Raw genomic sequence first — 57,671 nt, 5'->3', positions numbered from 1 at the left:
ATTTTGGCACCTAAAATCGCAGTAACAACAACAAGTGCAATTGTTGCAAATCCGCCAATCACGTCGCTTACTTGAATCAGCAAAGCGATTTCGATAATAGGGATGATAATAAACAACACAAATAAAAATCTAAACATAGCGCTCTCTAAATAATGACACTCAAAAGAGTTGATGAAATATAAATGAGGGTGACGAGGTCTCTTTTCAAGGTTAGGGCATAGGTATCGTCATTTTACTGATATTTTAGCGTCTACACATTGTACCCTCTATCAGATACTATGAAGCTAGACACTGTTCAATAAGTATAGGTTCATAATGACTACGCATTTTAAAATGATTTTTACGACCTGCAAAGACGAAGCAGAAGCACGCACACTTGCAAGGGCGTTGGTAGAAAAAAAACTAGCTGCTTGTGTAAATATTTTACCTAACATGGGCTCTATTTATATGTGGGAAGGCGAAGTTGCAGAAGCAACTGAGGCTAAGCTACTTATAAAAACGAAATCAGATAAAATGAACGATGTGTTTCTAACAATAAAAGAGTTACATAGCTACGAAGTGCCAGAGATTCAGGTTTTAGAAGTTTCTACGGGAAATTTGGCGTATTTTAATTGGATGGATGAGGTACTGAATTAATGCGTTTTTTCTTTTTATTGTTGGTTACATTATTAACCGTACCTGTAAAGGCTGCGACTAATAATGTGCTTGGTGATCTACTTGGGCCTCCTCAACACATTTTTTTACCTGTAGACCAAGCGTTTGTATTTGACTTTGATCAGCAAGGCAGCACCTTGTTTGTAGGTTGGGATATAGCGCCAGACTATTATTTATATAAAAAGAAAATAGAAATCATTGCCAAGGGCGCAAACATCCAAGTAGGTGACTCTGGTAGTGGCGAAATTATTGAAGATGAATTTTTTGGTAAAACAGAAGTCTTTTTTAATACCGCGAGCGTTGTTAGTAAGTTAAGTAATATCACTGAGGGAGCGGTTGTTAAAGTTCGCTATCAGGGCTGTGCAAAAGCAGGGCTTTGTTATCCACCAGAAGTGATTAGCATTCCACTTAGTGTAATTAGTGGCGCAAAAATTAAAAATGCAGATAAAAATAGCGCTACAGATGAAGTGGCAACAGCGCAAAGTACATTTGCAGCACTCAACGAGCCAACGACTGAACCTACAACAAATTCGGATGACACCGAAAAAGAACTGACTTTTACTGAGCAATTAGCCAGTCAGAGCTTAATAACTAATTTACTCATATTTTTTGCTGTTGGTGTAGGCCTTGCTTTTACGCCATGCGTATTCCCAATGTTTCCAATTTTGTCGAGCTTAATTGCGGGTCAGCAAAACCTTTCAACTAAAAAAGCGTTTGCGTTGTCGTTTGTATATATACAAGGCATGGCAGTTACCTATGCAGCACTAGGCTTAGTTGTTGCGGCGCTTGGTGGGCAAGTGCAGGGGTATTTACAGCATCCATTTGTGTTAATCAGCTTTAGTTTATTGTTTGTATTATTGGCTATGTCGATGTTTGGTTGGTACGAAATTAAACTGCCAAGCAGTATGATGAGCAAGCTAACCCAAGTAAGTAACAACCAAAAAGGCGGCAACTACGTTGGCGTATTTTTAATGGGTGTACTTTCAGGATTAATTGCCTCACCTTGTACAACGGCGCCACTGTCGGCGGCGCTCTTATTTGTGGCGCAAAGTGGTGATTACCTAGTAGGAGGTTTAACACTGTACGTGCTCAGTTTAGGTATGGGATTACCATTGTTATTACTCGGTACCTCTGGCGGTAAACTGCTGCCTAAAGCAGGTGGTTGGATGGAGCAAGTTAAAACCTTGTTTGGTTTTGTGATGCTCGTTGTGCCGCTTATATTACTTGAGCGACTAATCAGCGCCGACATTATATTATTAATGGCAGGTGTGCTTGCATTAGCAACAGCACTGTACTTACATCATTGGCAAAGTAGCCAAACACAAAGCAAGTTAAAAACTGCATTATGGTTTGCTGCAACTCTATTAGTTATTACAGGTTTTACGTTAACTAAAAACTACTTTTGGCCAGTTCAAGTACAAACAGTACAGGTAAGCTCACAAAATAATGAGTTTAAACAGGTTGCTGATTTAGCAGAACTAAAAGAGGCAGTTGCACAAGCAAACGACGAAGGCCGAATGGTTATGGTCGATTTATATGCCGACTGGTGTGTGGCGTGTAAAGAGTTTGAACATTACACCTTCCCTGATGCCAAAGTGCAAAGTGAGTTTAGCCACTATCAACTTATTCAAATTGATTTAACTGAGAGTGATAATAAAACAATTGAGCTAATGGAAGAGTACACGGTGTTTGGTTTACCTAGTATTTTGTTTTTTAATACTCAAGGACAAGAGCTTAGTACGCAGCGCGTAACGGGCTTTTTAAATGCTGAGGACTTTGCTAAACACCTAGCAGTTGTGCGCGCCAGCGCACAATAATAGTGCAATAGTGCCACTTGAATTGACTAAGTGGCACCTTCTTAATTCTTCTTATATTTGTACCCACGACACTGATAAGACCAGTATTTTGCTGCTATTTACGTCGAAATCACTATAATAGTTGGTTAACGTGAGAAATTGTTGCTACATTGCTTTTTCTGCTTACTTAAAAGTGAAAAACTAGTTAGTAACCGCTTAACTCATTACTTATAGGATATATCGCGTATTATGGCTGCAAAATTTAACCTTTTAGTTATAAATGGTCCAAATTTAAACATGCTTGGCAAACGTGAACCGGATAAATACGGTTTTCAGACGCTGAGTGAGATTATGGAGGAGCTAACCAGTGCTGCTAATAGTCTAGATGTTGAGTTAACGCATTTTCAAAGTAATAGTGAGCAAGCCCTCATCGAACGAATTCACGATGCTTGGCAAGCAGTTGATTACATAATTATCAACCCAGCTGCATTTACGCATACTAGCGTCGCATTACGTGATGCACTGTTGAGTGTTGATATTCCGTTTTTTGAGGTGCACTTAAGTAATGTGCACGCACGTGAAGCCTTTCGTCATCATTCGTATTTTTCTGATGTGGCACAAGGCGTAATATGTGGATTAGGCGCAATGGGTTATCACGCAGCATTAAATGGCGCTGTGAGCCGGTTGCAAAACGCAATTTAATTTAAATTAACACACAAACAACTAACAGGCGGGTCGTGTAATGGATATTCGCAAGATAAAAAAGCTTATCGAATTAGTAGAAGAATCAGGTATTGCTGAGCTAGAAATCACTGAAGGTGAAGAATCAGTACGTATTAACCGTAACAACATGAGTGCAGGCCCAGGTTACCCGCAATTTGCTCCACAGCAATATGCACCAGCACCAGCGCCAGCAGCACCCGTAGCAGCGGCTCCTGTAGCCGTTGAAGCAGCAGCACCAGCTGAGCCTACCGGTCATCAAGTTTTATCACCAATGGTTGGTTCTTTTTACTCAGCAGCTTCTCCAGAGGCGCCTGCATACGTAGAAGTGGGTCAGCAAGTTAAAGTTGGCGACACACTTTGTATTATCGAAGCGATGAAAATGATGAACCAAATTGAATCAGATAAAGCCGGTACAGTAAGAGCTATTTTAGCTGAAAATGGCGAGCCAATAGAATTTGATCAACCTCTATTCATCATTGAATAATAGCGTAACCTAAAAGGCCAACTCTAATGTTAGATAAAGTAGTCATTGCAAACCGAGGTGAAATTGCACTTCGTATATTGCGCGCCTGCAAAGAGCTTGGGATCAAAACGGTTGCTGTGCATTCAACGGCAGATCGCGATCTTAAGCATGTATTGCTTGCAGATGAAACCATCTGTATTGGTAGACCATCAGCAACTGAAAGTTATTTAGATATTCCGCGCATTATTGCTGCGGCTGAAATAACTGACGCTGTAGCGATTCATCCTGGTTACGGTTTCCTTGCAGAAAATGCTGATTTTGCCGACCAAGTTGAGCAAAGTGGTTTTGTATTTATCGGTCCTCGTGGCGACACTATTCGCCTTATGGGTGATAAAGTGTCTGCTATCGCAGCAATGCGTAAAGCAGGCGTTCCATGTGTTCCTGGCTCTGACGGTCCAGTATCAGATGATAAAGAACGCAACATGCAAATCGCTAAGCGTATCGGTTACCCGGTAATCATCAAAGCTGCTGGTGGCGGTGGTGGTCGTGGTATGCGCGTTGTTCGCAGCGAAGCTGAACTTATTGATTCAATTGCATTAACACAGCAAGAAGCTAAGCAGTTCTTTGGTAATAGTATGGTTTACATGGAAAAATTCCTTGAAAACCCACGCCACATCGAAGTTCAAGTATTAGCAGACGGCCAAGGTAATGCAGTACATTTAGGTGAACGTGATTGTTCTATGCAACGTCGTCACCAAAAAGTAGTTGAAGAAGCACCAGCGCCAGGTATTACTGCTGAAACGCGTAAATTCATTGGCGAGCGTTGTACACGTGCATGTATCGAAATTGGATACCGCGGTGCAGGTACGTTTGAGTTTTTATACGAAAACGGCGAGTTTTACTTCATCGAAATGAATACACGTATTCAGGTTGAACACCCTGTAACTGAAATGGTTACTGGTATCGATTTAGTGAAAGAGCAGTTAAAAATTGCAGCGGGTCAACCGTTATCATTCACTCAAGACGACGTTGTTATTCGTGGTCATGCTATTGAGTGTCGTATTAATGCTGAAGATCCTGAAACGTTTATCCCGTCACCGGGTAAAATTACACGTTTCCATCCAGCAGGTGGTTTAGGTATTCGTTGGGACAGCCATATTTACGCTGACTACACGGTTCCACCACATTACGATTCAATGATTGGTAAGTTAATTACTTACGGTGAAAACCGTGATGTAGCTATTGCCCGTGCGCGCAATGCACTTAACGAGCTAGTAATTGACGGAATTAAAACTAATACTCCTTTGCATAAGAGAATTCTTGCAGATGAAAACTTCCAAAATGGTGGTACTAACATCCATTACCTTGAGAAGAAATTAGGATTGTAATTCTAGCCTGTAAAAGGCGTTTTATCTCAGTTAATAACCAGAGTTATTAATCTGATTTAAATAACTAAAAATCCGATATCAGGAGACTGATCTCGGATTTTTTAATGCCTGTAATTTATACCGATTCGCTTAATTAAATGAGCTATTTTGAGGGCGGAAAAACGTGTTGGTAGCTAGGCAAAAAATTCGCTATTTAGTTGTTCTCGGCAATTGCTCCTGCATTGCTCTACCTTCTGCATCCATGCAGTCGTAAATGAGAATTTTTTAACGCAGGTAGCGACACGTTTAGCCCCGCAAAATGATTAAGTATTATTGCGGATTGGTATTAAGCCTTATAGGCAATAAAAAAGTCCATAAAATATACTGCAAAGAGTAAATTCGATGGACTCAATATTTATACAATATGTTGAACTAACATTAAACTAATTTAGATTCAATTAACTGCAGTGCTTCTTCTAAAATTGTTTCTACTGCTTTTTTAGCGCGTTCAGGATCGCGTGACTTTATGGTTTCTAAAATATCAGCGTGCTTAGCAACGTCTGCGCCCGGTACACCTTTAATGTGGTTTGTATAGCGAATACTTACTCTAAGGGCTGTACTAATAAACTCAGTTAACTGCACAAAAAAGCGATTGTTACTGGCAACTAATATGCTGGTATGAAAAGCAATGTCGGCTTCTAGTGGATCGTCCAAGCCTTCGTCTGCTTCAGCCATACGGGCTAAGGCGTTATCAATTTCAGCGAGTTGTTCAGCAGTTGCATTTAGTGCTGCAAGAGCGGCCGCTTGTGGCTCAAGGGCAACGCGTACTTGAGTAAACTCTTTTAATAATGACAGTGATGGCTTGCTGCTTAAAATCCAACGTAGTACGTCGGTATCAAACATGTTCCAGCTACTTTCAGGTAATACACGAATACCTTGCTTAGGACGAGAAGAAATTAATCCTTTAGCAGAGAGCATTTTTACCGCTTCGCGGGTAGCGCTGCGACTTACATCATACTTTATACATAAATCGGCTTCAGAAGGCAGGCCTTCGCTTACAGGGTAAACACCACGCACAATAGCAAAACCCAAATCGTGGGTTAATTGTTGTGTTAAATTTTGACGGGGTTGGCTTTTCATTGCGCAGGATTCCGAGTTGATATATTGCTTTATTATATATCATATATCATATTAATGTACTCAAGGATATGATATAAACTTTTAATTAGCTAAATATTTTAACACAGCAATAACAACTTAGTTTGGCTCTTTATACTGTAAATGTAAGTTTATAAAGGGTTTAATTAAAATTGAAAATGCGCTGTATGGAGAGTTGAATTTGAACACCCTAGCTCAATATCATAGTCTTTCTGGTAAAGTTATTTTTATTACAGGCGGTGCATCAGGCATTGGTAGAGCAATGGTTAAATCCTTTGTAAACCAAAATGCAAAAGTAGCATTTATAGATATTGATGATAAGGCAGCGCAATCGCTTATTCGTGATTTACCCAATGCAAAACTATGGTATAGGCAAGTTGATGTAACTGACTCTCATGCACTTCAGCAATCACTTGTGGATGCATGCGCCGCTTTCGGTGCCATTAATGTATTAGTTAATAATGTAGCGAACGACCGCCGCCAAGCGAGCGAAGACGTTACAGTGCAAGACTGGGATCAGTGCTTACAAATAAACTTAAACCCTGCATTTTTTGCCTCTCAAGTTGCTATGTCTTTTATGAAAGGCGATGGAGCCGGCAGTATCATTAATTTTAGCTCTATTAACGCGATTATGGGCCAGCCACAAATGGCAGGCTATGTAACCGCAAAAGCAGGGCTAATTGGTATGACTAAGGCATTGGCTCGCGATTACGGCGAGTTTGGTATTCGCGTTAACGCTATTTTGCCAGGGTGGGTGGCCACCGACCGTCAACTAGCAAGTTGGTTTACCGAAGAAGAGCAAGTTAAGTGGATGGAAGCCATGGCGCTTAAAAAATTAGTTACCCCTGAAGATGTTGCTAATTTGGCACTCTTTTTAGCCGCCGATGAAAGCAGTATGATCACTGGGCAGAGTATTAAAATTGACGGTGGGAGGCTTTAAAGCTTGGCTAATTCATCTCTTTTTATTGCTGTTGACTGGGGCACGAGCCATTTACGTGCTTATTTGTGCGAAGTACAAGCGCAATCAACACTTAAATTATTAGCACAACGTGATGGCCCTGGCGTTGTTAAGGCGAATCAAAATTTTGAGCAAACCCTAATCGACACCATTGCAGTGTGGAAGCAAGAATATGGCAGTTTACCTATATATATTGCAGGGCAAATTACCTCAAGCATCGGCTGGCACGAAACGCCATATTTAGAATGCCCAATTAATCCTGAAGGGCTACTTAATGCTGCGGTTAGCTTTGATTGCGATGGACATATTATTAAAGCGTTACCTGGCACAAAGTGTACGCTGCAAAATAGCTTATTTGATGTAATGCGCGGCGAAGAGCTGCAAATTTTAGGGTTTTTAAAGCAAAATCCAGAGTATCAACAAGGTAAAATATTATTATGTTTACCTGGTACACATACTAAATGGGTGCTTATAAACAACGGCGAAATCATTTGCTTTAAAACAGCCATGACCGGCGAGTTATATGATTTGTTATGTCATCAAAGTGTTTTAATTCCTAACGACTGTGCAGAAGGTGAGTTTGACTTTAAAGCATTTGAGCAAGGCTGTGAGCTAACTTTAGGTAGTGATAGCGGTAACTTGGCACATGGTATTTTTAGTGTGCGTACACGCCAGCTTTCAAAGGAGTTAACGCCAGTACAAGCCAAAGCCTATTTGTCGGGTGTATTAATTGGCAGCGATGTACGAGCAGCTCGCCACGCTAGCGAATGGCAATTATTAAGTGATACACAAGTTGTGGTGATTGGCACAAAGCAGCTGAATAAGTGTTTTACTACGGCGCTTAATCAAATAGGTGTGAAGTGTGTTGAGTTTGATATTAAAACAGCGACGCTTAGCGGTTTTAATTATTTATTTAATTTAGAGTCAAAAAAATAAACCCCTCTATAAAAATTAAATTATAAAGGGGTTAACAGGAAGCTATTATAACTTAATAGTTAAGCGCTTTTAGCTGCTTGGTTATGCTCAATGTAATCATTGAGCGCAGCAACTTGTGCCTCATTAAAACGTAGTCCTAATTTGCTGCGGCGCCATAAAATATTGTATGCGTTTTCTGCCCACTCTTCATTTAGCAAGTAATCTACTTCTGCTGCAAATAAACCATGGCCAAAATCTTGGCCTAAATCACTCAACCCAGTTGCACTACCTAATATATTTTTAGCACGAGTACCATAAGTGCGTACAAAGCGTTTAAGTGTTATTTCAGGTAGCCATTCATATTTTGCTTTTAGCTCTGATTTAAGTGCTTCTACAGAGCTAAAATCACCACCAGGGAGCGAGCTATGCTTGGTCCACGCTTTGCTCATTTGTGGGTAAAAGTCTTCAAGCTTATTAACCGCAGCTTCGGCAAGTTTGCGATAAGTTGTAATTTTTCCACCAAACACACTCAATAGAGGTGCTTGCTTAGCATCACTCGAAAGCTCTAATTTATAATCGCGAGTAACGGCTTGTGCATTAACTGATTCGTCATCAAGTAATGGGCGTACGCCTGAAAAGGTATGTACTATGTCTTCGCGTTTAATCGGTTGTTTAAAGTAGGTATTAGTAATATCAATTAAGTAATCAATTTCTTCATCACTAATTTTAACGTCTTGTGCTTCACCTTTGTGTTCTACATCGGTTGTGCCAATAAGTGAGAAGTCATCTTCAAACGGAATAACAAACACAATACGCTGATCTTTGTTTTGTAAAATATAAGCGTGTGGTTCATCGTGAATGCGCGGGACTACTATGTGGCTGCCTTTTACAAGGCGAATATTTTGTGGCGATTTTTCTTTAAGTGCTTCATCAAATAATTTAGCAACCCAAGGACCCGCCGCATTTACAATGCCTTTAGCTGAAATAGCATAGCGAGATTGAGTACCTTGTTGCTCAAGCGTTACTTGCCATTTACCTTGCTCACGATGCGCTTTTACACACTTAGTTTTTGTAGCAATTACAGCGCCTTTTTGTTGCGCAGCTAATGCATTTAAAATGACTAAACGAGAGTCATCAACCCATCCGTCTGCATACTCAAAACCCTTAGTAATAGAGGGTTCTAGTACGCTATGTTCGCCAAATTTAATGCTTTTTGAACTAGGCAAAGTAACGCGCTTAGCTAAGTTGTCGTACATAAACAAGCCAATACGAATCATCCAAGCTGGGCGTAAATGCTTTTGATGTGGCAATCTAAATGTCAGCGGCCACATAATGTGAGGGGCATTTTTTAAAAGCACTTCACGCTCAGCTAGTGCCTCTTTTACTAATCTAAATTCGTAATGCTCGAGGTATCGCAAACCGCCGTGTATAAGCTTAGAGCTGTTTGAAGAGGTTGCACAAGCTAAGTCAGACTGTTCGCACAAAAGTACTTTAAGTCCTCTACCTGCAGCATCTGCTGCTATGCCTGTGCCATTTACACCGCCACCGATGACTAGTAAGTCATATTCGTTATCTGCTAATTCCACCGAGCACCCTTTTTATTTGTAATATAAATAATACATATAGCATCATAAAGCTGCTGTTTTCATTTGACAATAGAAAACCCAGTTTTTTATTCGTTAAATTTTTGCGCTGATCTATTTGTAATTTAGGGCAGTAAAACACGTATTTTTTTAACCGACTATTTAGCGAGGTTAAAAAGGTAAAGTGACTAAAGCAATTGCCTAGCCACGTCTTAATTACTGCGGGCAATTTTTATTCGTTAAGCATACTTGAGCTACGCAGTGCTGCCATTTTGCGTATAGATCGTTACGCTCGTCGGCACTCATGGTTGGCTCAAAACGACGGTCGCATGTCCACATTTTTGATAACTGCTCAGTCGACTCGTACACACCTGTTTGTAAGCCAGCTAAATATGCTACGCCTAAAGAGGTCGTTTCGGTCACAGTTGGGCGCTCTACCGTTGCACCTAAAATGTTTGATAAAAAGGTCATTACCCAATTGTTTTTTACCATACCGCCATCTACACGAAGCACACTTGGGCGAAGACCATCACGCTCCATCGCTTTTTGTAAATCTTTGGTTTGGTAACCAACTGATTGCAGCGCTGCGGCAACTATGGTGCTAATCCCAGAATCGCGTGTTAGGCCTAAAATAGCGCCACGTGCATTAGGGTCCCAATAAGGCGCGCCTAAACCTGTAAACGAAGGCACTAAAAATACACCATGATCGAGCGGTACATCTTTAACCATCGACTCACTTTCGCCTGCATGACTAAGTAGCTTTAAGCCTTCAACAATCCACTGCATAGTTGCGCCAGCCATAAAAATACTGCCCTCAATGGCGTAAGTTGGCTTGCCGTTTAATCTATAAGCAACAGTGGTCAATAAGCGGTTTTCTGAGGTCAGTGCTTTTTCGCCGGTGTTAAGCATTAAAAAGCAGCCCGTACCATACGTACTTTTTGCCATGCCTTGCTCAAAACATGCATGGCCAACAAGTGCTGCTTGTTGATCGCCTGCTATACCACATACGCGAATTGGTGCGCCAAAAATGTCAGCGCTCGTAGAGCCAAACTCATCAGCTGAGTCCATCACTTCTGGCAGCATCGACTCTGGAATATCGAATAATTCTAGAAGTTCTTGATCCCATTGCTGGGTGTGAATATTAAATAACATAGTGCGCGATGCATTGGTTGCATCGGTACGATGTTCTTTTCCGTCAGTTAGCTGCCAAAGTAGGTAGGTATCAACTGTACCAAACGCAAGTTCGCCAGCAAGCGCTTGTTCGCGTGCGCCCTCGACATTATCTAAAATCCAACGAATTTTAGTGGCCGAAAAATAAGGATCGAGCAATAAGCCTGTTTTTTCGCTTATCGTTTGGCAAAGCTCATCAGTTGTTAGGCTTTCGCAATAGTCACTCGTGCGGCGGTCTTGCCAAACAATCGCGTTATAAATAGTTTTGCCTGTTTTTTTGTTCCACACTAAAGTGGTTTCGCGCTGGTTGGTGATACCAATAGCAATAATTTCTTCAGGCTTTACATCATTTTCAACGAGTACTTCGCGGCTGGTGCTAAGTACTGTTTGCCAAATATCGTTAGGATCGTGTTCAACCCAGCCATTTTGTGGAAAATGCTGCGGGAATTCTTGTTGTGCTGTACCAAAAACGTCTGCATCTTTTGTAAACAAGATGGCCCGAGAGCTTGTGGTTCCTTGATCAATTGAGAGTATGTATTTGGACATAGTTATTAATATTATTTATCTTATATATAGCTAGATTGCCTTTAACTGAGGCTAATGGCAATGATTTTTTCTTAAAATTCCTGATTAAAAAGTAAGCGTGTTTTTTTAACAGGTAACTCTTTAATAAAACACGTTTTACTTTGAGGTGATTTTAAGTGCGAACACGGCTATAAAAAAAGATAGCCGTGTTGAGTAAGTTATTTAGCGTGTGGTTTAGCTTGCTGCCAATCCATACCGGTAGAAAAGCGATTATCAAACCCGCGCCACTGTGGTAGTGGTTTACCGTCAACAACAGCTTGGTCGCCGTTTTGTGGTAAATCTAAGTATTCACATTGAGTGGTTATGCCTTTTACATGACAGTCCATCATCGCAAGTACAAAATGCTTGTTGGTTTCGTTAATTGTGCGCATAGACCACGAAGGCTCGTAGTAATGACCAATATCTAGCTCACTGCTGCTTTGTGCAATAGCAGGGGCTGGGTGTGGTGCGATATTATGGCGTGCATTTTTGTAAGTAAGCATGTACTTATCTTTGCTGCCTGTTTGGTTATAAAGGTTTTTAATACCTTCATAGCCAGAAATGTCATCTAAGTTACCGGCGACATAAAGCGAAGGTACTTTAATATTTTGCATTGCTTTGGCGTCAAACAAATTATGCTGTCCGCCCCATGGTGCAAAGGCAACCATTGCTTTTATACGTGGGTCTACTTTTGGGTTTTGGTATTGTCCACCAGCGCAGCTGTTTAGTAATTGCTGTACTTGTTTAATTTGAGCTGGGTCTTTCATACCTGTAAACATAGCCGTAGTTTGCTCATTAAAAGCGTAACAACCACCTATCGTATTTACAGCGCCATAGCCACCCATTGAGTAACCAATTACGCCTGCGCTTTTATTATCTACCTGCTTGCTTGCAAAGTTGTTTTGCTCATTAAAGTAATTAATAACAAACTGCTGATCGCGTGAGCGATTTATAAGCGTGCTAAAAAAGCCAGAGAACGGCGCATTTTTAAAATCAACATCGGCATTGGTTGAGTCAGTATGATCAATCGCTACCACAATGTAACCGTGCGACGCTAAATGCTCGCCAAGGTAGTACATAATTGTACGGTAACCGGTATAACCGTGCGAAAGCACTATCACAGGGTAGTGCTCTTTATTATTAATGGCGATATCACGCATTGCATCGGCTTGCAGAGTAAACTCTTTACCTGAGCGAGTTTCATCTGTGTAGCTGGTAAGTGGTGCTTTTGCTGTCTTTGCAGCCGGATACCACACTTCTACTTTTAAAGGACGATCTTTTTGGCCTTGTGTAGCGGGGTCAAATTGCGCAGGGTTAACTAAATCAAGTGTTTGCACACCTACATTGTAGCTACCTTTAGCTGCAAGCTCTGGCAATACTTCGCTAGTGATTGGCGGATATAGCTGTTCTGGTTTATTAGATTCAGCAACAGCTGCACTGGCAGATAAACTGCACGTAGCAAGTAATATGGCTTTTGAAAGCGCCTTGAGTGTGTGTGTCATTGTGTGTCCTTGTTGTGTATTTTTATTTTTTAATTTGTCAGTTCAGCCGACTCGACGGCATTGCTATATTGCAGCTGCCATTGTGCTCGTAAGGTATCCATTATGTTCATAACCCGTAAGCTAGTACCCAGTGGTAATACACAGCTTTGGGTTTGTTTTTGTAATATACACTGCGTGACATGTGCAATTTCAAACTTAAAGTTTTCATCATCGCTAAAGTTGTATTCAAAGTATTTAGGGTCTTGGCCACTTATATGTAGCTCTAGCGTTTTTGCACCTACAAATTGAGGTATTCGAATATATCCAAGCTCACCATTAATACATGCTTCTGTTGGGCCATTTTGCTGCAGTGCGCTAGCAAGAGATGCAAATTGCCCGTTACCGTAATCAACTATAGCAGTGCTTCGCTCATCAACGCCGGTTGTGCTTTTATATACAAAGGATTTGATGTGTTCAGGGGCTTTATTAAATACCACATCAGCAATCGAAATAGGGTAAATACCTAAATCGAGCAGGGCGCCACCCGCTGTTGCAGGGTTCATTAATCGATGAGTGTCGGCAAAGCTGCCAGGTAAACTAAAGTTGGCATTAACACTGTGCACATGACCAATAACACCTTCACTTAGGAGTTGTTGTAACTTTACTATGGCTGGTAAAAACCGTATCCAAACACCTTCCATTAAAAAGCAGTTTTGTTGCTTGGCAAGCTCAGTGAGGTTTTGCAATTGCTTAGCATTAACGGTAATCGGTTTTTCGCTTAGCACTTGCTTATTGTGTTTTAAGCATTGGGCGATAGTTTTAAAGTGTTGATCGTGCGTATTGGCAATATAAATAGCATCTATATTTGGGCATTGCATAAGAGCTTGATAGCTTTCATAGCCTTGAATATTGTACGGTGTGGCAAATTCTTTAGCGCGCTGCATACTCGTTGATGCAGCGCCAATAAGCTGTGCATCACTGCAATGCGCAATGCTTGTAGCAAAGGTGTGAGCTATATTGCCACACCCAATAATTCCCCAATTAACCTTTGCCATGCTTATTCCTTAAGTTTATTTAAAAAGACGTAATTTGTAATCCTGAACCCGCTGAACATACGTAAATATCAGCATTTAGGCTAAAGCGTTCAAAGTAATGCTTTTCTACCGCTGCTTTAATTAGTGGTACTTCAGCATCACGACACAAACATACAATTGCGCCACCAAAACCACCCCCTGTCATACGAACTGCGCCACGCTCGCCCATCGCTTCTTTACAAATTTCTACTAAGCCATCGGTTGCAGGTACGGTTACTTCAAAGTCGTGTTTAAGCGATTGATGCGATGCAGCCATTAGCGTACGAAGTGCATCCATATCATTATTTTGTAGTGCAGTAGTTGCTGCAATTACACGGTCGTTTTCGCTAATTACGTGGTGTGCACGTTTATATTCGTTTTCGCTTAATGTCGCTTTTACTGCTTGCAGGCCAGCCATGGTGGCTTGGCGAAGTGTTTCTACACCCATTTTTACAGCAGCTTGTTCGCAGTCAATACGGCGCTGGTTGTATTCGCTATCAACCAACTTACGCGGGTAGTTTGAATTAACAATAACAATATTTAAATCATCAGGAACTTTAACTGATTTAGTTGCGAGGTTTTCACAGTCGATTAATAGTGCATGACCGTTCTCGCCTTTAGCTGAAATAAGCTGATCCATAATGCCGCATTGGCAATGCATAAAGTCGTTTTCGGCTTCTTGGCCAAATAGCGCAATTTGCTCTGGCGGTAAACCAAGCTGTGCAATATGGTTAAACATACCGCCTACAGCAACTTCTAGTGCGGCCGATGACGACAAGCCACTACCTTGCGGTAAGTTACTGTCAATAAGTAGGTCGGCGCCACGCAGTGTGTAGCCCGCTCTTTTAAGAACATAAGCCACAGCACGAATGTAGTTACCCCATTGCGACTGGCCTTCAGTGATTTCTTCATCAACGCTAAAGCTGTCTTTTTCGCCTGGGTAATTTAAAGAATGCACAGTAATAATATTGTCGTCGCGCTCTTTAAACATTACTTGGGTTCGAAACTCTAACGAACACGGTAAAACAAAACCGTCGTTGTAGTCGGTAAATTCGCCAATAAGGTTTACACGCCCCGGTGCTGCAGCAATACCTTGAGCAGGCGCGCCATACAGTGACAAAAATTGTTGTTGGAATTCGTTAAGCTTCATCTGTGTGTCCCGCTGTATCTTTATAGTGTGTTGTACTGGCTGCTTTTAAAATAGAAGCAGCGGTTTCTGCGCTTAAATCGCGTTGGCTTTCGCCTAGCATTTCGTAGCCTACCATGTGTTTTTTAACAGTAGCAGAGCGAAGTAGCGGCGGATAAAAATGGGCATGCAAACGCCAATGTTGCTCATCTGAGCCACGATTAGCGGGTGCATTGTGCCATCCCATTGAGTATGGGAAGCTGCAATTAAATACGTTGTCGTACTTAGTGGTTAATACTTTAAGTGCCTGAGCCAAAGAGTCGGTTTGGACATCGTTTAGCTGGCTAAAGTTTTGAATGTTATCTTTAGTTACTAGCATTGTTTCAAACGGCCATACTGCCCAAAATGGCACAACAACAAGCCAATGTTCGTTTTCAAATACAACACGAGTTTTATCTGCTTGCTCTTTTTGCGCGTAATCGGCAAGCATGGCTGTGCCATGCTTTTTATAATAGGCAAGCTGCTGGTTATCTTCGGCTTCTATTTCGGTTGATAAATGCGAGTGAGCCCATACTTGGCCGTGAGGATGAGGTTGCGAACAACCCATGATCTCGCCTTTATTTTCAAAAACTTGTACGCATTCGTACTGCTGTGCAAGCTCTGTGTAATTTTTTTTCCAGGTTTTTACTATTTCATACAGCGCGTTTTGGCTAAGCTCTGGTAGTGTTTTATTATGCTCTGGAGAAAAACAAATTACGCGGCATTCGCCACTGGCTTCGTCGGTAATAAATAAGTCGTTGTCTGACTCTGTGCTTTGTGGCTGCTTACTGGTATTAGGTGTTAATGCGCCAAAGTCATTTCTAAATACGTGTGTGTATTTGTAATCAGGGTTACTGTCGCCATTTGCACGGGTATTACTTGGGCAAAGTGGGCAGCTGTCATCGTGTTTTGGTAATACGTTTTCGTTAACGGCTTCTGTTGCGCCTAACCATGGGCGGTTATTACGATGTGGTGACACTAATACCCAACGACCCGTTAGCGGATTTTTACGTCTGTGAGTACTTTCTAATAAAGCCATATTAACTCTCCAACCCACTTGGGTAATTAGTTTGCCAGCGCCATGTGTCGTTTGTCATGTCGCTAAGTGTTAGTTCTGCGTGCCAGTTAAGTGTGTTTTGCGCTTTTGTGGCATCGGCGTAGTTACAGGCAATATCACCTGCACGGCGCGGTGCAATCTTATACGGAATATCTTTATTGGCTGATGCGCTAAATGCTTTGATCATATCAAGCACAGAATAACCTTGCCCTGTGCCTAAGTTGTAAGCATGAAAGGCGGTATCTGTTTTATGCTGCATAAATGCCGCAACATGACCTTTCGCTAAATCTAAAACATGAATATAGTCGCGCACGCCTGTGCCATCTTCGATGTCGTAGTCGTCACCAAAAATATTAACCACGTCACGTTTGCCTACTGCAGTTTGAGCAATAAATGGCATTAAGTTATTAGGAATACCATTAGGGCTTTCACCTAATAAACCACTTGGGTGTGCACCTACTGGGTTAAAGTAACGAAGCGCAATCCCCATAAATTGACTGTTGGCATTACATACGTCTTGCATGGCTTGTTCAACCATGACTTTAGTCCAACCATAAGGGTTAGTTGCGCGTATAGGATGCTTTTCGTCAATAGGGAGGTAGTCTGGCTCACCGTACACAGTAGCCGATGAGCTAAATATAATATGGTTAACGCCTTCATCTTGCATGTTTTGTAGCATGCTTAATGTGCCCGACACATTATTTTGATAATAACGAAGTGGCTGCTCAGTTGATTCGCCAACGGCTTTTAAAGCAGCAAAGTGAAAAACAGCCTCGGCTTTAGTGTGTTTTAGAGCGAGCTTAAATTGTTGCTCGTCTTGAATGTCACCCAATATAAACTCAAACCGAGTGCCAGTAATCTTTTCGAGTTGGTCAAGTACCCGCGAACTAGCATTAGACAAGTTATCATAAATAACAGGTGTAATACCTGCTTCATGCAATGCAATACATGTGTGGCTACCTATGTAACCCATGCCGCCAGTAACTAAAACTTTCATGTTTATTCTCGAAAAGTGTATTTATATGATAAATACTACTATTAAGGTGATTTAAAAACAATAGTTATGATTGCTGGATAATTCAAATAAAAGCATAAAAAACATTCAGATTAAACACTCGCCAGCCTTTAAATAGCATGCTTTTATTTTAACTAACATAGGCTTAGCTTTATCAATTGATTAGATAAACTGATTCGATTATTGACCTAATTTCAGCGGTAGGGGGGCTGCTAATATAGCGAGAACAAAGTTAGGAGAGAGCAACATAAATAAAACAGTTTTACTTACCGGTGCTACCGATAGCACTTGCTAGAAACGCAAAGATGTTATTAACCCAAGTACTGTATTTATGAAATCTGTGGGTGGCTTTGTAAAGTTTTAGAAAAAATCCTTATGGTTGATCTAAAGAGCTCACTTGTCAGTGAGCTCTTTTTTTAGCTGGATTACTGCTCTTGCTGCAAGCGCTCGTATAGCCAATCTTTTAATTCTGTACGTTCATGTTTTAGTTGATGCATTTGCTCATCGCTTATGGGCGCATCTTTGAGTTCTAACACTCTAATCTCTTTATCTAGCTTGTCGTACTTATCTGCTTTTTTTGCAAATTCAGTATCGCTTTCATTTAACTCGGCAATGGTCTTTAAGTACTCTGGAAAGTCATTAGTTAATGAGTGGTCTTCGCCTAACATATTCGCTCCTTAATAGGATATAAATGAGCTCACAAGTAAGTGAGTTGTATAAGTGAATTACTGCCTTTCATATAATACACTGGGGCTTACATAGATATAATTCAACCATTGAGCCGCTAATTTGATGTAGCGCAAACAATCTGTTTATTTTGCTCAGTAAGGTATTTCACCAAAGTATTTAATAGAGCGATCAATAAACGCATGTACTTTAGAGGTCAATAATTTATTGTTGGGGTATACAGCCTAAATAGGAGTATTAACTACTCGTAAAAAGCTTAGGGTTCGATATTATTGCTCAAGCTGCAAGGAATCTCTGGCTTGAGAGAATAAATTTAAATATCACCATGATTTAATACGTTAATAAATCTCTTAACCAGAGTTCGGGTTAAGTGAACCAGTACCCACTAAAGACTTTAAAGAACTTTTAGCAAAAACAGTTAATTTTTAACGCTTTTTGCTAATTTATGTTGGCTAGTTAATAGTGGTAGAATGCAACGCTTAGTACCGCTTGCGTGAAGTAAGTGGTCAATAATTTATAAGGTTTGTTGTGTAATGCTGTTAATGATCGATAACTACGATTCGTTTACTTACAACTTAGTGCAATATTTTCAGCGTTTAGATCAAGACGTTTTAGTAAAACGTAATGACGAGCTAAACATTGCACAAATAAAACAGTTAAACCCGCAGCACATCGTGTTATCGCCGGGACCATGCACGCCTAACGAAGCGGGTATTTCATTAAATGTTGTTGAGCAACTAAAAGGACAATATCCTATTCTAGGGATTTGCTTGGGGCATCAAACTATCGCGCAAGCTTTGGGGGGAGATGTAATTCGTGCTAAAAAAGTTATGCACGGTAAAACATCACCCATAGTTCACACTAATAAAGGGGTGTTTAAAGGCTTAGCTAACCCGTTAACAGTATGTCGTTATCATTCTTTAGTGGTTAAAGAGCAAACTCTACCTAAAGAACTTGAAGTAACCGCATGGACTCAGACTGAGCAAGGCGAGTTTGACGAAATTATGGGGTTACTTCATAAAGAACTAGCAATTGAAGGTGTGCAGTTTCACCCCGAAGCTATTCTAACTGATCAAGGCTTAGAACTGCTTGATAACTTTTTAACTCGCTTCTAATGTTATAATACACAGAGCATTTAATACTTTATTAATGGATGTCATGACTGAACTTGTAGCGCAACAGCGTACTGCCAAAATACTAAGCCAACGGGCTCATGACTTATTGCTTGGGCACAGCTTTGCGCATCAGCAAATTGGTTTCATTCATACATTAGATATAGATTACGGCGAACCCATGAAGCAACGCACTTTGCTTCAGGTTGAAGTGGCCGCACAGAATAAACGCCAGCAAAGCAGTACTGCACATCATAAGTACCGCGCTCAAGCGAGTGAGCAACTGCACAAAACTATTGAAACAGCTATATATAAGCAGCTTGAAGATATAGATGGTGTAATTCACAGCACTATAGGTATTGAAGATGGCATTGCCAATATACTCGACATATTAGCTGTAAAGTCAGCGTCGGTAGGGCGTTTAGAGCCACTAGTTAATGATATAAGCTGGTTGGGTAGAGAGTTAGTAACGCTTGTTAATTTACCTTACTATCGTAATCAGCGTAGTAAAAACACGTCTGTAAAAGTAGATAAACCATCGCTTGCCCTTCGTTATATTGGCCTTGATAACTTACAGCTAGTGATTCCTACATTTGCAGCGCGTCATTGGATGCCACATAGCACCGAACCATTTTCATTATTAAAACGCCGGCTACGCGACAGCGCGATGGCAAACGCGATTGCTGCGCAAAAAATTGCACAAATTAATAATGTGAATGACGTACATGCATTTACCCTTGGAATGCTTTTAGATGTAGGGCGAATTGCATTAGTGCGCTTGTACTTAAAAACGTTTGAGAAAGTATGGCAACGCAAAGTGCAGTTAGCCCGAAATGAAAACCAAAAAGATTTACACACCGCATTATTAGAGCTACAGCCCGACCCGCTATTTTTAACCACTCTACTTAGCAATAAGTCGATAGAAGTAAGCGCCAAAGTAATAGACAAAATGGCTTTTAAATATTTACCGTTTAAAGGTGTCATGCAGCAGCTAGTAAATGGGGTAGATAAAGGCGATACATTACTGCCATTAACAGAAGTAATGCTAAAGGCACGTTGCTACTCTCAATATCTTAATTTAAAAGAGCATCAACTTATTGAGCCTGATGAAACTCTAAGCTGGTTTTCGTACTTTAAGTTCACTAAAACGGAACTAAAAACCCTCCAATCGAGTAATTTTACCAATTTAGCTATTCAAATTGACTAAAAATCTGAATTTTTTGTTAATTTTTTTGCGACTAACCATTCATTCTCACTCTATTGTTATATTGCATATTTGCCGATTAAAGCGTCCGCGCCTCGGTGCTCATGCGGTTAGTTGCCTAAAAATAAGCATAAATAGTTATGCAAATAGTTATTCACTATCTATGAAATAATATCTTTAGCCCTTTATTTTCAAGGGATACATGAAAGTTTTTAACGAGACAGATATCAGTAATTCTGAAATAATGTGCGTCTGAAAATTGAACCACAAAGCAATTTTGCGCAATTATCAGGTTACTGATCTTGCCTATAAAGTTGGTTACAAATATTAACCAAACACCTATTTTGATGTTTTGTGTTGCTCACAATTAAGAGGAAATAAAATGACAGTCAATCGCGAATTATTTGATCACGTAATGGTTCCTAACTACGCACCTTCAAGCGTAATTCCTGTTCGAGGCGAAGGTTCTCGTGTATGGGATCAAGAAGGTCGAGAGTTTATCGACTTTGCTGGTGGTATTGCAGTTAACTGTCTTGGCCATTGCCACCCTGCATTAGTAGGCGCATTAAAAGAGCAAGGCGAAAAAATCTGGCATCTATCAAATGTAATGACCAATGAACCGGCACTTCGCCTAGCTAAAAAAATGGTTGATGCTACATTTGCTGAAAAAGTTTACTTTGCCAACTCAGGCGCAGAAGCAAACGAAGCAGCGCTTAAATTAGCGCGTCGTTTTGCACTTGATAAGTTTGGCGCAGAAAAATCACAAATCATCGCGTTCAACAAAGGTTTCCACGGTCGTACATTCTTTACCGTAACTGTTGGTGGTCAAGCTGCATATTCAGATGGTTTTGGTCCTAAGCCTGGCGACATTGTACATTGTGATTACAACGACCTAGCTGCTTTTGAAGCGCTTATCAGCGACAAAACATGTGCCGTAATGATGGAACCTCTTCAAGGTGAAGGCGGTATTGTTTCACCAACTGACGAGTTTGCTCAAGGCGTTCGCGATTTATGTACTAAACATAACGCACTGCTTATTTTTGATGAAGTTCAAACAGGTGTTGGCCGTACTGGCGATTTATACGCATACCAAGGCTTAAACATAGTACCTGATATTTTAACTTCAGCTAAAGCACTTGGCGGCGGTTTCCCTATTGGCGCTATGATCACAACAACTGAAATTGCACAGCATCTTAAAGTAGGTACTCATGGTTCTACTTATGGCGGCAACCCGCTTGCGTGTGCTGTTGCAGAAGCTGCATTTGATACAGTAAATACCCCAGAAGTACTTGCTGGCGTAAAAGCTAAAGCAGCATTATTTAATGAACTACTTACTGCGGTTAACGACAAATACAACGTATTTAGCGAAATCCGTGGCCAAGGTTTATTAATTGGTGCAGTAGTGAACGAGCAATATAAAGGTCGTGCAAAAGAGTTTTTAGTGGCAGGGACTGAGCAAGGCCTTATGTCATTAGTTGCTGGTGCAGACGTAATACGTTTCACTCCATCTTTAGTAATTCCTGATGCGGACATTCGCGAAGGTATGGCACGCTTTGAAAAAGCAGTAGCAAGCGTAGTAAACGCATAAGCGACTTAAGCCAACCAATTAAGGGCAAGCACCGCTTGCCCTGCAATTCCTATTTACCGTTATTTATAAGGGAGCAAGCGGACTCATGATGATCCTTCGCCCAATCCAGCAAAATGATTATTCAGCATTACTGAAAATTGCCCACGAATCAGGGCATGGTTTTACTTCTTTGCCATTAAACGAAGAACTATTGCAAAAAAAGATCGACCATTCAGTAAGCTCTTTTGCTAAACAAACGTCACAACCTGGTGACGAAGGCTACCTGTTTGTTCTTGAAGATAGCGAAACCGGTGACGTTGTAGGAACATCTGCAATTGAAGCTGCGGTAGGGCTTGATGATGCATTTTATCATTATCACTTAAGTAAAGTGATTCACTCTTCGCGCACATTAGACGTATACAAAGCGGTTGATATTCTAACGCTATGTAACGACTACACAGGTGCTACAGAGCTTTGCACATTGTTTTTAAAAGATGGCTATCGTAAAAATTGTAATGGTAAGCTACTTTCAAAAGCGCGTTTTATGTTTATAAAGCAGCATCAAGAGCGTTTTGCGCAAACAGTGATTGCAGAAATGCGCGGTGTGTCTGACGAAAACGGCAGTAGCCCTTTTTGGCAGTGGCTTGAAGAGCACTTTTTCTCAATGGATTTTCCAACAGCCGATTACCTAACAGGTATTGGCCAAAAGGTTTTCATTGCTGAATTAATGCCTAAATACCCAATTTACGTAAACTTGCTAAGTAAAGATGCGCAAACCGTAATAGGTAAAGTACACGACAACACTCGCCCAGCAATCGAGTTATTAAAAAGCGAAGGCTTTACGTTTAATGGCTACGTAGACATTTTTGACGGCGGCCCAACGGTTGAAGCAAAAGTAGATAACATTGCGACTATTCGTAATGCACGTAACTTTAACGTTGAAATTGGCGAAATGACTGGCGACACCATGGTGTTACTAGCTAACGAAAAGCTTAATGATTTTAGAGCAACCGTTGCACCAATGACATTTGACGAGCGCGCAAAAAGCCTTATTTTATCGCAAGAAATAGCAGATGCACTGCATTTGCAAACTGGCGATATTGTTAGTGCAACCACGATTTAATTTAGGAGAAAGTATATGACTCATCCTGCACAATTTATAAATGGTCAATGGTCACAAGGCCAAGGCACAGAATTTAATTCAGTAAACCCTGCAAATAACGACGTTATTTGGCAGGCTTCATCGGCAACTGCGGCGCAAGTAGACACCGCAGTAAATGCAGCGCGCGAAGCGTTTTATGCATGGGCTGATAAAAGCTTTACTGAGCGTTTAGAAATAATTAAAGCATTCGCAGCGCAATTAAAAGAAAACAGCGAAGAGCTCGCTATTACTATCGCACAAGAAACAGGTAAGCCACTGTGGGAAACTCGCACAGAAGCGGGTGCTATGGTTGGTAAAATTGCCATTTCTGAAAAAGCATTTTTAGAGCGCACTGGCGACGTAGAAAACGCAATGCCACTTGGCCGTGCGATGATTCGCCATAAGCCACATGGTGTTGTAGCTGTATTTGGTCCGTATAACTTTCCGGGTCACTTACCTAATGGGCATATTGTTCCAGCGCTTTTAGCGGGTAACACAGTTGTGTTTAAACCGTCTGAACTTACTCCTAAAGTTGCTGAGCTTACGCTTAAGCTGTGGGAAAAAGCAGGTTTACCAGCAGGTGTAATTAACCTTGTACAAGGTGAAGTAGAAACGGGTAAAGCCCTTGCTGCTCACAAAGGTATTGATGGCTTGTTCTTTACGGGTTCTTCGCGCACAGGTCATATTTTACATGAACAGTTTGCGGGTCAACCGGGTAAAATTTTAGCGTTAGAAATGGGTGGTAATAATCCACTTATTATTACCGACGTTGAAGACACTAAAGCCGTTGTACACGATATTATTCAATCTGCGTTTATCTCAAGTGGCCAGCGTTGTACGTGTGCACGTAAACTATTTTTACCAACGGGTAGCAAAGGCGATGTGATACTGGAGCGTTTAATCACAGCAACTAAAGCGATTAAAGTAGGTAACTATGACGATGCAGACCAGCCATTTATGGGTTCTATGATCTCATCAGCTGCAGCAGCAGGCATGGTTAAAGCGCAAAACGAGCTTGTTGAGCTTGGCGCTCAAGTATTAGTAGAACTTGAGCACACAGCCAATACCGGCTTTGTAACACCAGGTATTATTGAGTGTACAAATATTAGTGACTTCCCAGATGAAGAGCACTTTGGACCACTTTTAAAAGTATTCCGCTTTGACGACTTTGACCAAGCCATTGATAAAGCAAACGATACAACCTTTGGTTTATCGGCTGGTTTATTAAGTGATAGTGCAGCAGATTACGACCACTTCTTACGTCGTATTCGTGCAGGTATTGTTAACTGGAATCGCCCAATTACTGGCGCATCTAGCGCAGCACCGTTTGGTGGTATTGGTGCATCGGGCAACCACAGAGCAAGCGCGTATTATGCAGCTGATTACTGTGCATACCCAGTTGCTTCGGTAGAGCTTGAAAAAGTAGCGATGCCAGCAACACTTAGCCCAGGCTTAAAAATAGATTAAGTAGTAATACTACTTAATTATTATAAAAGCAGCTTCGGCTGCTTTTTTTGTATTGCTAACGCGCAAAGCTAGCAATCAACAGCGCTTTCTGCTTAAATCAAAAATAATTAATTATACAAAGGTGGTACAAAAATGGTTTTAGATAGGCAAGGGTACGATGATTTGATCATGTATCTAACTCAAAATTTAGCATTGTTTGAGAAGCCAGGCGAAATAAAACCAGGTGCCCCAACAGTAATGGAATTAATCGAAGACGTTATTGCACAAAATGTGATGCTTATTTGCGAGCAGCACACAAACCTCAACACAGAGCAGCGTAGTCAAATTGTACGTGAAGTTGATGGCATAGTTTACGATTTAGAAGAAGTCCTCAGCAGCATCACCTCACAGCCTGTCACGGTTGAACAGCATGCCTTTATAGATGAATTTGCAGGTTTAGTAAAAAACCTCTTTGATAGCGCTTTAACACAACAATCTTAGCCATTTTATAGCCCTGCGTTGCATTTTCATTTGCAACTACGGCTAACTTGCTTACAATCAAGAAAATATTTTTTTGAGATATAACAATGCAAGCAAATGTAAAATGGGTTGAAGGCGATACGTTTATTGGTCGTTCTAATTCTAACCACAATGTTGTGTTTGATGGCGGCAGCGATAGTGCAGCACCAAGCCCAATGGAAATGGTTTTAATGTCAGTTGGCTGTTGTTCATCAGTTGATGTGGTTAGTATTTTAAAAAAAGCCAAACAAGATTTTTCAGATGTACAAGTACAACTAAGTGCAGAGCGCGCCGAAACAGCCCCACGTGTGTTTACCAAAATCAACTTACACTTTGTTGTTAAAGGCAATAATGTGTCTGAAAAGCACCTTGCACGCGCGGTTTCACTCTCTGCTGAAAAGTATTGCTCAGTTGCATTAATGCTTGATAAAACAGTAGAAATTACGCATAGCCACGAAGTTGTGCAAGATCAAGCAAAATAACGCTTTTTCCACGAGGGAAATTCGTATAAAATCCGCGAACTTTTCATTCTGCAGGTGCAGAACCCACTAATTTATAGGTTGGTTTATTATGAACAAACCCTTCGATAAACTTAAACTTCATGGCTTTAACAATTTAACCAAAAGTTTAAGCTTTAGTATTTATGATATTTGTTACGCAAAGACCGAGCAACAACGTAAAGAATATATTGAATATATCGATGAGCAGTACAGTGCAGATAGACTAACCGACATTTTAGGTGAAGTTGTTGATATTATTGGTGCTAACATTTTAAATGTAGCGCGCCAAGATTATGAACCGCAAGGCGCAAGTGTAACTATTTTGGTTTCAGAAGAACCAGTAGAAGAGCAGCAAAATTACGATGCTGACGAAGCACCAGGCCCATTACCTGATTCAGTTGTTGCGCACCTAGATAAAAGCCACATTTGTGTACACACATACCCAGAAGCTCACCCTGATGATGGTATTTGTACATTCCGTGCTGATATTGAAGTGTCTACTTGTGGCATTATTTCGCCACTTAAAGCGTTAAACTTCTTAATTCATAGCCTTGAATCAGACGTAGTAACAATTGACTACCGCGTTCGTGGTTTTACCCGCGACATAAACGGTGTTAAGCACTACATTGATCATGCTATTAGCTCGATTCAAAACTTCATGACAGAAGATACAAAAGAAGCGTACCAAATGATGGACGTGAACGTGTACCAAGAAAACCTGTTCCATACCAAAATGATGTTAAAAGAAACCGATCTAAACACGTATTTGTTCGGCCTTTCTACGGCAGATTTATCAGAGGGCGAAGAAGACGAAATTCGCTCAAAACTGACCCGTGAAATGCAAGAAATATTCTATGGCCGTAACCTGCCAGATACAGAATAATAGCAACGAATTAAATTAAAAATGGCGCTCAGTGAGCGCCATTTTTTTATACTTTATTTTACAAGCAATAGCTGTGTTTGCCGGCCATTTAAATACCAGACACCGCTTTTATCAAAAATAGCATCTTCCTCTAGCATTATTCTTATTTCTTTATTCCACTGTTTTATAAACACAGCATTGTTAAGCTCAATTGAGTAAGCTGTATTTAAATGTAGCGGATAGTCACCATCTCCCGGTACACCTTGCTGAGAATCCCACATACCTAATGTAGTGCCAGCAGCGTGGCCATGATAGCCAAGAGGATGAGTATAAATAGTGGGTTTTAATCCCTGATCAATAGCGGCTTTTCGTGCTGCAGCTAAAACCTCATTACCGGTTTTACCTACCGCAAATTGATTGGTAAATATGTCTTGTAGTTTATTACCGCTTTTTAGTGCTTCAACTAAGTAACTAGGCGCACTTGTTTCGTTTTCTTTGAGCACATACGCATGCTGCTGCGTGTCGGTATTTAAGCGTAAATAAGTAATCCCAAAATCTACATGAAGCAAGTCACCGGCTTGTATAACGTTATCATCGTAGCCATTGGTAAAGCTTTCTTCATGATCGAACGACTTCGCATCGGCGCGCTGAATAGCAATACTTGGATGAAACCATGTTTGTAGTTTTAGCTCTTTTACGCGCTCTCTAAACCACCATACCAAGTCATCGCTAGTTGTTTCACCAACCGTAATTGTTTTACCCGAAAACCCCTCTGCAATAATAGAGTGGGCAATAGCAACAATGTGCTTATACATCTCTACTTCTTTGGGGATACGTTGCTCTAACCAGCTTACAGCAAGTGGCTCGGCAGAAATTATTTTATTGTGATAAGCGGCGGGCAAGTTAGCCATTAAGGTTTTGTAATCGCCTAGCACAAGGCCATCGGCATGTGCCCAGTCGGTAGAAGTATTAAGCGCAATGTTGCGAGGTTTGTATTGCTCAATAAGTGTATTGAGTGCTTCCCACTGGCTTGGTTGTGTTTGTTTATCCCACCCTTTTTTAAATACGTTACCTATTTTATAAGGCGCAATAGCGTAAGCATCAACACCACCTTGTTTATTAAGTGCAAATAGCAAAATAGTGGTGCGTCTGGCTGAAAGCCATGTTGCTGGCAGCATTGTTTTTAATATTGGATCTTCGTTATATTCTCGACTTATAAGTAGCCACATATCAGTGTTGTGCTGCTTCATTAACGAGGGCATTAAGGTATTAACTCTAAGCTCAGTTATTTTATCTATAAACGTAGCGCGCTCTTTCATCGATAAAATAGCGGGAGCGTCATCAGCTTTAACAAAGAGGCTTAAAACAAGCGTAGTTAGCAAGCTTACGTAAAGTAGGAGTTGTTTAGTAAAGTGCATAATTGTTTTATTTTTAGGCTAGTTAATTTATAACATGCCTGAAGAGCGACTATAAAAAAACAATTTGAGATAAACAGCACACAAAAAAGCCCAGCTAAAAAGTAGCCGGGCTTTTGTATAAACAGTTTTATTACTTAAGCATACTGTATAAAAGTGCAAATACAGCAAGTGAGCCAACCGCTAATATAAATAGCGTGCTAAAGCGATTTCGGTATTTATTAAGTGCAGGTACTTTATAAACTGCAATCATTGGCATAATGAATAAAATCATCGCGATAATAGGGCCCGATAACTGATCCATCATGTCTAAAATACTTGGGTTTTTAACAGCACAAAACCAAATAGCTAAAAACATGATTAACACACCAATTTTATCGGTAACGCCAGCGCTTAAGCCTGTTTGTTTAGTTACTAATCCTGTAAAGCTTTCGCGTGCACCTAAAAAATGACCCAAAAACGACGATGTAATAGCAATAAAGGCAACAAGTGGCCCAAGTGTGGCAATAAACGAGTTATCAGTAATATTAGCAAGGTAGGATAAAACCGATACGTTAGCCGCTTTAGCCGCTGCCATTTGCTCGCCTGTAAGCGACAGCACGCAAGAGAACACAAATAACAGTACAAAGGTAATAAGTAGCAAGCTAGTGCGCTTTAAAATCGCCTCAGACTTACGTGTAGCTTGTTCGCCGTAATGACCGCGTTGCACATTTACAAAGCTTGAGATAGCCGCTGCGTGGCTAAACGAAAACACAATAATAGGAATCGATAACCACAACGTTTTACCAAAGCTGCCTATTTCAGGCACCGTCATATCTGGCATCTGCCAGCTAGGGATTAAATAAAGTGATAAAAAGAACAATATGCCCACAAGCGGATACACTAAAATAGCAAAGGCACGTAGCATTAAGCGCTCGCCGCCCATCATTAAGCTAATCATACCCGCAACTAATACGCCCGAAAGTAGCACGCGAGAAGGTGATTCCATCCCCATTTGATTAACCATAAAACTATCAACGGTATTGGTTAAACCTACACCGTAAATAAGCAAAATTGGGAATATAGATAAAAAGTACAACAAGGAAATTAACCGCCCCGCAGTCACACCAAAATGCTCTTCAACTACGTCGGTAAAATCGGCATCTTTATTTTTTGATGAAAGTACAAAGCGCGCTAATCCACGGTGCGCAAAAAAGGTCATTGGGAACGCTAAACACGCCATAATAATTAACGGCCAAAAACCGCCAATACCAATGTTAATAGGTAAAAATAAAATACCCGCACCAACGGCGGTACCAAATAAACTTAATGTCCACTGCGTATCGTGCAGGTTCCATTTAGTTTTTGTATTTGAATTTTTGCTTGAATTTGTGTGTGTGTTTGGTGATGCATTTGAAAGCGTTGCATCTTGAGATGTTGTCATGTGTGTGCTCATCCATTATTTAAATAATAACTGCGCCGAAGGGTATAGTTTTTAGAGACATTTTTCATGTTTTGAAGAGATTTTTAGACTAATTAATTAGGCTCAATTGGAGGGTAAGTGTCATGAATACGAAACAGTGGTGTAAAAGTGAGCAAAAGCCTTAAATGGCAAGCCACATTATAGAGTTACTGTACGGGTAGGTTGGTTAGTTGGAGCGAAACCCAACACGCTATAGCGTCACGCGAGCAGCAAAGCCGAGGAAGGCGGTTTTCATAACGTAAAAATAGGGGAAGGTCATTTTATTGGTTTTCATTTAAAAATCAAAATCTGCTGCCAAAAGCTATTAAGTAGAAGCCATTGATCTCAACTTCATAAGAGATTTTTATTAAACTCCGTTATACTTCCTGCAATTGAATATGCCAAACGAAGTAAATAGGCCGCTAACTGCAATGAGCAAAGACATTCTTTTCCATACTACTTTTGCGCACGAAACCAGTAAAACATGGGTTGTATTTGTCCATGGAGCAGGTGGTAGTTCGGCAATTTGGTTTCGTCAGCTTAAAGCTTATAAAAAAGAATATAATGTGTTGTTGCTAGATCTTCGTGGTCACGGTAAATCGAATAACTTAGTACAAAACTTTGTTGATAATAATTATTCATTTAATAATGTCTCTAAAGACATTATCGATGTGTTAGATCATAACAATATCACCAGCGCACACTTTGTTGGCATTTCATTGGGCACAATTATTATTCGAAATATTGCTGAAATTGCGCCGCAATATGTTTCTAGCATGGTGCTAGGTGGAGCGGTTACTCGTTTTAATACTCGCAGTAATACATTGGTTTATTTAGGTAATACTTTTAAACACTTCCTGCCTTATATGTGGCTGTATCGCTTATTTGCTTTTATTATGATGCCGAAAAAGCGTCATAAAGAATCTCGACTTTTGTTTGTTCGTGAAGCAAAACGCTTGTGCCAAAAAGAGTTTATAAAATGGTTTAAATTAGCCATGGACGTAAATCCTTTAATGCAATACTTCAAAGAAAAAGACATTGATATTCCCATTCTGTATATTATGGGTAAGGAAGATCATATGTTCCTTGGCCCTGTTAAAGAAATGGTAAAGCGCCATAAAAACAGCGTACTGCAAACTATTCACCATTGCGGCCATGTCTGCAATGTGGAACGTCCTGACTTATTCAATCAGCACTCGCTTGCTTTTATCGCCCAGCAAAATCGTTAAGGGTTGTAGAAGGAATAGGGTCGGTACATTCTTTTTTGATTTTCGCCCTAAACTCAAAACAAGACCTAAAGGAATAAAACTCCATTTTTATATCAAAGCGTAGGTTGGGTAGAGCGAAGCGAAACCCAACAAGCCATAGCGTCATTCGAGCGGTAAAGCCAAGAGGCGACTTTATTTCTTAAACTTGCTTATTCAATAATGTTCAATTGATATACACTGGCAAAGTAACGTATTGATAAGGATATTAAGTTGTCGCAAGTTAAAACTCTCCCCATTACAGCCACGCGCTGGCTCTCTCTTTTATTGTGCGCAATTACCGCCGCAACAATTACTGTATTTTTAAGCAAAGTCGGTCTTGTACAAAAGGCATATTCAAGTTGGAGCTCTATTTTAAATGCGAACCCAATTCTATATTACAGCAGCGCATTTTTAGCGGGTATTGGCATAAAGCTCCTGCTTGATAAGTTTTATATATCGCACCCCAAACGCAGTATTGGATTCAGCTGGCGATATCCGCCAGTGACTATGGCTGTATTGGCGTCATTGTTTATAACTGCTTTTTACATGCTAAGCACAGCACCAAAATTTGATGAAGCTGCATTATACGCGCAAAGTTTTATGAGCTTAAAATACCTAGCACTTACGTTTATTGGCATGCTCATAACTGTCATTTATCAGACAAAGCTCTATACCCAAAAGCCAATTTTTATGGCTGTATTAGTTGTTCTTAGTGCAGCCTTTATCATTTGTGCAGTCAACCTAGCTGATATGCCCCCTGCTTTTGATGCTTTCATTTATCTAGCTGGTAGCTATTTAATTTTAGCGATTTACTTATTGTGCGATGAACACATGCAGAGCAAACAACAAAATTTTACTTCTGAAATTGAGCCGATTGAAACTAAAGAAAGCCCAGAACTAAAAACGTTAGAAAATTTCAGAAAGTGGTTCAAAGATGATTCAACTATCAAAAGCACAGAAAGATTAGAGCCCGACTTACAGGTGTATGCAAAGCGTATCACCAAGCGGCTGCAAAATGGTGGTAATAAAGATGAAAAGGATTTAGCACAACACATAGCTCTTTGTGGGCCTTATGGTTGCGGAAAAAGCAGTATCGTCGAAAGTATTGCTAATGATTTGGCAAAACCCGCTGAAAAAGAGAGTACTTGGATACAAAGCGATATATCAACGTGGGGCGCAGCCAGCGGCAGTGTTGCGCATGTGATACTCAGCAATATTATTGATGATATAAGCCAGCATATTGATATGTGTGCCTTTCGTACGCTACCTAAACATTATACCGAGGCACTTAAATCTGGTGGTAGCGTATTTCAGTTTGCATCTACCTTGCTTGCTGGCCCTGTTGATATTGAGGGAAGTTTTCAAAAGCTAAATGATGTTCTTTATGCAACCAACCACAAATTACTGATCACTTTGCAGGACGTAGATCGTGGTACAGGCGATGAAAACGAAAAACGTTTAAATGATATAGCCGCGCTGCTGGATAGATTGAAAAATCGAGATTTGAGTCATATCAATTTTATCGTTGCAATGGGAAATGAAAATGAGGTTGCTGCTGAAGTGATTTCAAAAGCGACTGATTATAGAGAGGATATACTCCGAGCCGATTTGTCAGCGGTAATAAATTCCTTTATTCGTGTAAGTCTTAAAGAGGCATTGCACCATAATAAAGTTATTATTTTATCTAATAACATGCCTAAAGTGGTACTGAACCCTAATAGAATAGAAGATAGCTATTCGGTACATGTATTTTGCAAGCGTTCGGAATTTATAGAAGCTTTGATAAAGAGAAATAACTTATTTATTAAGGAAGTTAATGCTCTAAAAGCAGTAATTGTTTCAATTAGGCAGCTTAAAAAAATATTAAGACGAGTTGATCAAGCGTGGACCCCTGGTAATTTGATGGGTGAAGTGAACTTTTTATCCTTTTTAATGGCTTGTTCTTTAAGGGAAGTAAAGCCTACTTATTTTAGTGCATTTGAGAATAGCTATGATTATCTTGTGAAAGTAGGTTCAGGCAATGTTACACCTATAATTAAAGATGTAATGAAGATCGAGGAGCCAATTTACTTTAAGTTTTTTGCAACAATGTTAGGGCTAATTACTAGAGATTATAAAGAATCAACTAATGATAAAGAGGCATCGAGTCAAGATGCCAGTAATTTTGAAGATGGAGATGAGTTAAATAAATTCCATTTAAGCTTTAATAAGGCTTTGATACCCACCCAGAGCTTAGGTGTTAGTGATCCTAATGCTAACTACCTGCAAAAAATTATAAAAGAGTCTCCTTCAAAAAAAGAGGTGAATGAACAAACTATATTTTCAAGAATTCGTGATGGGAACGAACTCGAAGCATTAGCTAAAGAGTTGTGTTGTGATGAACGCTATCAATTAGTTTTACTGCGCTTTAAAGATATTTTATTTGAAAGGTCATCGTCATTTACAGATAGAAGCCTTAACAAAGTACTTTTTGGCTATGTTTCGACTGAAGTTAAAAAAAATAAATATCAAAATGCTGAGAACTTTAAAGAGCTTTTTACAAGGCTAGTGATAAAAATATTGAATATAGATAACTTTCAGAGCGTGATTAAAGATGTCGCTACGATTAACGATATTTATTTACTTTCAGCTATATTTATAGAAATAAAAAGAGAAACAGAGAGTAATAATTCTTCTGAGTTTATAGAAGTTTTAGAGAAACAAGATTTTTCATCTATCGCTTTGGACTTACTAGAATAAGAAGTCACTTATGAAATGCTATGTATTATATCCCAATTAGAAAATGGAGCTGCAGGCGAGCCAGGTAAGAGATATTTTCGAGGCCCAAAATATGAGTTTATTTTAGATCTTTTAAAAGATAAGAAAGACGAAAAATCGCTAAAGATATTAATAGAAGTATTGTCTACAGATTTGAATGTAGATATGTCCAACATATTTACAGCGGTAAGCTCATTAGATAAAGAGACGAAGTTAATATTTATTGATAGGTTGAAGGGATTGATAAATACAGGTTTTGATGAGGATAAAAGAGATAAAGCGATAAACATTTTAAGTAGCAAACTTTAGATTAGTTTATAAACAGATGGGCTATTATCTTTGCTTATGGTAATGCTAAATGTCTATGTTTACGTATTAAAATGATGAGAAAGTATATAAGTTGGGTTTCGTTCCACTCAACCCAACCTACGGTGTTTAGGTTTACATCGAACTGCTAGTAGCTGACAGCTCGTAACTCTTAGCCCTTACTCTTCTATCGCACTCACAATAAAATACGGATTTAAGTATTCATCTTTGGTGTTATAAATAAGCGGGCTGCCATCAAGCTTAGTGACTTTAGCGCCAGCTATTTCGGCGATTGCATGGCCTGCGCCTGTATCCCATTCGCAAGTTGGACCTAAGCGCGGGTAAATATCGGCGCTGCCTTCGGCCACTAAACACAGCTTTAGTGAGCTGCCTTTAGACACCATTTCAACCTCGTCAAAGCGTTTCACAAACTCGGCTAAATCGGGTGATGGGTGCGAGCGGCTACCTACAACACGAATTAACCCTTTATTAGGTTTGGTGGTTACTTTAAGCTCAATTCGCTCATCGCCTTTATCTTTAAATGCGCCAATGGCCTCTGCGGCAAGGTACGATACGCCGAGTGCGGGTGCATCTACTACGGCTAAAATAGGAATACCGTTTTTAATTAGGGCGATGTTTACGGTAAATTCACCGTTCTTTTTAATAAATTCTTTAGTGCCGTCGATTGGGTCAACTAGCCAGTAGCTTTTCCACGTTTGGCGTACATCCCAGCTTATGTCGGCGTTTTCTTCACTGAGTATTGGAATGTCGGGTGTGAGCTGTTGAAGCCCTGCCACAATCAGTTTATGAGCTGCTAAATCGGCGTCGGTTACGGGGCTTTCATCGGCTTTGTACTCAATGTTAAAGTCCTTTTCGTAAATTCCCATTATCGCTTTGCCTGCTTTGCGGGCAAGGATGAGGGTTTCTTCTAGCAGTTCGGTTTGATTCATGGGGTTAACCTATATTATGTGCTTTTGTTTTAGATACGTTATCAGTTGTGTAACCGATTGGTCTAGGGTGTTTTTACTTGTATCTAAAATTATTTCTGGATTGTTTGGCACTTCGTAGCTTGAATCGATACCAGTGAAGTGTTTTATCTCCCCTGCGCGGGCTTTTTTGTATAAGCCTTTTGGATCGCGGCTTTCGCATACATCCAGTGGGGTATCGATAAATACTTCAATAAACTCGCCGTCATCTACTAGGCTGCGCACCATGTCGCGCTCCGCTCTAAAAGGCGATATAAACGCAGTAAGTACTAACAAGCCAGCATCGGTCATTAATTTAGCGGTTTCGCCTACGCGGCGTATGTTTTCAATGCGGTCTTCGTCGCTAAAGCCTAGGTCTTTGCATAAACCGTGGCGTACGTTGTCGCCATCGAGTAGGTAAGTGTGCGCACCTTGCTTATTAAGCGCTGCTTCTAGTGCGTTTGCTACGGTGCTTTTGCCAGAGCCCGAAAAACCGGTAAACCATAAAATAGCGGGCTTATGTTTTTTTTGCTCACTACGCTGTGCTTTTGTAGTTGCGTAGTTATGCCAAACTATATTTTCATCCATAGTGAGAGTCTCTTATGCTGTGAGCGCAGGTATTAAAACGGAAATACCAGCGGGATCAAGTTTAATACCGTGATTGAATAAATAATAGAAAGGGGTAAGCCCATCACTATGTAATCTTTTAAGCGATAGTTACCCGCGCTATAAACCATTAGATTAGTTTGATACCCAAATGGCGATATAAAGCTGGCTGATGCGCCAAAGGCAACCGCCATAATAAATGGTAGCGGGTCTACATTAAAACCAACCGCGAGCGAGTAAGCAACAGGGAACGACAAGGCAGCTGCTGCGTTATTAGTAATAAGCTCGGTAAATAATACGGTCATTAAAAATATGGCAATAAATGCGCCGTAAGGACCAAAGTCGCCAAGTACCATAAACATGGCGTCGGATATTTGCCCGGCAAGTCCGGTGCCTATCATTAACTTGGCAAGGCCAATGGCGCTGCCTACTACCACTAATAACTCGAGTGGAAAACGGCGTTTTACTTCGTTAAGTTTTATGGTGCCACTTAGCATTAAGCCAATCAGTAATACTAATAAGCCTTTAACCAGCGGGACTATACCAATAATGCTTAAACCCAGTACTGCGGCAAAGCTTAGAAGCACAATGTTTGATTGTTTAGGTGCAAGGTGGGCTTGTAAGTCAAACCCTGAAATATACACAAATTCGCGCTTTAAGTTAGGCAAGGTATAAAAGTTTTTGCCTGGTGCGAGTATGAGTGAGTCGCCAGCTTGTAGTTGCACTTGCCCAAGGCCGCCTTGTAAGCGGTCGTGTCCACGGCGAATGGCAATAACAGCAGCATGAAATTGCTCTCTAAAGCGGGCTTCTTTTACGGTTTTACCAATAAATTTTGAAGATTGACTTACGACTACTTCTACTAAGTGTTCTATGTCTTTTTGATGATTCTCGTGCACTACTTTTAGGCCGTCGAAACGGGTAAGTAATGGCACCGATTTTATGTCACCTACAAAAAGCAGCACGTCGTCTTTTTGAATAATTTGCTGCGGGGTGACTGCGCAAATGCGGCTGCCATCGCGAATAATTTCCGCGAGGAATAAGTCTTTTAAATCACGCAGGCCGTTTTCTTCAACGGTTTGGCCTATTAATTTTGAATTTGCTTGTACTTTGCCTTCTAGGTAAAAAGGCACGACTTCTTGATCGCTTTTACCGTTGTCGGGTAAGTATTTAAGCATTACTAAAATGGTAATTAGGCCTACGCTTAGCGCGCCTAAACCCACTAAGGTAAAGTCAAAAAAGCCCAGCGGTTTCATGCCCGCATCGACTGCAAAGCCATTGACGATTAAGTTGGTTGATGTACCAATAAGCGTAATAGTGCCGCCCAAAATAGCGGTATACGACAGCGGTAATAATAGCTTTGAAGGGGAGTGATTAGGGTTGTCTTTTATCGCGGTAATAAGCGATGCAACAACGGCGGTATTGTTAGTAAACGACGATAAAAAGGCGGTTGATAACCCCAATTTTGTTACCGATTTTACTAAACTACCTTTAGATAGCGATTGCGCTAACTTTTGAATTAGGGTGGTTTTTTCTATTGCGGTCGACACTAACACCAATAGTACCAAGGTGATAAGCGACGGGTTTGCATAATTAATTAACATGCTTTCAAGATCGATTAGCCCTGCTAAGTAGCTGGTGCCAATGGCGCTTACAAATAACCATGCTGGATTAATACGGGTGCCAAAAAGGCACCCGACTAAGGTAAGCATAATGCCTGTTAAAACGAGCTGTTCTACCATGCTTTTAAATTCCTAACAGGCTAAAGTCAACTTATAACTTAGAAATATCAAGCGCTTGCCAATGCGGAAAGTGCTTGCGTACTAAGCTGTTAAATTCAACTTCAAATTCGCTAAAGTTACTTTGCTGTGCTTGGCTTTGTAGTACTTGTTCAATCATGCCCGCAGCAACCGTTAGGTTTGAAAAGCGATCGATTAGGATAAACGAACCTGTTTCGTGATTGCTGTGGTACTCGTCTGCCAAAATAGTTTCGGTTAGTTCAAGCGTCACAATCGCAATTTCGTTTAACTGCAGTGAGTCGCTAGTGCCGTGTTCAAGCGTGTTTACATCAATTGTGTAATCAATTTTTGTAACAATAGCTGAGGTGTTTTTGCTGCCTAGTTTTAGGTTATAGCTTTTACCTAATACTAATGGCGACTCATGCATCCACACAATTTTAGCTTGCAGCTGGTTAGTAACAACGGCCGTTGAATTTGCAGGTACTATTACATCCCCTCGGCTAATATCAATTTCGTTATTTAGGGTAACGGTAATTGCTTGGCCTGCTTCGGCGCTGTCCAGGTTGCCATCAAAGGTAACAATTTCTTTAATGCTTGATGTTTTGCCCGACGGTAATACTTTTATTGCATCGCCTACGTGTATCTTGCCTGATGTAAGTGTGCCCTGAAAACCACGGAAGTTTAAGTTAGGACGCACTACATATTGCACTGGTAGGCGCGCTTCAAAGCCTGTATCTGTTTCGGCTGCTGGCGAATCTTCTAGTAATTCAAGTAGCGGCTTGTCGGTGTAATACGGTGTATGTGCAGAGCGTGTTACTACGTTGTCGCCTTTAAGCGCCGACATAGGCACAAACTTAATGTTTGATACGTTAAGTTGCTCAGCAAATTTAAGGTAATCAGCCTTAATTTTTTCATACACGGTTTCGTCAAAATCAACGATATCCATTTTATTAACGGCAACAACAAACTGCTTAATGCCCAGCGAGTCACAAATAAAGCTATGGCGCTTAGTTTGTACTTGTACGCCGTAACGCGCATCAACCAAAATAATGGCGACATCGCTTGTTGATGCACCCGTTACCATGTTGCGCGTGTATTGCTCGTGCCCAGGTGTGTCGGCAATAATAAATTTACGCTTAGCCGTTGAAAAGTAACGGTACGCTACGTCAATGGTAATGCCTTGCTCGCGCTCAGCTTGTAGGCCATCAACTAATAATGCAAGGTCAAGATCTTCACCTGCATTACCTACTTTTTCGTTATCTTTATGAAGGGCTGCTAGCTGATCTTCATAAATTTGGTGGCTGTCGTGCAGTAGGCGGCCAATCAATGTTGATTTACCGTCATCTACGCTGCCACACGTAAGCATACGCAATAAGCTTTTGTCTTGTTGGCGTGCTAGGTAGGCGTCTATGCCTATTTCTTTTACTTCGTTAAATGTATCGTTATTTTGGCTAGACATTAAAAATACCCCTCACGTTTTTTCTTCTCCATTGAGCCGGCTGAATCATGGTCGATAACACGACCTTCACGTTCAGATGACGTAGATAGCAGCATTTCTTCAATAATTTCGGTTAAAGTACTGGCTGTTGACTCAACTGCACCGGTAAGTGGGTAGCAGCCTAATGTACGAAAACGTACAGATTTCATTTGCGGTACTTCACCTTCGTTAAGTGGCATACGCTCATCGTCAACCATTATTAGGGTGCCGTCGCGATCAACAACAGGGCGCTCTTTTGCTAGGTAAAGCGGTACCATGTCGATGTTTTCTTGGTAAATGTATTGCCAAATATCAAGCTCAGTCCAGTTAGACAACGGGAAAACACGAATGCTTTCGCCCGGATTAACTTGGCTGTTATAAGTATTCCAAAGCTCAGGACGTTGGTTTTTAGGGTCCCAACGGTGGTGTTTGTCGCGGAACGAGTAAACACGTTCTTTTGCGCGTGACTTTTCTTCGTCGCGGCGTGCGCCACCAAATGCAGCATCAAAACCATATTTGTTAAGTGCTTGCTTTAAGCCTTGGGTTTTCATTATGTCTGTATGTTTACCCGAGCCATGCGTAAACGGGCCTACACCCATTTCAATGCCTTCTGGATTTTTGTGTACCAGTAGGTCAAAACCGTATTCTTTAGCTATACGGTCGCGAAACTCAATCATTTCACGAAACTTCCAATTGGTGTCTACGTGCAATAACGGAAACGGAATTTTTGCAGGGTAAAATGCTTTACGCGCTAAGTGCAAAAGTACCGACGAATCTTTACCAATAGAGTAAAGCATTACTGGGTTCTCAAACTCAGCGGCGACTTCGCGCATGATTTTGATACTTTCAGCTTCTAGTTGCTGAAGGTGAGTTAAAGCCATTGTTAGTCGTCCTACTAAAATGATTAAAAGTTACAAATTTAAAATTCGGTTATGTATTTGATACATCTGTTAGCGGCTGTGCAAAGCTGCTTGTTTGTTCGTTTTTCCCAAACCACGCTAGTTGCGAGTGCAGGGCGGCTACTTCACCAATAATGAGTAGCGCAGGCGATATAATGCTGTTGCGTTCAATTAAGTCGGCAAGTTCGCCTAATTGGCCTGTTACTACACGCTGATTTTTGCGTGTACCGTTTTCGATAATGGCAACAGGTGTGTCGGCTTTACGGCCATGTTTTAAAAGCTCGCTTTGTATGTGCGGCGATTTAATTACGCCCATGTAAATAGCAAGCGTTTGATTTGCTTTTGCCAGCGATTGCCAATCAAGTTCTTGGCCGTCTTTTTTACAGTGGCCAGTTACAAATTGAATGGCTTGTGCGTGGTCACGATGCGTAAGTGGAATACCCGCATAAGCACTACAACCTGCAGCGGCTGTAATACCCGGTACAATTTGATAATTTACGTTGTTAGCAGCCAGTACTTGTACTTCTTCGCCACCACGGCCATAAATAAACGGATCGCCACCTTTAATGCGGCACACTTTTTTGCCTTGTTTAGCAAGGTCGACCAGCATTTGGTTGGTGTCGTCTTGAACAACACTATGATCGCCTAAACGTTTGCCTACACAAATAAGGTCAGCATCACGACGCACTAATTCCATAATTTCGTCAGACACTAAAAAGTCGTATACAACCACATCGGCTTGTTGCATAAGTTGCAGTGCTTTGAGTGTTAAAAGCTCTGGATCGCCTGGGCCTGCACCTACTACATATACTTCGCCTTCAGGTTCTGCTTTTGCATCTAGCATTTGCTCTAATTGCTGCTGTGCGGCTTGAGTATCACCGGTTTGCACTTTACTCACGACAGATGAGTCGAACACGCCTTCCCAAAATTGGCGGCGGTCTGAAAAATGTTTAAAGCGTTTTTTTACTTTGTCTCTAAAGCCACCGACAAGTGTTGCAAGTGGGCCAATATGATGCGGAATAAGGGTTTCGAGCTTTTCGCGTAAGCGACGTGCAAGTACCGGCGCTGTGCCTGCACTTGATATAGCAATCGTAATTGGGTCGCGGTCAACAATGGATGGGAATATAAACGTACATTTAGGTTGGTCATCAACCACGTTTACAAATACATTGCGGGCATTGGCAAGTTCAAATACGTTGTTGTTTACTTCATCGCGGTCGGTTGCTGCAATAACAAGCATTTTGCCATCGAGATGCGACTCATCAAAATAAGCATCAATAAGCGTTACTTCATTATTATGCGCATGCTCTTTTAGTTCGTCGCAAAACCAAGGCGCTACTAAAGTAACGCTCGCTCTCGCTTTTAAAAACGCGCGACATTTGCGTAATGCGACCTCTCCACCGCCAACAACCAATACTGGTTTGTTGTCGAGTTTGGTAAAGATAGGTAAATACTGCACGTTAATAAGACCCCTAAACAAATTCAAATATAAGAAAACGCTTTATTCTGATAAGCAGAATATAGCGGCTATCAATAAGTAAAAAATAATTAAAACCAAGTTGATATAACCAAAAGTTATAATAGGTGGGCTTTTTAGGCCTAAGAGTTAGTTAACAAGGGATTGCGCCGAGTTACAAGTAAAATAAACAGCTTATAGTGTTTGGTTATGAGCTATAGCGAGTTTGGTTTAATTTGTTAATATGGAAGCATATTCTATTTTGTACTTATACCAATTGCATTAAATTAGTGATCTATAATAGCGACGAGAAAATAGCTCAATAACAAGGCTAAAATTATGATACATAGTTGTTCTATATAAATAATTTTTAACGTAGTTAGTGAGTTATTTAATACGCTAAAATGATCATGTTTTTAATAAAATTGGTATTACATAAGCAACGGAGCTCTAATGACACAACACCAAAAAGATGCCGCATTAGCAGTCGCACTGATGGATTTAACAAGCTTAAACACCAGCGATACCACCAAAAGCATTCAAGCACTTGTTGATAGCATAAATCCTACCTTAGGTACGCCTGCCGCCGTATGTGTTTATAGCGACTTTGTTGATGATGCAAAAATAGCACTCTCAGCGCGTGAGCTTAACCACATAAAAGTTGCAACAGTCACTAACTTTCCAACAGGTGATGCGCCACTGAGTGATGTAATTAACGAAACACTTATTGCAATAGAGCGCGGCGCTGACGAAATTGATTTGGTTATTCCTTACAAAAAACTCATAGCGGGCGATGCTCAAACAGTACTTAGTTATGTAAGCGAAAGTAAAAAAGCATGTGGGTCGCGCGTGCAACTAAAAGTAATAATAGAAAGCGGTGAGCTTAAAACTGAAGCACTTATAACGCAGGCTACTCAATTGGCAATTGAAGGTGGTGCCGATTTTGTAAAAACCAGTACGGGTAAAGTGGCCATTAATGCAACCCTTGAATCAACAAGAATTATGCTAACAGCCATTAAAAACTCGGATAAATGTGTGGGCTTTAAAGCTGCCGGTGGTGTTAAAACTGTTGCCGATGCCAGTGATTATTTAGCGCTAGCACGCGCAATAATAGGTGATGATTATTTGCAAGCAAATACATTTAGATTTGGTGCTTCAAGCTTACTGAGTGATGTTTATAAAACCTTAGAAAAATAACCAATATTTTAGGATTGTACATTTATATAACCGATTAAATTATTAGCAGTTTAAGCAATAATGTAATTAATTAATTAGATTTTCCAATGTGGGTATCTTTTAGGCTTGTGTTAATGAACTGCGTAAGTATAATAGGCATCCACTTTGCAGGGGCGTAGTTCCAATTGGTAGAACAGCGGTCTCCAAAACCGATGGTTGGGAGTTCGAATCTCTCCGCCCCTGCCAGTCTTACTTGTTATTTGAGTAGTCTGAGCTTAAAAACCGGTTTAAATTAAGTCTGTTTTTAAGTTTAGATTTTAATGGATTAACCCTGCCGTAGTGTAGGGTTGTTGTGTCTGTAGTTAAGGTAATAATATTATGAGCACGAATGTAGAAACACCATCAAGTGCGATGGAGTCAGTAAAGTGGTTAGTAGCAATCGCGCTACTTGCAGGCGCAGTTGTTGGTAATCACATGTATGCAGATCAATCTGTACTACTACGTGCTATCGGCGTTGTTGTTGCAATAGCGGCCGGATTAGCAATTGCCTCGCAAACATTTAAGGGACGTAACTTTCTTGCTTTCGCTAAAGAAGCTCGAATTGAAGTACGCAAAGTTATTTGGCCAACGCGCCAAGAAACTACCCACACGACATTAATTGTAATGGTTGCAACAGTGATTATGGCACTTATCCTTTGGGGATTAGATGGCATTTTATTCCGCGCTGTAGGCTTTTTAACTGGATTGGAGATCTGATCCCATGTCGGATGAGAACGAGAACAAAGAAATTAAGTTACGTTGGTATGTAGTACAAGCCTTTTCTGGTTACGAAAAGCGTGTAGCTCAAACGTTAACTGAACACATTAAAATCGAAGGTCTTGAATCGAGCTTTGGTGAGATACTAGTACCAACTGAAGAAGTTGTTGAGATGCGCGCTGGCCAAAAGCGTAAATCTGAGCGTAAATTCTTTCCAGGTTATGTATTAGTACAAATGGATATGAATGACGCAAGCTGGCACTTAGTGAACAGCACTGAACGTGTAATGGGCTTTATTGGTGGAACGTCTGATCGTCCTGCTCCAATAACTCCTAAAGAAGCAGAACGCATTCTTAATCGCCTTCAAGAAAATGCTGAAGCACCTAAACCTGCTACATTATTTGAACCAGGTGAAGTTGTTCGCGTTACAGACGGACCATTTGCAGATTTCAGTGGTGTAGTTGAAGAAGTTGACTACGAAAAGAGCCGCGTAAAAGTATCTGTACTTATTTTTGGTCGTTCTACGCCAGTTGAGCTTGAATTCGGTCAAGTTGAGCAAGATAAGTAATTGATTAAAAAAGCTTCGCTAATTTTTATTTAAATTTTGACATGAAGCTTGAAAAAGGCCGCTGATTAACTTATAATCAGCGGCCTTTTTGTATTAAGGTAAAATTTATTTTTACTGTGCAAAAAGTACGAAACCAATTTTTAAACTGGGAAGCCGTTAGAGTACGCGTCCTCGCGCGCACAAGGCTGAGACCCACCAAATGAGGTATTTATAATGGCTAAAAAAGTTGAAGCTCTAATCAAGCTACAAGTTGCCGCTGGTATGGCTAATCCTAGTCCTCCAGTAGGTCCTGCACTAGGTCAACACGGTGTAAACATCATGGAATTCTGTAAAGCGTTTAACGCACGTACAGAGTCTATCGAAAAAGGCGCTCCAGTTCCTGTAGTGATCTCTGTTTACGGTGACCGTTCATTTACGTTCGACATGAAAACGCCACCTGCTGCTTACTTACTTAAGAAAGCTGCTGGTATCAAGTCAGGCTCAGGCCGTCCTAACACTGATAAAGTAGGCACAGTAACTCGTGCTCAACTTGAAGAAATTGTTGAGACAAAACGAACTGACCTTACAGCTGCCGATATGGACGCAGCGGTTCGCACTATCGCAGGTTCTGCGCGTGCGATGGGCTTGAACGTAGAGGACTAAGAAATGGCTAAATTAACTAAACGTATGCGTACTATCCGCGAAAAAGTGGAAGTAACAAAAGATTACGAAATCAATGAAGCAGTTGCTCTTTTAAAAGAGTTAGCGACAGCTAAATTCGTAGAAAGTGTTGACGTTGCCGTTAACCTTGGTATCGATGCTCGTAAATCTGATCAAAACGTTCGTGGTGCTACTGTACTACCTAACGGTACTGGTCGTGACGTTCGTGTTGCTGTATTCACACAAGGCGCTAATGCAGAAGCTGCAAAAGAAGCCGGTGCTGAATTAGTAGGCATGGAAGATCTTGCTGAACTAGTTAAAAAAGGCGAGATGAACTTTGACGTTGTTGTTGCATCACCAGACGCTATGCGTGTTGTTGGTCAACTAGGTCAAATCTTAGGCCCACGTGGTCTAATGCCAAACCCTAAAACTGGTACTGTAACGCCTAACGTTGCAGAAGCAGTTAAAAATGCTAAAGCAGGTCAAGTACGTTACCGTAATGACAAAAATGGCATCATCCATACTACTATTGGTAAGGTTGATTTCACTGCAGAGCAATTACAACAAAACCTTGAGTCTCTAATTGTTGCGCTTAAGAAGGCTAAACCTTCTCAAGCTAAAGGTGTTTACTTGAAGAAAGTAACTATCTCTACAACAATGGGCGCAGGCGTTTCTGTTGACCAAAACACTTTAAGCACAACTGTAGCTTAATCAGTGTTTACATGGCGTGAAATTTGTACTATAATTTCGCGCCATTTTGTTGATTAATTTATTAATTGGCAAAGTAAAGAATTCGGGTTGAAGTCCATAATTTCGTTAAGCCTTCGGGGTTAACGATAAATTGGGCTTCCGTCCAAGACCGTAGGTGGCTTCGGCCTTAATATTCACCTACGTAGACGGTGTAGACCCCAGATAGATTTTTCCTAATCCTTCTGGCTCTCGCCGTAAAAAGCATCTCTACCTTGTTTGGTAGGGAAGAGTAGAACAGGGGAATCCGATAATCGGTATCCCCATTAAACCAGGAGTAACACCCATGGCTTTAAATCTTCAAGGCAAAAAAGCAATAGTTGCTGAAGTCAACGAAGCAGCCAATGGTGCTCTATCTGCAGTTGTTGCAGATTCTCGTGGTGTAACAGTTGGCGCAATCACTGCCCTTCGTAAAGAAGCTCGTGCAAATGGTGTTTGGATGAAAGTTGTCCGTAACACTTTAGCAAAACGTGCTCTTGAAGGAACAGATTTTGAGTGTCTTTCTGATTCATTTGTTGGTCCAAGCTTAATCGCTTTCTCATCAGAGCACCCAGGTGCTGCTGCGCGTATCTTTTCAGATTTCGCGAAAAAGAATGAGAAATTCGAGCTTAAAACGGCCGCTTTTGAAGGAAATGTTGTTGATGCAGCAATGCTTGCTACATTACCTACATACGACGAAGCTGTTGCACGCTTAATGAGTGCTATGAAAGAAGCGTCTGCTGGCAAATTGTGTAAAACAATTGAAGCAGTACGTGTACAGAAAGAAGAGCAAGCTGCTTAATTTTAAGCTGTTTAATCTCACTTTCGGTGTAAAATTTATTTGGACGTAATGTCCGTTAATTATTAGGAAATTTGTAATGTCTGTATCTAAAGACCAAATCCTTGACGCAATTGCTGAAATGTCAGTAATGGACGTTGTTGCTCTTATCGAAGCAATGGAAGAAAAATTCGGCGTAACTGCTGCAGCTGCAATGGTAGCTGGTCCAGCTGCTGAAGCTGCTGAAGAGAAAACAGAATTTGACGTAATCCTTACTGGCGCTGGCGCTAACAAGGTTTCTGCAATCAAAGCTGTTCGTAGCGCAACTGGCCTTGGCCTTAAAGAAGCGAAAGCTCTTGTTGAAGCTGCTCCTACACCTGTTAAAGAAGGTGTATCTAAAGAAGAAGCTGAAGCACTTGCAAAAGATCTTACTGAAGCTGGTGCTGAAGTTGAGGTTAAGTAATTTAGCTTTTGCTAAGTTCGCTGCCTGAGAAATCAGGCAAGGGCTGGTGATTATTTAATCACCGGCCTTTTTGCGCTATAGAGTGATGCACTCTTTTAGTTCAAATAAAATCTGATTTTTTCTTTACTTTCAACGCTTTATAGTTTGCTAGTGTTAAAGTGGGATCTAATTAGAACAACAGTTAAATGTTGTAAAATCTTGGCATAGCTGCCAGTTAAGTCTGTTCTTACAAGAACAGGTCGGGTCAAAGATCAGCAAGCTGAGGAACCCCATGGCTTACTCTTATTCTGAAAAGAAACGTATCCGTAAGGATTTTGGTAAACGTCCACAAGTTTTGGATATACCTTTTTTACTGTCTACACAGTTAGAATCGTTTAAAAAATTCTTAGTGCCGGACGCTGATGGCGATCATGGTTTGGAAGCTGCCTTCCGTTCTGTGTTCCCTATTAAAAGCTACTCGGGAAATTCTGAGCTTCAATACGTAAGTTACCGTATTGGTGAGCCAGTTTTCGATGTAAAAGAATGTCAAATTCGCGGTGTGACTTATTCTGCTCCACTTCGCGTGAAACTGCGTCTTGTTGTTATGGACAAAGAAGCACCAGGCACAGTTAAAGACATTAAAGAGCAAGAAGTTTACATGGGCGAAATTCCGCTCATGACAGATACCGGTACTTTTGTAATCAATGGTACAGAGCGTGTTATCGTTTCTCAGCTACACCGTAGCCCTGGTGTATTCTTTGATAACGACCGCGGTAAAACCCATTCATCGGGTAAAGTATTATATAACGCACGCGTTATACCTTACCGTGGTTCATGGTTAGACTTCGAATTTGATGCAAAAGATAACTTATATGTACGTATTGACCGTCGTCGTAAATTACCGGCGTCTATCATCCTACGTGCACTAGAGTATTCTAGCGAACAAATCCTAGATATGTTCTTCGATAACACTACGTTTGAAGTAACGAATGGTAAAGTTCTTATGGAACTTGTACCTTCGCGTTTACGTGGTGAAACTGCCGCTTTTGATATCAAGAGCGAAGACGGTGAAGTATTTGTTGAAAGCGGTCGTCGTGTTACGGCTCGCCACATCAAGAGCATCGAAAAGAAAGGCATTAAGCAATTAGAAGTACCACATGAGTACATCATTGGCCGTATTGTAGCTAAAAACTATGTTGATGATTCAACTGGTGAAGTTATTGCAAATGCAAATGACGAGCTAACTCTAGAGCTAATGGCTGAATTGGTTAAAGCCGGTTACACTAAAATTGATACGTTATATATCAATGAAGTGGACAGCGGTGCTTACATGTCAAATACATTAAACATTGACTCTGCAAGCAGCCGTTTAGAAGCACTAGTAGAAATTTACCGCATGATGCGCCCAGGCGAGCCACCGACGAAAGACGCGGCTGAAGCCTTATTCCAGAACTTGTTCTTCTCTGAAGAACGTTATGACTTATCTACTGTAGGTCGTATGAAGTTCAATAGCCGTGTTGGTTACGATACAGACACAGGCCCTGGCACATTAAGCAAAGAAGACATCGTGTCTGTTATGAAAGTATTAATTGCTATTCGTAACGGTCAAGGCGATGTTGATGATATCGATCACTTAGGCAACCGTCGTATACGTAGTGTTGGCGAAATGGCTGAGAACCAATTCCGTGTTGGTCTAGTACGTGTTGAACGTGCTGTACGTGAGCGTTTAAGCTTAGGTGACCTTGACGCGATAATGCCACAAGATCTTATTAACGCTAAGCCTATTTCGGCAGCTGTTAAAGAGTTCTTCGGCTCGTCTCAGTTATCACAGTTTATGGACCAAAATAACCCACTATCAGAAGTTACGCATAAACGTCGTATCTCTGCATTAGGTCCGGGCGGTCTAACTCGTGAACGCGCAGGCTTTGAAGTACGTGACGTTCACGTAACTCACTATGGTCGCGTATGTCCAATCGAGACTCCTGAGGGTCCAAATATCGGTCTAATTAACTCGTTGTCTACGTACGCACGTACAAATGACTACGGTTTCTTAGAAACACCTTACCGCAAAGTGGTAGACGGTGTTGTAACTGATGAAGTTGATTATTTATCAGCCATTGAAGAAGGTCAGTTTGTTATCGCACAGGCGAACTCAAACTTAACTGAAACCAATGAGTTTGTTGATGAACTTATCCCATGTCGTCACAAAGGTGAATCTACCTTTATGGGTCGCATGGACCAGCAGTATATGGATGTATCACCACAACAGGTGATTTCTGTAGCGGCAGCACTTATCCCGTTCCTAGAACACGATGATGCTAACCGTGCATTGATGGGTTCAAACATGCAACGTCAAGCAGTACCAACATTGAAAGCGGATAAGCCGTTAGTAGGTACTGGTATTGAGTTAACACTAGCGAAAGATTCTGGTGTAACTATCGTTGCTAAACGTGGTGGTGAAGTAATGTATGCTGACGCAAGTCGCATCGTTGTAAATGTACATGAAGAAGAACGCATTCCTGGTGAAGCGGGCATCGACATCTACAACTTAACCAAATACACACGTTCAAACCAAAATACATGTATTAACCAAAAACCAACTTGTATGGTTGGCGAACCGGTTACTCGTGGTGACGTGTTAGCAGATGGTCCTTCGACTGACTTAGGTGACTTAGCCCTTGGTCAAAACCTTCGCGTGGCATTCATGCCATGGAACGGTTACAACTTCGAAGATTCAATCTTGTTATCAGAGCGCGTAGTTGAAGAAGATCGTCTAACGACTATCCATATTCAAGAACTACAGTGTGTTGCCCGTGATACTAAATTAGGTCCAGAAGAGATCACTGCAGATATCCCGAATGTGGGTGAGTCTGCGCTAGGCAAGCTTGATGAATCAGGCGTTGTATATATTGGTGCTGAAGTTAAAGGCGGCGATATCCTAGTAGGTAAAGTGACTCCTAAAGGCGAGACACAGCTTACACCTGAAGAGAAGCTACTGCGTGCTATCTTCGGCGAAAAAGCGTCTGACGTTAAAGACAGCTCTTTACGTGTACCAAATTCTGTAACTGGTACTGTAATTGACGTGCAAGTTTTCACCCGTGATGGTGTTGAAAAAGATAAACGCGCGTTAGAAGTTGAAGACATGCAGCTTCGCGAAGCGAAGAAAGACTTCAACGAAGAGTTCCGTATTTTAGAAGCAGGCGTTTTAGACCGTGCACGTAAGCTACTTATAGCTGCTGGTTTTGATGAAGATAAACTTGCATCTCTAAATGCTGAAAAAGTACTTACGCAAAGCCTTGCTGAAGAAGACAAGCAAGCTGAGCTTGAGCAACTAGCTGCACAGTACGATGAACTTAAAGCTGAATACGATAAGAAGTTTGAAAACAAACGTCGTAAAATTACCCAAGGTGATGACTTAGCACCAGGCGTACTTAAGATTGTTAAAGTATACCTAGCTGTTAAACGTCGTATCCAACCGGGTGATAAAATGGCGGGTCGTCATGGTAACAAAGGTGTTATCTCGACTATCGTACCAGTAGAAGATATGCCTTACGATGACAAAGGTCGTACGGTAGATATCGTATTGAATCCACTAGGTGTACCATCACGTATGAACATCGGTCAGATCCTTGAAACACATATGGGTCTTGCTGCACGTGGTATCGGTGAACGTATTGAAGAGATGATGAAAGAGCAACGTGAGCTTCATGAGCTACGTGACTTCATCAAGCAAGCATACGAAATTGGCGAATCTCGCCAAGTTGTAGATATTGCTAGCTTCACTGATGACGAAATTCGTCGTCTAGCTGAAAACTTAAAAGGTGGTTTACCAATAGCTACTCCTGCATTTGATGGCGCGAAAGAAAGCGAAATCAAAGACATGCTTGAGCTTGCGGGCTATCCTCGTAGTGGTCAGGTTACACTTTATGATGGCCGTACTGGCGATCAGTTTGAACGTCAAGTAACTGTTGGTTACATGTACATGCTTAAACTTAACCACTTGGTTGACGATAAGATGCACGCACGTTCTACTGGTTCTTACAGCCTTGTTACTCAGCAGCCGCTGGGTGGTAAAGCACAGTTCGGTGGCCAGCGTTTTGGTGAGATGGAAGTATGGGCACTTGAAGCTTATGGTGCTGCTTACACTCTACAAGAAATGCTAACAGTGAAATCGGATGACGTGAACGGTCGTACTAAGATGTATAAAAACATCGTTGATGGTAACCATAAAATGGAACCAGGTATGCCAGAATCGTTCAACGTATTGTTGAAAGAAATCCGCTCACTGGGTATCAACATCGAGTTGGAAGAAAATTAAGCCAATTAGATGCTGCAGTTAACGCTGCAGCATCTGTTACGGCTGAATAGAATGTAGGGACGAGATTATCCGTCCTCAAGATTAACTCCGACAGGAGAGCTAAGGTGAAAGACTTACTTAAGTTTCTGAAGCAACAAAATAAGACCGAAGAATTCGATGCAATTCGCATTGGTCTTGCTTCACCAGACATGGTTCGTTCATGGTCATACGGTGAAGTAAAGAAACCTGAGACTATTAACTACCGTACTTTCAAGCCTGAGCGCGATGGCTTATTCTGTGCCCGTATTTTCGGCCCAGTGAAAGATTATGAGTGTTTATGTGGTAAATATAAACGCCTTAAACACCGTGGTGTGATCTGTGAAAAGTGTGGCGTTGAAGTAACACTCACTAAAGTGCGACGCGATCGTATGGGTCATATCGACCTTGCGAGCCCAGTTGCACATATATGGTTTTTAAAATCATTACCGTCACGTATTGGCTTAATGCTAGATATGACGCTTCGTGATATTGAACGTGTTCTTTACTTCGAATCATTCGTAGTAACTGAACCTGGTATGACAACGCTTGAGCGTGGTCAGCTATTAGGTGAAGAAGAATACTTAGATTCACTAGAAGAGCACGGTGATGAGTTTGAAGCTAAGATGGGTGCTGAAGCAGTTTTAGACTTGCTTCGTGAACTTGATCTTGCTCAATTAATTGCTGAGATGCGTGAAGAGTTACCAACAATTAACTCTGAAACTAAGCGTAAAAAAATCACTAAACGTCTTAAGTTAATGGAATCGTTCCACCAATCAGGTAATAACCCTGAGTGGATGATCATGACAGTACTTCCAGTATTGCCACCTGATCTACGCCCATTAGTACCATTAGACGGTGGTCGTTTTGCGACATCTGATCTAAATGACCTTTACCGTCGTGTTATTAACCGTAATAACCGTCTTAAGCGTCTACTAGATTTAGCAGCACCAGACATTATTGTACGTAACGAAAAACGTATGTTACAAGAAGCGGTAGATGCGCTACTTGATAACGGTCGTCGTGGTCGTGCAATTACAGGTTCTAACAAACGTCCTCTTAAATCTCTTGCTGATATGATCAAGGGTAAGCAAGGTCGTTTCCGTCAGAACTTACTTGGTAAGCGTGTGGATTATTCAGGCCGTTCTGTAATCACAGTTGGTCCTACACTTAAGCTTCACCAATGTGGTCTTCCGAAGAAGATGGCACTAGAGCTATTCAAACCATTCATCTATGGCAAATTAGAACGTCGCGGCATGGCTACGACAATCAAAGCTGCTAAGAAGATGGTTGAACGTGAAGTTCCGGAAGTATGGGATGTACTTGACGAAGTAATTCGTGAACATCCAGTATTACTTAACCGTGCACCAACACTTCACCGTTTGGGTATCCAAGCGTTTGAGCCTGTGCTTATCGAAGGTAAAGCGATTCATTTGCATCCATTAGTATGTGCGGCTTACAACGCCGATTTCGATGGTGACCAAATGGCGGTACACGTACCGTTAACAATCGAAGCGCAGCTTGAAGCTCGTGCATTGATGATGTCAACAAACAACATTCTATCTCCTGCGAATGGTGAGCCAATCATCGTTCCTTCACAGGATGTTGTATTGGGTCTTTATTACATGACTCGTGACCGCATTAACGCTAAAGGCGAAGGCGCGATATTTAAAGATCCAAAAGAAGCAGAAAAAGCATACCGCAGTGGCAATGCAGACCTTCACGCAATTGTGAAAGTACGTATTAGCCAATCAGTTAAAAACGAAGACGGCGTAGTAGAAGATACTATTACTGTTATCGATACAACTGTTGGTCGTGCGATTCTGTCTCTAATTTTACCTAAAGGCATGCCGTTTGCGTCAATCAACCAGCCGCTAGGTAAAAAGCAGATTTCTGGCTTATTGAATGAGTGTTACCGTCGTCTAGGTCTTAAAGATACAGTTATCTTTGCTGACCAAGTTATGTACACCGGTTTCCATTATGCAATGAAGTCAGGTGTATCTATCGGTATTGATGACTTAGTTATCCCACCGGTTAAAGCACAGATAATTGAATCAGCTGAAGCTGAAGTTACTGAAATCAACCAACAATTCCAATCAGGTCTTGTAACGGCTGGTGAAAAGTACAACAAAGTTATCGATATCTGGTCACGTGTAAACGAAAACTTATCACGTGAGATGATGTCTAACTTGTCGAAAGACACAGTTATCAATGCACAAGGTGAAGAAGTAGAGCAACCGTCATTTAACTCAGTGTTTATGATGGCCGACTCAGGTGCTCGTGGTAGTGCTGCACAGATTCGTCAGTTGGCGGGTATGCGTGGTCTAATGGCACGTCCAGATGGTTCAATCATCGAGACTCCAATCACAGCTAACTTCCGTGAAGGTCTAAACGTACTTCAGTACTTCATCTCAACGCATGGTGCGCGTAAAGGTCTTGCCGATACAGCACTTAAAACAGCAAACTCGGGTTACCTAACGCGTCGTCTAGTAGACGTTGCACAAGATTTGGTAATCAATGAAGATGACTGTGGCACAGAAGATGGCTTAACAATGAAACCGCTTATTGAAGGTGGTGATGTTGTAGAAGCACTTCGTGAACGTGTTCTAGGTCGTGTTGTTGCTGAAGATATTGTGATTCCAGGTACTAATACAGTGCTTGTTGAACGTAATATCATGCTAGACGAAAAACTGTGTGATCTTTTAGAAGAGCATTCAGTAGATGAAGTTCGTGTACGTTCTGTTATCACTTGTGATAATGACTTTGGTGTTTGTGCTAACTGTTATGGTCGTGACCTAGCACGTGGTCATATCATCAACGCTGGTGAATCAGTGGGTGTTATCGCGGCACAGTCAATTGGTGAGCCGGGTACACAGTTAACAATGCGTACCTTCCACATCGGTGGTGCGGCATCTAGAGCGTCTGCAGAAAATAATGTACAAGTTAAAACTAACGGTACATTAAAACTTCATAACTCTAAGTACGTATTAAACACAGACGGTAAGATTGTTATTACCTCTCGTTCTACGGAAATTACTATCATTGATAGTCATGGTCGTGAGAAAGAGCGTTATAAAGTACCTTACGGTGCGGTATTAACAGTGCAAGACAATGCTGAAGTTCTAGGTAACGATATCGTTGCTACTTGGGACCCGCATAGTCACCCAATCGTTCTTGAGCATAAATCAAAAGTATCGTTCAGCGATATCGATGATTCAAATACTGAAGCACAGACTGATGAGCTAACTGGTTTAACCCGTGTAGTTGTAAAAGATCTTGCTAAAGTAAATACGAAAGAACCAAAGCTTATCATCGAAAGTGAAGAGCGCGGTCTGCAAGAAACACGTCTTCCTTCATTCACGACGATTGAAGTTATTGACGGCGTTACAGCAAACCCAGGTGACGTGTTAGCACGTATTCCGCAAGAAGGTTCGAAAACTCGTGATATCACGGGTGGTCTACCACGCGTAGCCGACTTATTTGAAGCTCGTAAGCCAAAAGAACCAGCTATATTAGCTGAAGTAACTGGTACAATTAGCTTCGGTAAAGAGACTAAAGGTAAGAAGCGTTTAGTTATTACTCCAGCTGAAGGTGATCATTACGAAGAGATGATTCCTAAATGGCGTCAACTTAACGTGTTTGAAGGTGAGCAAGTGTCTAAAGGTGAAGTTATCGCCGATGGTCCTGAATCACCGCACGACATCTTACGCCTACGTGGTGTGACTCATGTTGCTAACTATATCGTTAACGAAGTGCAAGAGGTTTACCGTTTGCAAGGCGTTAAGATCAATGACAAGCACATTGAAACAATTATCCGTCAAATGTTACGTAAATGTACCATTATGCACGGCGGTGATACTGACTTCTTAGCCGGTGAACAAATCGAAGTGGCGCGCGTTAATATCGCAAACCGTGACCTTGAAAAACAAGGTAAGATACCAGCTAAGTTTGAAATCCAGTTAATGGGTATCACAAAAGCATCACTAGCAACAGAATCTTTCATCTCTGCAGCGTCTTTCCAAGAGACAACACGTGTTCTTACAGATGCGGCAGTGAATGGTAAGAGCGATGAGCTTCGCGGTCTTAAAGAAAACGTAATTGTGGGTCGTTTGATCCCAGCCGGTACCGGTTTTGCGTATCATCAAGAACGTATGGCTCGCCGTAAACAAAGCAAAGTAGTAGTAGAAGAGCAAACAGTAAGTGCAGAAGAGGCAACTCAAGCACTTACAGACGCTCTAAATGCTGATTTGTCTGGAAATCAATAAACTGTTCTTAATCAATAGATTAAGTGATCGCAAGTCAGTTATATGCTGTCTTGCGGTTAGTTTAGGTTGACAGGTTAAACTTTGCTCATTAAAATTCCGCCACCCATTTACTTGTGTGCTTAATGCAGGCTCGTAAATAAAGGGCGGATTTTTTATTTTTTTCAGTAGTAATTTTAATTTCAGGAGCTATTTAAATGGCAACTATTAACCAGCTAGTGCGTAAGCCACGCCGTAGCAAGGTTACGAAAAGTAACTCAGCTGCACTAAAAGCGTGTCCGCAAAAGCGCGGTGTATGTACTCGCGTATATACAACTACACCTAAGAAACCAAACTCGGCGTTACGTAAAGTAGCACGTGTACGTTTAACTAACGGTTTCGAAGTAACTTCATACATTGGCGGTGAAGGTCATAACCTTCAAGAGCATAGTGTAATCCTAATCCGTGGTGGTCGTGTTAAAGATTTACCAGGTGTGCGTTTTCACACTGTTCGTGGTGCACTTGACTGTGCAGGCGTTAGCGATCGTCGTCAAGCTCGTTCTAAATACGGTGCAAAACGCCCTAAAGGCTAATTGTTTTCCGTTAGTAAGGCCAAGCACTAAATATTTATAATTATTGTTTTGGGTGATTGACTCGAAAGAGCAAACCTGAATAAACCGGAGATACAAAATGCCTAGAAGACGCGTAATCGGTCAACGTAAAATTCTTCCAGATCCTAAGTTCGGATCGGAACTTCTTGCTAAATTCGTTAACATCGTGATGTTAGACGGCAAGAAATCTACTGCTGAAAAAATTGTTTATGGTGCGCTAGACGTGGCTGCTGAGAAATCAGGCAAGTCGCACCTAGAAATCTTTGAAACTGCACTTGATAACATCCGCCCACAGGTAGAAGTTAAATCTCGCCGTGTTGGTGGTTCAACTTATCAAGTACCAGTTGAAGTACGTCCAGTTCGTCGTAACGCATTAGGTATGCGTTGGTTAGTAGACGCTGCACGTAAGCGTGGCGAAAAATCTATGGGCTTACGTTTAGCTCAAGAAATCGTTGACGCTTCTGATAATAAAGGCACTGCGGTTAAGAAACGTGAAGACGTTCACCGTATGGCTGAAGCGAATAAAGCATTCGCTCATTACCGTTGGTAATCTGTCTTTAACCTTTAAGAGGATCATATGGCACGTACAACTCCACTTGAGCGCTATCGTAATATAGGTATTGTCGCTCACGTAGATGCAGGCAAAACCACCACAACAGAACGTGTTCTGTTCTACACGGGTCTTTCTCATAAGATCGGTGAAGTACATGATGGCGCTGCAACTATGGATTGGATGGAGCAGGAACAAGAGCGTGGTATCACAATCACTTCTGCTGCAACAACGTGTTTTTGGAAAGGGATGGACGCTCAATTTGACGCCCATCGTATCAATATTATTGATACTCCAGGACACGTAGATTTCACTATCGAAGTAGAGCGTTCTTTACGCGTATTAGATGGTGCGGTAGTTGTTCTTTGTGCTTCATCTGGTGTACAGCCGCAAACTGAGACAGTTTGGCGTCAAGCGAACAAATACGAAGTTCCGAGAATGATCTTCGTAAATAAAATGGATCGCACGGGCGCTGACTTCTTAGCTGTGGTTAGCCAGGTGAAATCTCGTCTTGGAGCAACGCCTGTTCCAATTCAGTTGCCTGTAGGCGCTGAGGACGACTTTAAAGGTGTTATTGATCTTATAAAAATGAAAGTGATTAACTGGAACGAAGCGGACCAGGGTATGACTTTCTCTTATGAGGCAATACCGGCAGAACTTCTGGAATTGGCTGAAGAATGGCGCTCTCACTTAGTTGAAAGCGCTGCTGAAGCAACAGAAGAACTAATGGATAAATACTTAGAAGGTGAAGAGTTAAGTGAAGCAGAAATTAAAAATGCTTTACGCCAACGAACATTAGCTAATGAGATTGTTCCAGTTACTTGTGGTAGCGCATTTAAAAACAAAGGTGTTCAAGCTGTGCTTGATTGCGTTGTTGAATATATGCCTTCACCAGAGCAAGTGAAACAAATTCAAGGTATCCTAGAAAATGGTACTGAGGAAGAACGTCCAGCTAATGATAAAGCGCCGTTTGCTGCACTCGCTTTTAAGATTGCAACAGACCCGTTTGTTGGAACCTTGACCTTTTTCCGTGTTTACTCTGGTACTGTTAAACAGGGTGACACGGTATATAATCCAGTAAAAAGTAAGCGTGAGCGACTTGGCCGTATCGTACAGATGCATTCAAACTCTCGTGAAGAGATCAAAGAAGTTTTCGCAGGCGACATCGCGGCAGCTATTGGTCTTAAAGACGTAACAACAGGTGAAACACTGTGTGATCCGAATTCTATTATTACGCTTGAGCGTATGGAATTCCCTGAACCAGTAATCTCTATTGCGGTTGAGCCCCGCACTATAGCTGACCAAGATAAGATGGGTATCGCGCTGGGTAAACTAGCTGCTGAAGACCCTTCTTTTCGAGTACAAACTGACGAAGAATCAGGCCAGGTTATAATCTCTGGCATGGGTGAACTTCACCTAGATATCATCGTCGACCGTATGAAACGTGAATTCAGTGTTGAATGTAACGTTGGTAAGCCGCAGGTCTCATACCGAGAAGCTATTCGTTCAACTGTTAAGGTTGAAGGGAAGTTTATACGTCAGTCAGGTGGTCGTGGTCAATATGGTCACGTTTGGATTAAACTTGAACCGATGGATATTACGGATGATGAGTCACCAATTTACGAGTTCGTTAACGAAACCGTAGGTGGTTCTGTTCCTAAAGAGTTCGTCCCTGCGGTAGACAAAGGTATCCAAGAGCAAATGTCTCAAGGTGTACTGGCAGGCTACCCATTACTTGGCGTTAAAGCGACTTTATATGATGGTTCATTCCATGATGTAGATTCGAATGAAATGGCATTTAAAATAGCAGGTTCACTGGCAATGAGAGATGGGGCGCTTAAAGCTAACCCTGTACTACTAGAGCCAGTAATGAAGGTTGAAGTACTCACTCCTGATTCAAATATGGGTGATGTAGTTGGCGACTTAAACCGTCGCCGCGGCATAATCGAAGGCATGGAAGATGCATTAGGTGGACTTAAGCAAATTAATGCGCAGGTTCCTCTTTCTGAAATGTTTGGTTATGCAACTGCTTTACGATCTGCAACACAGGGCCGTGCCTCATACTCTATGGAGTTTGTGAAGTACGCTGAAGCCTCTAAAAACGTTGCAGATACAATAATTTCAGCTCGCGCTGTTATATAATTTTAGCTTGTCTGGCTCAATAGTGAGTCAGGCTTTAATTTCTTTATTAGGAATTTTTTAAGATGGCAAAAGAAAAGTTTGAACGCGTAAAACCGCACGTAAACGTTGGTACAATCGGCCACGTTGACCACGGTAAAACTACACTAACTGCAGCAATCACTAACGTACTTGCAAAAGTATACGGCGGTGTTGCTAAAGATTTCGCATCAATCGACAACGCTCCT

Annotated in this window: 49 protein-coding genes and 1 tRNA gene (1 of these 50 running past the window's edge); 32 read left to right on the top strand and 18 right to left on the bottom strand. The window is 41.2% G+C overall.

Annotated features, from left to right (window positions below):
* A protein-coding gene (locus CXF89_RS03480; RefSeq protein ID WP_121953807.1) for an FxsA family protein crosses the window boundary here: on the bottom strand, positions 1-137 show its start. Its footprint begins 340 nt before the window's first position; 137 of the gene's 477 nt are visible here — the first part of the coding sequence; its start codon is at positions 135-137; its stop codon lies off the left edge, out of view.
* A 178-nt stretch (positions 138-315) separates the two neighbouring features.
* Between CXF89_RS03480 and cutA the strand changes: the two genes are divergently transcribed.
* The 5 genes from cutA to accC all read left to right on the top strand — a co-directional run bounded on the left by cutA (position 316) and on the right by accC (position 5,024).
* A complete protein-coding gene (gene cutA / locus CXF89_RS03475) occupies positions 316-636 on the top strand; it encodes a divalent-cation tolerance protein CutA (protein WP_007580036.1) in 321 nt (106 codons plus the stop codon).
* Entirely contained in the window at positions 636-2,471 is a 1,836-nt protein-coding gene (locus CXF89_RS03470; protein WP_121953806.1) for a protein-disulfide reductase DsbD, read from the top strand. The genes cutA and CXF89_RS03470 overlap by 1 nt, the downstream gene beginning before the upstream one ends.
* A 228-nt stretch (positions 2,472-2,699) precedes the next feature.
* Positions 2,700-3,152, top strand: a complete 453-nt coding sequence (gene aroQ, locus CXF89_RS03465) for a type II 3-dehydroquinate dehydratase (RefSeq protein ID WP_121953805.1) — start codon at positions 2,700-2,702, stop codon at positions 3,150-3,152.
* Positions 3,153-3,192: 40 nt separating this feature from the next.
* Positions 3,193-3,657, top strand: a complete 465-nt coding sequence (gene accB / locus CXF89_RS03460) for an acetyl-CoA carboxylase biotin carboxyl carrier protein (RefSeq protein WP_008165416.1) — start codon at positions 3,193-3,195, stop codon at positions 3,655-3,657.
* Positions 3,658-3,683: 26 nt separating this feature from the next.
* Positions 3,684-5,024, top strand: coding sequence for an acetyl-CoA carboxylase biotin carboxylase subunit (gene accC, locus CXF89_RS03455; protein ID WP_007375934.1), 1,341 nt, complete (start codon positions 3,684-3,686; stop codon positions 5,022-5,024).
* A 417-nt stretch (positions 5,025-5,441) separates the two neighbouring features.
* Here the strand turns inward: accC and CXF89_RS03450 are convergent, their stop codons facing one another.
* Positions 5,442-6,143 carry a FadR/GntR family transcriptional regulator gene (locus CXF89_RS03450; RefSeq protein ID WP_007580047.1) on the bottom strand — a complete coding sequence of 234 codons (702 nt, stop codon included), beginning with the start codon at positions 6,141-6,143 and terminating at the stop codon, positions 5,442-5,444.
* Positions 6,144-6,342: 199 nt separating this feature from the next.
* Here CXF89_RS03450 and CXF89_RS03445 point away from each other — a divergent pair, with 199 nt between their 5' ends.
* Together CXF89_RS03445 and CXF89_RS03440 are read left to right on the top strand one after the other, a co-directional pair.
* A complete protein-coding gene (locus CXF89_RS03445; RefSeq protein WP_002958845.1) occupies positions 6,343-7,101 on the top strand; it encodes an SDR family NAD(P)-dependent oxidoreductase in 759 nt (252 codons plus the stop codon).
* A gap of 3 nt (positions 7,102-7,104) precedes the next feature.
* Positions 7,105-8,055: a 2-dehydro-3-deoxygalactonokinase gene (locus CXF89_RS03440; RefSeq protein ID WP_007580050.1), complete on the top strand. Its 951-nt coding sequence runs from the start codon at positions 7,105-7,107 to the stop codon at positions 8,053-8,055.
* Positions 8,056-8,114: 59 nt separating this feature from the next.
* Here the strand turns inward: CXF89_RS03440 and glpD are convergent, their stop codons facing one another.
* The 8 genes from glpD to CXF89_RS03400 form a co-directional block, all read right to left on the bottom strand.
* A complete protein-coding gene (gene glpD / locus CXF89_RS03435) occupies positions 8,115-9,620 on the bottom strand; it encodes a glycerol-3-phosphate dehydrogenase (RefSeq protein WP_121953804.1) in 1,506 nt (501 codons plus the stop codon).
* A 213-nt stretch (positions 9,621-9,833) separates the two neighbouring features.
* On the bottom strand, positions 9,834-11,333 hold the full coding sequence (gene glpK, locus CXF89_RS03430; RefSeq protein ID WP_121953803.1) for a glycerol kinase GlpK: 1,500 nt from the start codon (positions 11,331-11,333) through the stop codon (positions 9,834-9,836).
* Between the two features lie 197 nt (positions 11,334-11,530).
* A complete protein-coding gene (locus CXF89_RS03425) occupies positions 11,531-12,853 on the bottom strand; it encodes an alpha/beta hydrolase family protein (protein ID WP_121953802.1) in 1,323 nt (440 codons plus the stop codon).
* Positions 12,854-12,882: 29 nt separating this feature from the next.
* Complete coding sequence (locus CXF89_RS03420; RefSeq protein WP_121953801.1) at positions 12,883-13,887, bottom strand: Gfo/Idh/MocA family protein; 1,005 nt, start codon at positions 13,885-13,887, stop codon at positions 12,883-12,885.
* Positions 13,888-13,906: 19 nt separating this feature from the next.
* On the bottom strand, positions 13,907-15,055 hold the full coding sequence (gene galK / locus CXF89_RS03415; protein ID WP_121953800.1) for a galactokinase: 1,149 nt from the start codon (positions 15,053-15,055) through the stop codon (positions 13,907-13,909).
* Positions 15,045-16,109 carry a UDP-glucose--hexose-1-phosphate uridylyltransferase gene (locus CXF89_RS03410; protein WP_121953799.1) on the bottom strand — a complete coding sequence of 355 codons (1,065 nt, stop codon included), beginning with the start codon at positions 16,107-16,109 and terminating at the stop codon, positions 15,045-15,047. The genes galK and CXF89_RS03410 overlap by 11 nt, the downstream gene beginning before the upstream one ends.
* A 1-nt stretch (position 16,110) precedes the next feature.
* Positions 16,111-17,124, bottom strand: a complete 1,014-nt coding sequence (gene galE, locus CXF89_RS03405) for a UDP-glucose 4-epimerase GalE (protein ID WP_121953798.1) — start codon at positions 17,122-17,124, stop codon at positions 16,111-16,113.
* A gap of 443 nt (positions 17,125-17,567) precedes the next feature.
* On the bottom strand, positions 17,568-17,810 hold the full coding sequence (locus CXF89_RS03400) for an HP1242/YdcH family protein (RefSeq protein WP_007580070.1): 243 nt from the start codon (positions 17,808-17,810) through the stop codon (positions 17,568-17,570).
* A 552-nt stretch (positions 17,811-18,362) separates the two neighbouring features.
* Between CXF89_RS03400 and CXF89_RS03395 the strand changes: the two genes are divergently transcribed.
* The 8 genes from CXF89_RS03395 (at position 18,363) to speD (ending at position 26,201) form a co-directional block, all read left to right on the top strand.
* The gene (locus CXF89_RS03395; protein ID WP_121953797.1) at positions 18,363-18,944 is read left to right on the top strand and encodes an anthranilate synthase component II; all 582 of its coding nucleotides are present in this window, start codon (positions 18,363-18,365) and stop codon (positions 18,942-18,944) included.
* Positions 18,945-18,987: 43 nt separating this feature from the next.
* Complete coding sequence (locus tag CXF89_RS03390) at positions 18,988-20,148, top strand: HDOD domain-containing protein (protein WP_024593401.1); 1,161 nt, start codon at positions 18,988-18,990, stop codon at positions 20,146-20,148.
* 379 nt (positions 20,149-20,527) lie between these two features.
* The gene (locus CXF89_RS03385; RefSeq protein WP_121953796.1) at positions 20,528-21,733 is read left to right on the top strand and encodes an aspartate aminotransferase family protein; all 1,206 of its coding nucleotides are present in this window, start codon (positions 20,528-20,530) and stop codon (positions 21,731-21,733) included.
* Positions 21,734-21,818: 85 nt separating this feature from the next.
* The gene (gene astA, locus CXF89_RS03380) at positions 21,819-22,835 is read left to right on the top strand and encodes an arginine N-succinyltransferase (RefSeq protein ID WP_121953795.1); all 1,017 of its coding nucleotides are present in this window, start codon (positions 21,819-21,821) and stop codon (positions 22,833-22,835) included.
* 15 nt (positions 22,836-22,850) lie between these two features.
* Positions 22,851-24,320, top strand: coding sequence for a succinylglutamate-semialdehyde dehydrogenase (gene astD, locus CXF89_RS03375; protein WP_024600072.1), 1,470 nt, complete (start codon positions 22,851-22,853; stop codon positions 24,318-24,320).
* 132 nt (positions 24,321-24,452) lie between these two features.
* Positions 24,453-24,800, top strand: coding sequence for a DUF3802 family protein (locus CXF89_RS03370; protein WP_007580087.1), 348 nt, complete (start codon positions 24,453-24,455; stop codon positions 24,798-24,800).
* A gap of 86 nt (positions 24,801-24,886) precedes the next feature.
* Entirely contained in the window at positions 24,887-25,300 is a 414-nt protein-coding gene (locus tag CXF89_RS03365; protein WP_002958863.1) for an OsmC family protein, read from the top strand.
* Positions 25,301-25,388: 88 nt separating this feature from the next.
* Entirely contained in the window at positions 25,389-26,201 is an 813-nt protein-coding gene (gene speD, locus CXF89_RS03360; protein WP_007376266.1) for an adenosylmethionine decarboxylase, read from the top strand.
* 53 nt (positions 26,202-26,254) lie between these two features.
* Here speD and CXF89_RS03355 read toward each other — a convergent pair whose 3' ends face one another.
* A complete protein-coding gene (locus tag CXF89_RS03355; RefSeq protein ID WP_121953794.1) occupies positions 26,255-27,598 on the bottom strand; it encodes a M24 family metallopeptidase in 1,344 nt (447 codons plus the stop codon).
* A 130-nt stretch (positions 27,599-27,728) separates the two neighbouring features.
* Positions 27,729-29,018, bottom strand: coding sequence for an SLC5/6 family protein (locus CXF89_RS03350; RefSeq protein ID WP_007580094.1), 1,290 nt, complete (start codon positions 29,016-29,018; stop codon positions 27,729-27,731).
* A 449-nt stretch (positions 29,019-29,467) separates the two neighbouring features.
* On the opposite strand from CXF89_RS03350, the gene CXF89_RS03345 reads away from it, so the two are divergent.
* The 3 genes from CXF89_RS03345 to CXF89_RS03335 all read left to right on the top strand — a co-directional run bounded on the left by CXF89_RS03345 (position 29,468) and on the right by CXF89_RS03335 (position 33,349).
* Entirely contained in the window at positions 29,468-30,265 is a 798-nt protein-coding gene (locus CXF89_RS03345) for an alpha/beta fold hydrolase (RefSeq protein ID WP_024589582.1), read from the top strand.
* A 249-nt stretch (positions 30,266-30,514) separates the two neighbouring features.
* The gene (locus CXF89_RS03340; protein ID WP_121953793.1) at positions 30,515-33,022 is read left to right on the top strand and encodes a P-loop NTPase fold protein; all 2,508 of its coding nucleotides are present in this window, start codon (positions 30,515-30,517) and stop codon (positions 33,020-33,022) included.
* Between the two features lie 15 nt (positions 33,023-33,037).
* Entirely contained in the window at positions 33,038-33,349 is a 312-nt protein-coding gene (locus CXF89_RS03335) for a hypothetical protein (protein ID WP_121953792.1), read from the top strand.
* Between the two features lie 176 nt (positions 33,350-33,525).
* On the opposite strand, the gene cysQ is transcribed toward CXF89_RS03335, so the two are convergent.
* The 6 genes from cysQ to cysG are packed head-to-tail and all read right to left on the bottom strand — an operon-like array spanning position 33,526 to position 40,488.
* The gene (gene cysQ, locus CXF89_RS03330; protein ID WP_121953791.1) at positions 33,526-34,296 is read right to left on the bottom strand and encodes a 3'(2'),5'-bisphosphate nucleotidase CysQ; all 771 of its coding nucleotides are present in this window, start codon (positions 34,294-34,296) and stop codon (positions 33,526-33,528) included.
* A 9-nt stretch (positions 34,297-34,305) separates the two neighbouring features.
* A complete protein-coding gene (cysC, locus tag CXF89_RS03325; RefSeq protein ID WP_121953790.1) occupies positions 34,306-34,899 on the bottom strand; it encodes an adenylyl-sulfate kinase in 594 nt (197 codons plus the stop codon).
* Between the two features lie 32 nt (positions 34,900-34,931).
* Positions 34,932-36,656: an SLC13 family permease gene (locus CXF89_RS03320; RefSeq protein WP_121953789.1), complete on the bottom strand. Its 1,725-nt coding sequence runs from the start codon at positions 36,654-36,656 to the stop codon at positions 34,932-34,934.
* Positions 36,657-36,687: 31 nt separating this feature from the next.
* The gene (gene cysN, locus CXF89_RS03315) at positions 36,688-38,112 is read right to left on the bottom strand and encodes a sulfate adenylyltransferase subunit CysN (protein ID WP_121953788.1); all 1,425 of its coding nucleotides are present in this window, start codon (positions 38,110-38,112) and stop codon (positions 36,688-36,690) included.
* Positions 38,112-39,011 carry a sulfate adenylyltransferase subunit CysD gene (cysD, locus tag CXF89_RS03310; protein ID WP_008133447.1) on the bottom strand — a complete coding sequence of 300 codons (900 nt, stop codon included), beginning with the start codon at positions 39,009-39,011 and terminating at the stop codon, positions 38,112-38,114. The genes cysN and cysD overlap by 1 nt, the downstream gene beginning before the upstream one ends.
* 49 nt (positions 39,012-39,060) lie before the next feature.
* The gene (cysG, locus tag CXF89_RS03305) at positions 39,061-40,488 is read right to left on the bottom strand and encodes a siroheme synthase CysG (RefSeq protein ID WP_024600081.1); all 1,428 of its coding nucleotides are present in this window, start codon (positions 40,486-40,488) and stop codon (positions 39,061-39,063) included.
* Between the two features lie 450 nt (positions 40,489-40,938).
* Between cysG and deoC the strand changes: the two genes are divergently transcribed.
* From deoC to CXF89_RS03235, 14 genes are all read left to right on the top strand, one after another.
* Positions 40,939-41,682 (top strand): deoxyribose-phosphate aldolase, encoded by a 744-nt coding sequence (deoC, locus tag CXF89_RS03300; protein ID WP_121953787.1) that lies wholly within the window; start codon positions 40,939-40,941, stop codon positions 41,680-41,682.
* A gap of 148 nt (positions 41,683-41,830) precedes the next feature.
* Positions 41,831-41,907 (top strand) — tRNA-Trp (locus CXF89_RS03295).
* A gap of 132 nt (positions 41,908-42,039) precedes the next feature.
* Positions 42,040-42,417 carry a preprotein translocase subunit SecE gene (gene secE, locus CXF89_RS03290; protein WP_002958877.1) on the top strand — a complete coding sequence of 126 codons (378 nt, stop codon included), beginning with the start codon at positions 42,040-42,042 and terminating at the stop codon, positions 42,415-42,417.
* Between the two features lie 4 nt (positions 42,418-42,421).
* Positions 42,422-42,985: a transcription termination/antitermination protein NusG gene (gene nusG / locus CXF89_RS03285; RefSeq protein WP_007580122.1), complete on the top strand. Its 564-nt coding sequence runs from the start codon at positions 42,422-42,424 to the stop codon at positions 42,983-42,985.
* Positions 42,986-43,198: 213 nt separating this feature from the next.
* Positions 43,199-43,627, top strand: a complete 429-nt coding sequence (gene rplK / locus CXF89_RS03280; protein ID WP_002958879.1) for a 50S ribosomal protein L11 — start codon at positions 43,199-43,201, stop codon at positions 43,625-43,627.
* A gap of 3 nt (positions 43,628-43,630) precedes the next feature.
* Entirely contained in the window at positions 43,631-44,335 is a 705-nt protein-coding gene (rplA, locus tag CXF89_RS03275) for a 50S ribosomal protein L1 (protein WP_007580124.1), read from the top strand.
* Between the two features lie 322 nt (positions 44,336-44,657).
* Positions 44,658-45,152: a 50S ribosomal protein L10 gene (gene rplJ / locus CXF89_RS03270; RefSeq protein ID WP_002958881.1), complete on the top strand. Its 495-nt coding sequence runs from the start codon at positions 44,658-44,660 to the stop codon at positions 45,150-45,152.
* A 76-nt stretch (positions 45,153-45,228) separates the two neighbouring features.
* Positions 45,229-45,591, top strand: a complete 363-nt coding sequence (gene rplL, locus CXF89_RS03265; protein ID WP_002958882.1) for a 50S ribosomal protein L7/L12 — start codon at positions 45,229-45,231, stop codon at positions 45,589-45,591.
* Positions 45,592-45,862: 271 nt separating this feature from the next.
* The gene (gene rpoB / locus CXF89_RS03260) at positions 45,863-49,888 is read left to right on the top strand and encodes a DNA-directed RNA polymerase subunit beta (RefSeq protein ID WP_121953786.1); all 4,026 of its coding nucleotides are present in this window, start codon (positions 45,863-45,865) and stop codon (positions 49,886-49,888) included.
* A 104-nt stretch (positions 49,889-49,992) separates the two neighbouring features.
* A complete protein-coding gene (gene rpoC / locus CXF89_RS03255; RefSeq protein ID WP_007580130.1) occupies positions 49,993-54,168 on the top strand; it encodes a DNA-directed RNA polymerase subunit beta' in 4,176 nt (1,391 codons plus the stop codon).
* 194 nt (positions 54,169-54,362) lie between these two features.
* On the top strand, positions 54,363-54,737 hold the full coding sequence (gene rpsL / locus CXF89_RS03250) for a 30S ribosomal protein S12 (protein WP_002958885.1): 375 nt from the start codon (positions 54,363-54,365) through the stop codon (positions 54,735-54,737).
* 97 nt (positions 54,738-54,834) lie between these two features.
* Positions 54,835-55,305 carry a 30S ribosomal protein S7 gene (rpsG, locus tag CXF89_RS03245; protein WP_010555004.1) on the top strand — a complete coding sequence of 157 codons (471 nt, stop codon included), beginning with the start codon at positions 54,835-54,837 and terminating at the stop codon, positions 55,303-55,305.
* Positions 55,306-55,332: 27 nt separating this feature from the next.
* Positions 55,333-57,447, top strand: coding sequence for an elongation factor G (fusA, locus tag CXF89_RS03240; RefSeq protein ID WP_007580132.1), 2,115 nt, complete (start codon positions 55,333-55,335; stop codon positions 57,445-57,447).
* Between the two features lie 62 nt (positions 57,448-57,509).
* A partial coding sequence (locus tag CXF89_RS03235; RefSeq protein ID WP_232785096.1) for a GTP-binding protein occupies positions 57,510-57,671 on the top strand: 162 nt, incomplete at its 3' end.

Origin of the sequence: Pseudoalteromonas sp. MelDa3 (assembly GCF_002863625.1) — a bacterium.
GTDB classification, from domain to species: Bacteria; Pseudomonadota; Gammaproteobacteria; order Enterobacterales; family Alteromonadaceae; genus Pseudoalteromonas; species Pseudoalteromonas arctica.
The sequence above is the reverse complement of the archived record's forward strand: the minus strand, read 5'-3'. Positions and strand labels throughout refer to the sequence as shown.

Bases quoted from the DNA above. Each gene is read 5' to 3' on its own strand.
- speD (WP_007376266.1), top strand. From the start codon at position 25,389: ATGAACAAACCCTTCGATAAACTTAAACTTCATGGCTTTAACAATTTA.
- CXF89_RS03345 (WP_024589582.1), top strand. From the start codon at position 29,468: ATGAGCAAAGACATTCTTTTCCATACTACTTTTGCGCACGAAACCAGT.
- glpK (WP_121953803.1), bottom strand. From the start codon at position 11,333: ATGTCCAAATACATACTCTCAATTGATCAAGGAACCACAAGCTCTCGG.
- astD (WP_024600072.1), top strand. From the start codon at position 22,851: ATGACTCATCCTGCACAATTTATAAATGGTCAATGGTCACAAGGCCAA.
- rplJ (WP_002958881.1), top strand. From the start codon at position 44,658: ATGGCTTTAAATCTTCAAGGCAAAAAAGCAATAGTTGCTGAAGTCAAC.
- CXF89_RS03395 (WP_121953797.1), top strand. From the start codon at position 18,363: ATGCTGTTAATGATCGATAACTACGATTCGTTTACTTACAACTTAGTG.
- CXF89_RS03355 (WP_121953794.1), bottom strand. From the start codon at position 27,598: ATGCACTTTACTAAACAACTCCTACTTTACGTAAGCTTGCTAACTACG.
- CXF89_RS03320 (WP_121953789.1), bottom strand. From the start codon at position 36,656: ATGGTAGAACAGCTCGTTTTAACAGGCATTATGCTTACCTTAGTCGGG.
- CXF89_RS03410 (WP_121953799.1), bottom strand. From the start codon at position 16,109: ATGGCTTTATTAGAAAGTACTCACAGACGTAAAAATCCGCTAACGGGT.
- galE (WP_121953798.1), bottom strand. From the start codon at position 17,124: ATGAAAGTTTTAGTTACTGGCGGCATGGGTTACATAGGTAGCCACACA.
- rpoB (WP_121953786.1), top strand. From the start codon at position 45,863: ATGGCTTACTCTTATTCTGAAAAGAAACGTATCCGTAAGGATTTTGGT.
- aroQ (WP_121953805.1), top strand. From the start codon at position 2,700: ATGGCTGCAAAATTTAACCTTTTAGTTATAAATGGTCCAAATTTAAAC.
- rplL (WP_002958882.1), top strand. From the start codon at position 45,229: ATGTCTGTATCTAAAGACCAAATCCTTGACGCAATTGCTGAAATGTCA.
- accC (WP_007375934.1), top strand. From the start codon at position 3,684: ATGTTAGATAAAGTAGTCATTGCAAACCGAGGTGAAATTGCACTTCGT.
- rpsL (WP_002958885.1), top strand. From the start codon at position 54,363: ATGGCAACTATTAACCAGCTAGTGCGTAAGCCACGCCGTAGCAAGGTT.
- CXF89_RS03335 (WP_121953792.1), top strand. From the start codon at position 33,038: ATGCTATGTATTATATCCCAATTAGAAAATGGAGCTGCAGGCGAGCCA.
- CXF89_RS03420 (WP_121953801.1), bottom strand. From the start codon at position 13,887: ATGGCAAAGGTTAATTGGGGAATTATTGGGTGTGGCAATATAGCTCAC.
- CXF89_RS03400 (WP_007580070.1), bottom strand. From the start codon at position 17,810: ATGTTAGGCGAAGACCACTCATTAACTAATGACTTTCCAGAGTACTTA.
- CXF89_RS03365 (WP_002958863.1), top strand. From the start codon at position 24,887: ATGCAAGCAAATGTAAAATGGGTTGAAGGCGATACGTTTATTGGTCGT.
- galK (WP_121953800.1), bottom strand. From the start codon at position 15,055: ATGAAGCTTAACGAATTCCAACAACAATTTTTGTCACTGTATGGCGCG.
- cysD (WP_008133447.1), bottom strand. From the start codon at position 39,011: ATGGCTTTAACTCACCTTCAGCAACTAGAAGCTGAAAGTATCAAAATC.
- cysC (WP_121953790.1), bottom strand. From the start codon at position 34,899: ATGGATGAAAATATAGTTTGGCATAACTACGCAACTACAAAAGCACAG.
- CXF89_RS03350 (WP_007580094.1), bottom strand. From the start codon at position 29,018: ATGACAACATCTCAAGATGCAACGCTTTCAAATGCATCACCAAACACA.
- accB (WP_008165416.1), top strand. From the start codon at position 3,193: ATGGATATTCGCAAGATAAAAAAGCTTATCGAATTAGTAGAAGAATCA.
- cutA (WP_007580036.1), top strand. From the start codon at position 316: ATGACTACGCATTTTAAAATGATTTTTACGACCTGCAAAGACGAAGCA.
- CXF89_RS03385 (WP_121953796.1), top strand. From the start codon at position 20,528: ATGACAGTCAATCGCGAATTATTTGATCACGTAATGGTTCCTAACTAC.
- CXF89_RS03390 (WP_024593401.1), top strand. From the start codon at position 18,988: ATGACTGAACTTGTAGCGCAACAGCGTACTGCCAAAATACTAAGCCAA.
- CXF89_RS03470 (WP_121953806.1), top strand. From the start codon at position 636: ATGCGTTTTTTCTTTTTATTGTTGGTTACATTATTAACCGTACCTGTA.
- CXF89_RS03370 (WP_007580087.1), top strand. From the start codon at position 24,453: ATGGTTTTAGATAGGCAAGGGTACGATGATTTGATCATGTATCTAACT.
- nusG (WP_007580122.1), top strand. From the start codon at position 42,422: ATGTCGGATGAGAACGAGAACAAAGAAATTAAGTTACGTTGGTATGTA.
- cysQ (WP_121953791.1), bottom strand. From the start codon at position 34,296: ATGAATCAAACCGAACTGCTAGAAGAAACCCTCATCCTTGCCCGCAAA.
- rplK (WP_002958879.1), top strand. From the start codon at position 43,199: ATGGCTAAAAAAGTTGAAGCTCTAATCAAGCTACAAGTTGCCGCTGGT.
- secE (WP_002958877.1), top strand. From the start codon at position 42,040: ATGAGCACGAATGTAGAAACACCATCAAGTGCGATGGAGTCAGTAAAG.
- cysN (WP_121953788.1), bottom strand. From the start codon at position 38,112: ATGTCTAGCCAAAATAACGATACATTTAACGAAGTAAAAGAAATAGGC.
- deoC (WP_121953787.1), top strand. From the start codon at position 40,939: ATGACACAACACCAAAAAGATGCCGCATTAGCAGTCGCACTGATGGAT.
- CXF89_RS03450 (WP_007580047.1), bottom strand. From the start codon at position 6,143: ATGAAAAGCCAACCCCGTCAAAATTTAACACAACAATTAACCCACGAT.
- rpsG (WP_010555004.1), top strand. From the start codon at position 54,835: ATGCCTAGAAGACGCGTAATCGGTCAACGTAAAATTCTTCCAGATCCT.
- CXF89_RS03425 (WP_121953802.1), bottom strand. From the start codon at position 12,853: ATGACACACACACTCAAGGCGCTTTCAAAAGCCATATTACTTGCTACG.
- rplA (WP_007580124.1), top strand. From the start codon at position 43,631: ATGGCTAAATTAACTAAACGTATGCGTACTATCCGCGAAAAAGTGGAA.
- fusA (WP_007580132.1), top strand. From the start codon at position 55,333: ATGGCACGTACAACTCCACTTGAGCGCTATCGTAATATAGGTATTGTC.
- astA (WP_121953795.1), top strand. From the start codon at position 21,819: ATGATGATCCTTCGCCCAATCCAGCAAAATGATTATTCAGCATTACTG.